Origin of the sequence: Actinomadura citrea (assembly GCF_013409045.1) — a bacterium.
Classification (GTDB): domain Bacteria; phylum Actinomycetota; class Actinomycetes; order Streptosporangiales; family Streptosporangiaceae; genus Spirillospora; species Spirillospora citrea.
In genome coordinates this window covers 4105832-4163502 of the sequence record NZ_JACCBT010000001.1, presented here as the reverse complement: position 1 = coordinate 4163502, position 57671 = coordinate 4105832, and the positions used below count along the sequence as shown (strand labels likewise).

The 57671-nt window shown below is 73.6% G+C and carries 37 protein-coding genes (1 of these 37 cut by a window edge); 17 read left to right on the top strand and 20 right to left on the bottom strand.

The window, feature by feature from the left end; genetic code table 11:
• The 3 genes in view from ligA to BJ999_RS19455 are tightly spaced (at most 39 nt apart) and all read right to left on the bottom strand, a layout consistent with a single transcriptional unit that may run on beyond the window.
• Positions 1 to 1883, bottom strand: the 5' portion of a protein-coding gene (ligA, locus tag BJ999_RS19465) for an NAD-dependent DNA ligase LigA (protein WP_179834608.1). 187 nt of this gene lie to the left of the window's left edge; 1883 of the gene's 2070 nt are visible here — the first part of the coding sequence; the start codon lies at positions 1881 to 1883; the stop codon falls past the left edge of the window.
• Positions 1884 to 1922: 39 nt separating this feature from the next.
• Positions 1923 to 2822 carry an alpha/beta hydrolase gene (locus tag BJ999_RS19460; protein WP_218935136.1) on the bottom strand — a complete coding sequence of 300 codons (900 nt, stop codon included), beginning with the start codon at positions 2820 to 2822 and terminating at the stop codon, positions 1923 to 1925.
• Complete coding sequence (locus BJ999_RS19455) at positions 2819 to 3718, bottom strand: DMT family transporter (RefSeq protein ID WP_179834607.1); 900 nt, start codon at positions 3716 to 3718, stop codon at positions 2819 to 2821. The genes BJ999_RS19460 and BJ999_RS19455 overlap by 4 nt, the downstream gene beginning before the upstream one ends.
• A 197-nt stretch (positions 3719 to 3915) precedes the next feature.
• Between BJ999_RS19455 and pfkB the strand changes: the two genes are divergently transcribed.
• The 7 genes from pfkB to BJ999_RS19420 all read left to right on the top strand — a co-directional run bounded on the left by pfkB (position 3916) and on the right by BJ999_RS19420 (position 9046).
• On the top strand, positions 3916 to 4854 hold the full coding sequence (pfkB, locus tag BJ999_RS19450) for a 1-phosphofructokinase (protein WP_179834606.1): 939 nt from the start codon (positions 3916 to 3918) through the stop codon (positions 4852 to 4854).
• A gap of 43 nt (positions 4855 to 4897) precedes the next feature.
• Entirely contained in the window at positions 4898 to 6076 is a 1179-nt protein-coding gene (gene mtlA, locus BJ999_RS19445) for a mannitol-specific PTS transporter subunit IIC (RefSeq protein WP_179834605.1), read from the top strand.
• Between the two features lie 17 nt (positions 6077 to 6093).
• The gene (locus BJ999_RS19440) at positions 6094 to 6393 is read left to right on the top strand and encodes a PTS lactose transporter subunit IIB (protein ID WP_229810552.1); all 300 of its coding nucleotides are present in this window, start codon (positions 6094 to 6096) and stop codon (positions 6391 to 6393) included.
• Complete coding sequence (locus tag BJ999_RS19435; RefSeq protein WP_229810551.1) at positions 6386 to 6865, top strand: PTS mannitol transporter subunit IIA; 480 nt, start codon at positions 6386 to 6388, stop codon at positions 6863 to 6865. Before BJ999_RS19440 ends, BJ999_RS19435 begins: the two co-directional genes overlap by 8 nt.
• The gene (locus BJ999_RS19430; RefSeq protein WP_179834603.1) at positions 6862 to 7902 is read left to right on the top strand and encodes an alcohol dehydrogenase catalytic domain-containing protein; all 1041 of its coding nucleotides are present in this window, start codon (positions 6862 to 6864) and stop codon (positions 7900 to 7902) included. Before BJ999_RS19435 ends, BJ999_RS19430 begins: the two co-directional genes overlap by 4 nt.
• 10 nt (positions 7903 to 7912) lie before the next feature.
• Complete coding sequence (locus tag BJ999_RS19425) at positions 7913 to 8191, top strand: HPr family phosphocarrier protein (RefSeq protein ID WP_179834602.1); 279 nt, start codon at positions 7913 to 7915, stop codon at positions 8189 to 8191.
• A 93-nt stretch (positions 8192 to 8284) separates the two neighbouring features.
• Positions 8285 to 9046, top strand: a complete 762-nt coding sequence (locus tag BJ999_RS19420) for a DeoR/GlpR family DNA-binding transcription regulator (protein ID WP_179838664.1) — start codon at positions 8285 to 8287, stop codon at positions 9044 to 9046.
• Between the two features lie 69 nt (positions 9047 to 9115).
• On the opposite strand, the gene BJ999_RS19415 is transcribed toward BJ999_RS19420, so the two are convergent.
• The 5 genes from BJ999_RS19415 to BJ999_RS19395 are packed head-to-tail and all read right to left on the bottom strand — an operon-like array spanning position 9116 to position 13899.
• Positions 9116 to 10429: an ABC transporter substrate-binding protein gene (locus tag BJ999_RS19415; protein WP_179834601.1), complete on the bottom strand. Its 1314-nt coding sequence runs from the start codon at positions 10427 to 10429 to the stop codon at positions 9116 to 9118.
• Positions 10347 to 11537: a branched-chain amino acid ABC transporter permease gene (locus BJ999_RS19410; protein ID WP_179834600.1), complete on the bottom strand. Its 1191-nt coding sequence runs from the start codon at positions 11535 to 11537 to the stop codon at positions 10347 to 10349. Before BJ999_RS19410 ends, BJ999_RS19415 begins: the two co-directional genes overlap by 83 nt.
• Before the next feature lie 4 nt (positions 11538 to 11541).
• Positions 11542 to 12420 (bottom strand): branched-chain amino acid ABC transporter permease, encoded by an 879-nt coding sequence (locus BJ999_RS19405; RefSeq protein ID WP_179834599.1) that lies wholly within the window; start codon positions 12418 to 12420, stop codon positions 11542 to 11544.
• A complete protein-coding gene (locus BJ999_RS19400) occupies positions 12420 to 13127 on the bottom strand; it encodes an ABC transporter ATP-binding protein (protein ID WP_179834598.1) in 708 nt (235 codons plus the stop codon). The genes BJ999_RS19405 and BJ999_RS19400 overlap by 1 nt, the downstream gene beginning before the upstream one ends.
• Positions 13120 to 13899, bottom strand: coding sequence for an ABC transporter ATP-binding protein (locus BJ999_RS19395; protein WP_179834597.1), 780 nt, complete (start codon positions 13897 to 13899; stop codon positions 13120 to 13122). Before BJ999_RS19395 ends, BJ999_RS19400 begins: the two co-directional genes overlap by 8 nt.
• A 237-nt stretch (positions 13900 to 14136) precedes the next feature.
• On the opposite strand from BJ999_RS19395, the gene BJ999_RS19390 reads away from it, so the two are divergent.
• Complete coding sequence (locus BJ999_RS19390; RefSeq protein WP_179834596.1) at positions 14137 to 14739, top strand: TetR/AcrR family transcriptional regulator; 603 nt, start codon at positions 14137 to 14139, stop codon at positions 14737 to 14739.
• Positions 14740 to 14757: 18 nt separating this feature from the next.
• Here BJ999_RS19390 and BJ999_RS19385 read toward each other — a convergent pair whose 3' ends face one another.
• A complete protein-coding gene (locus tag BJ999_RS19385) occupies positions 14758 to 16404 on the bottom strand; it encodes a long-chain fatty acid--CoA ligase (protein ID WP_218935135.1) in 1647 nt (548 codons plus the stop codon).
• Between the two features lie 770 nt (positions 16405 to 17174).
• On the opposite strand from BJ999_RS19385, the gene BJ999_RS19380 reads away from it, so the two are divergent.
• From BJ999_RS19380 to BJ999_RS19365, 5 genes are all read left to right on the top strand, one after another.
• The gene (locus BJ999_RS19380; RefSeq protein WP_179834595.1) at positions 17175 to 18857 is read left to right on the top strand and encodes an MFS transporter; all 1683 of its coding nucleotides are present in this window, start codon (positions 17175 to 17177) and stop codon (positions 18855 to 18857) included.
• Positions 18773 to 19147, top strand: a complete 375-nt coding sequence (locus tag BJ999_RS42160; protein WP_229810564.1) for a helix-turn-helix domain-containing protein — start codon at positions 18773 to 18775, stop codon at positions 19145 to 19147. The genes BJ999_RS19380 and BJ999_RS42160 overlap by 85 nt, the downstream gene beginning before the upstream one ends.
• Positions 19148 to 19155: 8 nt before the next feature.
• On the top strand, positions 19156 to 20019 hold the full coding sequence (locus BJ999_RS19375) for a CE1 family esterase (protein WP_179834594.1): 864 nt from the start codon (positions 19156 to 19158) through the stop codon (positions 20017 to 20019).
• A gap of 69 nt (positions 20020 to 20088) precedes the next feature.
• A complete protein-coding gene (locus tag BJ999_RS19370; RefSeq protein WP_179834593.1) occupies positions 20089 to 20388 on the top strand; it encodes a trypco2 family protein in 300 nt (99 codons plus the stop codon).
• Positions 20385 to 25394, top strand: coding sequence for a trypsin-like peptidase domain-containing protein (locus tag BJ999_RS19365; RefSeq protein WP_179834592.1), 5010 nt, complete (start codon positions 20385 to 20387; stop codon positions 25392 to 25394). Before BJ999_RS19370 ends, BJ999_RS19365 begins: the two co-directional genes overlap by 4 nt.
• A 12-nt stretch (positions 25395 to 25406) precedes the next feature.
• Here the strand turns inward: BJ999_RS19365 and BJ999_RS19360 are convergent, their stop codons facing one another.
• From BJ999_RS19360 to BJ999_RS19345, 4 genes are all read right to left on the bottom strand, one after another.
• Complete coding sequence (locus BJ999_RS19360) at positions 25407 to 25616, bottom strand: MbtH family protein (protein WP_179834591.1); 210 nt, start codon at positions 25614 to 25616, stop codon at positions 25407 to 25409.
• Positions 25617 to 25630: 14 nt separating this feature from the next.
• Entirely contained in the window at positions 25631 to 26899 is a 1269-nt protein-coding gene (locus tag BJ999_RS19355; protein ID WP_229810550.1) for a lysine N(6)-hydroxylase/L-ornithine N(5)-oxygenase family protein, read from the bottom strand.
• 14 nt (positions 26900 to 26913) lie between these two features.
• Positions 26914 to 27933: an iron-siderophore ABC transporter substrate-binding protein gene (locus BJ999_RS19350; protein WP_218935134.1), complete on the bottom strand. Its 1020-nt coding sequence runs from the start codon at positions 27931 to 27933 to the stop codon at positions 26914 to 26916.
• A gap of 103 nt (positions 27934 to 28036) precedes the next feature.
• Positions 28037 to 40078, bottom strand: a complete 12042-nt coding sequence (locus tag BJ999_RS19345; protein WP_179834589.1) for a non-ribosomal peptide synthetase — start codon at positions 40076 to 40078, stop codon at positions 28037 to 28039.
• Positions 40079 to 40164: 86 nt separating this feature from the next.
• Between BJ999_RS19345 and BJ999_RS19340 the strand changes: the two genes are divergently transcribed.
• From BJ999_RS19340 to BJ999_RS19330, 3 genes are all read left to right on the top strand, one after another.
• A complete protein-coding gene (locus tag BJ999_RS19340; RefSeq protein ID WP_229810548.1) occupies positions 40165 to 41472 on the top strand; it encodes a salicylate synthase in 1308 nt (435 codons plus the stop codon).
• Between the two features lie 25 nt (positions 41473 to 41497).
• Entirely contained in the window at positions 41498 to 42280 is a 783-nt protein-coding gene (locus tag BJ999_RS19335) for an Fpg/Nei family DNA glycosylase (RefSeq protein ID WP_179834588.1), read from the top strand.
• Between the two features lie 845 nt (positions 42281 to 43125).
• On the top strand, positions 43126 to 44049 hold the full coding sequence (locus tag BJ999_RS19330; protein ID WP_179834587.1) for a DMT family transporter: 924 nt from the start codon (positions 43126 to 43128) through the stop codon (positions 44047 to 44049).
• Positions 44050 to 44203: 154 nt separating this feature from the next.
• Here BJ999_RS19330 and BJ999_RS19325 read toward each other — a convergent pair whose 3' ends face one another.
• From BJ999_RS19325 to panD, 4 genes are all read right to left on the bottom strand, one after another.
• Entirely contained in the window at positions 44204 to 44836 is a 633-nt protein-coding gene (locus BJ999_RS19325) for a dihydrofolate reductase family protein (protein WP_179834586.1), read from the bottom strand.
• 286 nt (positions 44837 to 45122) lie between these two features.
• A complete protein-coding gene (locus BJ999_RS19320; RefSeq protein WP_179834585.1) occupies positions 45123 to 48677 on the bottom strand; it encodes a protein kinase domain-containing protein in 3555 nt (1184 codons plus the stop codon).
• Positions 48678 to 48782: 105 nt separating this feature from the next.
• On the bottom strand, positions 48783 to 50351 hold the full coding sequence (locus BJ999_RS19315) for a (2,3-dihydroxybenzoyl)adenylate synthase (RefSeq protein ID WP_179834584.1): 1569 nt from the start codon (positions 50349 to 50351) through the stop codon (positions 48783 to 48785).
• Between the two features lie 2 nt (positions 50352 to 50353).
• Positions 50354 to 50755: an aspartate 1-decarboxylase gene (gene panD, locus BJ999_RS19310; RefSeq protein WP_179834583.1), complete on the bottom strand. Its 402-nt coding sequence runs from the start codon at positions 50753 to 50755 to the stop codon at positions 50354 to 50356.
• A 73-nt stretch (positions 50756 to 50828) separates the two neighbouring features.
• Here panD and entS point away from each other — a divergent pair, with 73 nt between their 5' ends.
• Entirely contained in the window at positions 50829 to 52076 is a 1248-nt protein-coding gene (entS, locus tag BJ999_RS19305) for an enterobactin transporter EntS (protein ID WP_179834582.1), read from the top strand.
• A 7-nt stretch (positions 52077 to 52083) separates the two neighbouring features.
• Here the strand turns inward: entS and BJ999_RS19300 are convergent, their stop codons facing one another.
• From BJ999_RS19300 to BJ999_RS19290, 3 genes are read right to left on the bottom strand one after another with little or no spacing between them, the layout of a single operon-like run.
• Complete coding sequence (locus BJ999_RS19300; protein WP_179834581.1) at positions 52084 to 55446, bottom strand: non-ribosomal peptide synthetase; 3363 nt, start codon at positions 55444 to 55446, stop codon at positions 52084 to 52086.
• 52 nt (positions 55447 to 55498) lie between these two features.
• On the bottom strand, positions 55499 to 56491 hold the full coding sequence (locus BJ999_RS19295; RefSeq protein WP_308427278.1) for a FecCD family ABC transporter permease: 993 nt from the start codon (positions 56489 to 56491) through the stop codon (positions 55499 to 55501).
• A gap of 20 nt (positions 56492 to 56511) precedes the next feature.
• Positions 56512 to 57561 (bottom strand): FecCD family ABC transporter permease, encoded by a 1050-nt coding sequence (locus tag BJ999_RS19290; RefSeq protein WP_179834579.1) that lies wholly within the window; start codon positions 57559 to 57561, stop codon positions 56512 to 56514.
• Between the last annotated feature and the right edge of the window lie 110 nt (positions 57562 to 57671).

The following is a 57671-nucleotide window of genomic DNA, read 5'->3' as shown; positions in this document are numbered from 1 at the left end:
AGGCCGTCCAGCGGGCCGGACATCGCTCCGGTGACGACGACCGACATCCCGGCCAGGGGCAGTGCCGCGGCGTCGGGCCCGGCCTCCCGCGCGGCGGGGCCGGCGGCGCCCGGCTCGGTCATGGTGACCCCGGCGGCGACGAGCTTGTCGATCAGCGGGGCCAGCTCGGCGATCTCGGCGACCAGGACCGCCGCGCGCTCCGGCCCGACGCCCTCGACCTCCTGGAACGCCTCGGCGTCCGCGGCGCGGATCGCGTCCATCGTGGCGAAATGCCGGGCGATGCGGCGCGACATCGACCGGCCGGTGCCGCGCACGCCGAGCGCGCAGAACACCTTGCTCAGCGGCTTGGCCTTGGCCCCCTCGATCGCGGCGAGAAGGGCGGTGGTGCTGGTCTCGCCCATCCGCTCCAGGGCGATGACCTGGTCGTATGTGAGCGTGAACAGGTCGGCGAAGTCGCTGATCAGCCCCGTGGCGATGAGCTGGTCGATGCGTCCCTCGCCGAGGCCCTCGATGTCGAACTGGTCGCGGGCCACCGCGTAGCGCAGGGACACGACGGCGTGGCAGGCGCGCCCCCGCACGCACCGCCAGCGCTGCTGGGAGGCGTCGATGCCGTCGCCGCAGCGCGGGCAGGCCGCGGGGATCTCGATGGGCCGCTCCCGCCCGGAGCGCAGGTGGACGACCGGCGCCTCCACGCGCGGGATGACGTCACCCGCCTTGTAGACGGTGACGTGGTCGCCGATCATCAGGCCGCGCCGCTCGATGTCGGCGGCGTTGTGCAGGGTCGCGTAGGTGATGGTGGAGCCGTCCACCTCGACGGGCTCCAGGACGGCGCGGGGCGCGATGACCCCGGTCCGGCCGACGTTCCACTCCACGTCCAGCAGCCGGGTGATCTTCTCGACCGCGGGCAGCTTGTAGGCGATCGCCCAGCGCGGGGCGCGGGAGGACAGGCCGGCGTCGGCCTGGTCGGCCGCCGCGTCCGCCTTGATCACGATGCCGTCGATGCCGAAGTCCAGTTCGGCGCGCAGCGCGGCGATCTCCTCGACCCGTTCCAGCACCCGCTCGATCGACGTCGCGGTGATCCCCGGGGCGGACGTCGCGGCCGTGGTGTTCGCGCCGAGGCCCGCGACCAGCTCCATGATCTGGCTGTGCGGCAGGTCGCGCAGGCGCGCGGCCGTCTCGTCGTCGGTGCCGTCCATCGGGAGGGCGCCGTAGGCGAAGAAGGTCATTTCCACCTTGTAGGGGTGGTCCCGGGTGCGCAGGGACCCCGCGGCGGCGCTGCGCGGGTTGGCGAACGTCGTTCCCACGGCGGCGGCGCGGGCGGCGTTGGCGGCCTCGAACTGGGAGCGCGTCATCAGCACCTCGCCGCGCAGCTCGACGGTGAGCGGCCGGGCGAGGCGTCCCGGCAGGCCGAGGATCATGCCGGAGCAGTGCGAGACGTCGTCCCCGGCGGCGCCGTCGCCCCGCGTCACCAGCTGGACGAGCCGCCCGCCGCGGTATCGGGCCGAGATCGCCATGCCGTCCAGCTTCGGCTCCACGCTCCATGTCGCGACCTCGCGGCCGAGCCTGCGGACCAGGCGCGCCGCCCACGTCTCCAGGCCCTCGGCGGAGAACACGTTGTCCAGGCTCAGCATCGGGACCGTGTGCGGGACGTCGCCGACCACCGCTCCCCCGGCGACCTTGCCCGTCGGGGACTCGGGCAGCACCTCGTCCGGATGCTCGGCCTCGTAGGCGGCGACGCCGCGCACCAGCCGGTCGAAGGCGTCGTCGTCGAGCGGCGCGTCGCCCTCGCCGTAGTAGGCGGCGGAGGCGGCGACGGCGGTCTGGACGGCGGCGGCGTAGGCCGCCCGGTCGCCGATCTCGGTGTGGGCCGGGGTGTCGCTCATGACGACATCATGCCTGGTCCCACCGACATTTCCAGGTGATCAGCGGGCGCCCAGGCGGTGTCCGAGAAACGCCAGTTCGCGGCGGAGCTGCCGCCGCCAGAAGGCCGCGTCGTGGCATCCGTCCTCCAGCCCGCCCTCGGGGCGGACCCGGTCGCGGAACTCGCGCACCCGGTCGGCGAACGGGTCGCTCGTCCCGCAGTCGACGCGCAGCGGGATGCCCTTCAGCTCGTCCAGCGCGGCGAAGACGTCGTTGCGGTGGTAGTCCGCCGCGCCGTCGAACGCGCGGCGGTTGGTGGCGATCGCGTCCTCGTACGAGCCGAACAGGGCCGGGGACGACGCGACCACGGCGGCCGTGCGGGCGGGGCCGAGACGGCGGGCCAGGACGAGGGCGCCGTAGCCGCCCATCGACCAGCCGATGGCGCCGACGCGGTCGGTGCGGGCGCCGCGTTCCCGCAGCCGCGGCAGCAGCTCGTCCACGATCATGCCGACCGGGTCGTCGCCGGCGGCGCGGGGATGCCAGTAGGTGGAGGGTCCGCCGTCCACGCTCACCAGGGTGAACGGGGGGACGCCGCCGTTGGCGACGGCGTCGGGAAGGTAGTGGTCCAGGGCCAGGTTCCGCACGAGGGAGGAGCCGTTCTCCCCGGTGCCGTGCAGGGCGACGACCACCGGCAGGCCGCGCGGCGACCGGTTCGCGGCGGGCGGGACGACGGTCGCGGTGACGGTCGTGCGGCGATGCGCGGAACGCCAGGTCATCGTCTCGGTCCGGACGGACGCGGGCGGCGGCGCCGGCACGTCCCCGCACCTGCCGAGCGCGCGGTCCAGCCGGACCTTGCCGGGGAGGGTCTCGCTCTCGACCAGCGCGTAGCCGGTGCCGCCCGTGACCGCGACGGCACCGATGCCGCCGAGCCCACCGAGGACGAGGGCGCGTCGGGTGATCAAAGAGGGTCCTTTCGGGAGGCTTCGGGCACCGTATCGCTCTCGCGGGTCGCGTGCGCGGACCGCGACAGGAGCGCGACTCCCCCGGTGAGCAGCAGCACGCTGAACGACAGGGCCGTGAACGCGGCGGCCGTCCGGGGCGGCAGCGTCTGGAAGGCGAAGGCGGCCACGAGGTAGGACGCGATCGGGTTCGTCATCGTCATCGCGGTCATGGCCGCGGGCAGCGACCCGGCCGCGAACGCCCGCTGCTCGATGACCAGGCCGAGCAGCGTGCTGCCCGCCAGCGCGTAGCCGGGCCAGTCCCCCGCGGTGGCCGCGACGCCGCGGTCGACCAGGTCGGCGGTGGTGAGCTTGATGAGCACGGCGGTCGCGGCGAAGCACAGGCCGGCGCAGACGCCGAGCAGCGCGGCCCGTATCGGGCCCCTGCGCAGCCATGCCGCCCGGGACAGCGCGATGATGACCGGCGCGGCGATGAGCCCGGCGAGCAGGATCCGCGGCCGGGACGGCTCGCCCTGGGGCGGGATCGCGCCCGGGACCGTGAACAGGACGGCGAGGCCGGCGGACACGGCGATGCCGCCGAGCAGGTCCAGCCGCGCGGGCCGGCGTCCCGTGCCGATCGTGCCGAGCACGATCGTGAAGACCAGCTGGGTGACCAGCAGCGGCTGGACGACGGCCGTCGAGCCGAAGTGCAGGGCGACGGCCTGCGCGCAGAACCCGCCGAGGTTGACCCCCCATCCGGTCAGCCACACCGGGTCGCGGACCAGCCGGCGGATCAGCCCGTGGACGGCGGACGCGTCCGAGACGCCGTGCACGGCCCGCCTCGCGGCCCGGTACTGCAGGGCCGCGGCCCCGGCGAACAGGAACGCCGCGAGCAGGCTGAAGCAGATCGACCAGGCCATCAGACCGTCCCGCCCCGGCTCACGACGCCCCTCCCGCCTCGCGCATCGCACCGCCCACCACAGATCATCCTTCCCGCCATCGGACAGGACGACCACGGCGGCCCCGCCGCTCTTGACCGCGACAGAAAACGGATCTAAAACAAGAGAAACCAACTCAAACAGAAGGGAAGCCACATGAAGCCGGGAGCGGTCGGCGCATGATCGTCACGGTGACGCTCAACCCGAGCCTCGACCGCACGATCGAGGTGGACGTGCTGACCCGCGGCGCGGTCATCCGGGCCAGGTCCGCGCGGCTGGACCCGGGCGGCAAGGGCGTCAACGTGTCCCGGGCGCTGCTGGCCAACGGCGTCGAGGCCACCGCCGTGGTCGCGGTGGGCGGCGCGGACGGCGACCAGCTGCGCCGGCTGCTGGAGACCGAGGGCATGCGGGTGCACGCCGTCCGCGCCCGCGGGCGGACCCGCTCCAACGTCACGATCGTCGAGCCCGGCGGCGTCGTCACCAAGCTGAACGAGCCCGGCGGCCCGCTGTCGCCCGGGGAGCTGGACGAGGTCGGCGCCGCGGTGGCCGCCGCGGCCGGCGCCGCCAGCTGGGTCGTCGGCTGCGGGAGCCTTCCGCCCGGCGTCCCGGACGGCACCTACGCGCGGATGTGCCGCCGGTTCGCCGCGGGCGGCGTCCGCGTCGCGGTCGACACCAGCGGCCCGGCGCTGCGCGCCGCCGTCGCCGCCGCGCCCGACCTGGTCAAACCGAACCGGGAGGAGCTCGCGGAGGCCGCGGGCGGCCCGGTCGACACCGTGGCCGACGCGGTCGAGGCGGCCGGGCAGCTGCGGGCCTGGGGGGCCCGCGCCGTCCTGGTCAGCCTCGGCGCGCAGGGCGCGGTGCTCATCGACGACGACGGCGTCCTCACCGGCGAGGCGCCCGTCGCCCTCCCGCGCAGCACCGTCGGCGCCGGCGACGCCCTGCTCGCCGGGTTCCTCGCGGCGGGCGCCCGCGGGCCCCGCGCGCTCGCCGAGGGCCTCGCCTGGGGCGCGGCGGCCGTGCGGCTGCCCGCCAGCCGGATGCCGGGCGCCGCCGACGTGCGGCGCGACATCGTGCGCATCCACCCGCGGCCCGACCTCGCCCGCCCCCTCCTCACCTGACCCGCAGAGCACCACCCCCACCCCCGAACGACAGGAGGCCGAGATGGCCACCACCCACACCCCGGAGCCCGCCGGGAGCGGGATCCGCGCGAACGTCCAGCGGCTCGGCGGCCGGATGGCCGCGATGGTGATGCCGAACATCGGCGCGTTCATCGCCTGGGGCCTGATCACCGCCCTGTTCATCCCGACGGGCTGGCTGCCGAACAAGGAGCTCGGCGAGCTGGTCGACCCGATGATCAAGTTCCTGCTGCCGCTGCTGATCGGCTACACCGGCGGCCGCATGGTGCACGGCCAGCGCGGCGCCGTCGTCGGCGCGGTCGCCACCGTGGGCATCGTCGTCGGCGCCGAGGTGCCGATGTTCCTCGGCGCGATGATCACCGGCCCGCTCGCCGCGTACCTGCTGCGGCTGTTCGACGGGCTCGTGCGGGACCGCGTCCGGACCGGGTTCGAGATGCTGGTCGACAACTTCTCCGCCGGGATCGTCGGCGCCGCGATGGCCGTCGCGGGCAACCGGGTCATCGGCCCGGTCATGAACACCTTCACCGAATGGGCCGGGGACGGCGTGGGATGGCTGGTCGACCACGACCTGCTGCCGCTCACGTCCCTGCTCATCGAGCCGGCGAAGGTGCTGTTCCTCAACAACGCCGTCAACCACGGGGTGCTCGGGCCGCTCGGCGTCCAGCAGGCCGCCGAGCACGGCAGGTCCGTGCTGTTCATGCTGGAGTCCAATCCGGGGCCGGGCCTCGGCGTCCTGCTCGCCTACTGGTTCTTCGGGCCGCGGCGGCTGCGCCCGAGCGTCCCGGCGGCCGCCGTCATCCACTTCTTCGGCGGCATCCACGAGATCTACTTCCCCTACATCCTGATGAAGCCGCGGATGATCCTCGCCGCGATCGCGGGCGGCATGACCGGAGTGGCGATCTTCGTGGCCACGGGCGCCGGGCTCGTGGCGACCCCGTCGCCGGGCAGCATCTTCGCCTACCTCGCGCAGACGCCCCGCGGCGCCGGCAACTGGATCGGCGTCTACACGGGCCTGATCGCCTCCGCGGCCGTCTCCTTCGGCGTCGGCGCCGCCCTGCTCGGCTTCGGCCGGCTGGCCGAGTCCGACCCGGAGGACGGGGACGCGACCGGCGGGGAGGCCGGCGCCGCCGAGGAGAGCGCCGCCGAGGACACCGCCCCGCAGCAGCCCGCCGACGGCGCGGCACGAGAGACGACCGCACACTGATGGAAGGCGCACCCACGATGAACGGCAAGGACATCCGCAAACTCGTCATCGCCTGCGACGCCGGCATGGGCAGCAGCGTCATGCTCGCCGGCCAGCTCCGCAAGGCGCTGCGCAGGCAGGACGTCGCGGTCGAGCACACGCCCGTCGACGCGATCCCCGGCGACGCCGACGTGATCGTCTGCCACACCGGGCTCGCGGCCCGCGCCCGGCGCGGCGCCGGCGGCGCACCGGTGATCCCCTTCGAGGTCTACCTCGGCGACCCGGCCGTCGACCGGCTGGTCAAGGCGATCAAGGACGGCGGCGAGGTCGGTGCCTGAGGGCGCCGCCGGCCTGCTCGTCCCGGACGCGATCCGGCTGGACGCGCGGGCCCGCGGCCGCGACCACGCCGTCCGGATCTGCGGGCAGGTACTGGTGGACGCGGGCGCCGTCGAGCCCGGCTACATCGAGGCGATGCTGGAGCGGGAACGCTCCATCTCCACCTATCTCGGTGAGGGCGTGGCGATCCCGCACGGCACGTCGGGGGGCCGCGACCTGATCCGCCGCGACGCCCTCGCCGTCGTCCGGTTCCCGGACGGGACGGACTGGAACGGCGAGACCGTCACCGTCTGCATCGCGATCGCGGCGCGCGGCGACGGCCACATGGAGATCCTCGCCGAGCTGGCCCAGGTCCTCATGGACCCGGACCGGGCCCGCGCGCTGCGCGAGGCCACCGGCGCCGAGCAGATCCTCGCGCTGCTCGCCCCGCGGGCCGAGGACGAGCAACCGACAGGACAGGGACACACCGCATGAAGGTCGCCCGCTTCTACGCCCCCGCCGACATCCGCCTGGAGGACGCCCCCGAACCCGAGCCCGGCCCGGGCGAGCTGAAGATCCGCGTCCGCAACTGCTCGACCTGCGGGACCGACGTCAAGATCTCCCGGTTCGGGCACCACCACATCGTCCCGCCGCGGGTGATGGGCCACGAGATCGCCGGGGAGGTCGTCGAGGCCGGGGCCGGCGCCGGGGACTGGGCCGCGGGCGACCGCGTCCAGGTGATCGCGGCGATCCCGTGCGGGCGGTGCGCCGAGTGCCGCCGCGGCCGGATGACGGTCTGCGCCGCGCAGGAGTCGATGGGATACCACTACGACGGCGGGTTCGCCGAGTACCTGGTGGTCCCGGCGAAGGTGCTCGCGGTGGGCGGGGTGAACCGGGTCCCGGACGGCGTCTCGTTCGCCGAGGCGTCGGTCGCCGAGCCGCTCGCGTGCGTGCTGAACGGCCAGGAACTGGCCCGCGTCGGTGAGGGCGACGACGTCGTGGTGTTCGGCTCGGGCCCGGTCGGCTGCCTGCACGTACGGGTCGCGCGGGCCCGCGGCGCCGCCCGCGTGTTCCTCGTGGAGGTCAACGCCGAGCGGCTGCACCGGGCCGCCGCGCTCGTCAAGCCGGACGCGGCGCTCGACGCGGGCTCCGGCGACGTCGTCGAGGAGATCCTCGAACGCACCGGCGGCCGCGGCGCCGACGTCGCGATCACCGCCGCCGCGTCGGCGGCCGCGCAGGGCCAGGCGCAGCGGCTGGTCGCGCCGGGCGGCCGGGTCAGCCTGTTCGGCGGGCTGCCCAAGGACGACCCGGTCGTCCCCGTGGACGCCAACCGCGTCCACTACCGGGAGCTGTCCCTGGTCGGCGCGAACGGGTCGAGCCCCGCGCACAACGCCCGTGCGCTGGAGCTGATCGGGTCCGGGCGGGTCCCCGTCGAGGACCTCCTCACCCACCGGCTTCCGCTGGACGCCCTGCACGACGCCCTCGACCTGGTCACCCGGGGCGCCGCCATCAAGGTCACGATCGAACCCTGAAGGAGACGTCATGCCCGAACGGAGCGTCGTCGTCGCCGCGGCGCAGGGGCTGCACGCCCGCCCCGCGCAGTTGTTCGTCCAGGCGGCGGCGCGGCAGCCGGTGCCGGTGTCCATCCGGGTCGGCGACGGCGCGCCCGTCCCCGCCGGCAGCATCCTCGGCGTGCTGTCGCTCGGCGCGCGGCGGGGAACGGAGGTGATCCTCTCCGCCGAGGGGGACGGGGCCGGCGGCGCGCTGGAGGAGCTCGCCGGCCTGCTCGCCCGCGACCTGGACGCCGAGCGGCCCGCCTGACCGGTTGCGCGGACCGGGCCCGGCGGACTCGGCACAATGGACGCACCGCGACGCGGGACGCACCGCGACGCAGACGGAACGGGTGGGACGGTCATGTACGCCGAGGAACGGCAGCAGGCGATCCTTGCGCTGGCGCGCTCGAAGGGCCGGGTGGACGTGGTCGCGCTCGCCGAGGAGTTCTCGGTCACCACCGAGACGATCCGCCGCGACCTGACCGTGCTGGAGCGGGCCGGGACGGTCCGGCGCGTGCACGGCGGCGCGATGCCCGTCGAACGGCTCGGCTTCGAACCGGAGCTGGCGGCGCGGGACGCGGTGATGACGGAGGAGAAGCAGCGCATCGCCAAGGCGGCGCTGGAGGAGCTGCCCGCCGACGGGTCGGTCATCGTGGACGCCGGGACGACCACGTCCCGGTTCGTCCAGCTGCTGCCGACCGACCGCGAGCTGACCGTGATCGTCAACTCGCCGCCGCACGCGGCGGTGCTGGCGACCCGCCCCAACCTCACCGTGATCATCCTCGGCGGGCGGGTGCGCGGCCGCACGCTCGCCACGGTGGACGACTGGGTGCTGCGCCCGCTCGCCGACCTGTGGGTGGACGTGGCGTTCATGGCGACCAACGGCTGCTCGGTCGAGCGCGGGCTGACCACCTCCGACCAGGCCGAGGCCGCGGTGAAGCGGGCGATGATCGCCTCGTCGCGGCGGCGGGTGCTGCTCGCCGACCGCACCAAGATCGGGCACGACCACCTCGTGCGGTTCGGCGGCCTCGCCGACATCGACGTGCTGATCACCGACACCGGGCTGGACACCGACCTGGCCGCCGACCTCGCGGCCGCGGGCCCGGAGGTCGTCCGCGCCTGAACCGCCCGCCGCGCGGCGGGCGGCCGGGCCGCCGTCCCGCGCCGGGGACGCGCGGGACGGCGGGACCCGTCAGCCCGCGGCGGGGACGCCGTTGGCGGGCGCCTGCGGCTGCGGGGCCGTGTAGGGCTGGATCGGCCCGTCACCGTCGTCGGTGGTCAGCGGCTGCCCCTGGGGCACGACGTTCTGCCCCTTGATCGTGCCGATGACCGCCCCGGTGTACCCGGCGTGCGAATCCGCGCCGTAGGCGAACGGGACGACGCCCGGCCCGGTGAAGCGCGACTTCTCCAGCGCCTCCACGATGCCCTTGCGGGTCGGGTCCTTCCCGGCCGCCTGGAGCGCCTGCACGAAGGTGTAGGCGACCGACATCCCGTAGACGATGTTGCCGTTGAACGGCAGCTTCGGGATGTACTGGTCGTGGATCTTCTTGAACAGCGCCGTCCAGCTGTTGGAGGCGTCGCCCGGCGCGGCGAGGTAGCCGTCGGTCACCATGCCCTGGATGAGCGGGCTGCCCTCGACCTCGCTGCCGCCCTTCTTGGCGAAACTCTCCAGCAGCCCCGTGAGCGTGATCGGGTCGGACCCGACGTTGCTGACGACGAACGTCGGCTTGTAGTTCAGCTTCAGCGAGGCGAGCCGGAACAGCGCCGTGTAGGTGGGGATGCTGAACAGCACGACGACGTCGGCCTTGGACTGGGCGATCGCCTGCGCCTGGGCGCCGATGTCGGTGCTGCCCGGCTGGTAGGACTGCCGGGACACGACCTGGTCCTTCGGGATGTACTTGTCGAGGCCCTTCACCCCGTCCTGGCCGAAGTCGTCGTTCTGGAAGAAGTAGGCGACCTTCTTCCCCGCGTAGGTCTTCTTGACGTGGTCGCCGAGGATCTTGCCCTCGCGGATGTAGTCGACCTGCCACCCGAACGTCTGCGGGTGCTTGTCCGGCTGGTCCCAGCAGCCGCAGCCGGACGCGACGAACAGGTCGGGGACGCGCTGGGCGTTCAGGTAGTCGACCACCTTGGAGTGCGTGGGCGTGCCCAGCCCGTTGAAGATCGCGAAGACCTTGTCCTGGAGGACGAGCTTCTGCGTCACGCTCACGGTCTGCGTCGGGTTGTAGGCGTCGTCGACGTACTTGTAGACGATCTTGCGTCCGTGCACGCCGCCGCTGGCGTTCACGTAGTCGAAGAACGCCTTGGACGCCGCGGAGTTGGCGCTGTAGCCGGGCGCGGCCGGGCCGGTCAGCGGCTGGTGGCTGCCGATCGTGACGGTGGTGGCGGTCACGCCGGGCGCCGCCGACCCGCCGTCCCCTCCGTCACCGCCGCAGCCGCTCGCCGCGACCGCCAGCGTCGCCGCGGTCGTCAGGGCGAGCGCCCGTATCGTCCGGCGTCGCTTCATCTGCTCCTCCTGGGTGCGTTGTGGTGGGCCCCGATGTTTCGCTCGGCGCGGGACCGCGCGACCCGGGAGCCCGGTCGCGCCTCCCGCGTGCGCGGCGCCGGACTGCGCCGCCGATGCCGCGCAGCCCTCCCTGGACGCCGCGCGGGAAGGCCAGCGTCACCGCGATGAGGACGACGCCGTAGACGGCGAGGGGCAGGTTCGACGCGATGTTGTGCGAGAGGCCGGACGAGGACGACAGGTCCGCCGCCCACGTCGGCACGTACACCAGGATCAACGCGCCCCACACGGCGCCCGGCAGGCTGCCGAGCCCGCCGATGACGATCGCGGCGATGAGCTGGAGGGACAGCGTGAGCGGGAACGCGCCCGGCGCGGCCAGCGTGGCGACCACGGCGAGCAGCCCGCCGGCGAGCCCGGCGCAGGCCGCCGAGACGACGGTCGCGGCGATCCGCAGCCGGGCGACCCGGACCCCGCTCAGCGCGGCGGCGATCTCGTCGTCACGGCTGGCGCGCAGCGTCCGCCCGAACCGGCCGCGGGTCAGGTTGGCGAGCAGGAACAGGGTGACGACGGCGCCGAGGCAGCAGATCCACGCCTGCCAGCGCTCCAGCGGGAACGTCTCGCCGAGCGCGGCGGGCGGGACCGGCGGGACGATGGTCAGCCCGTTCTGGCCGCCGAGCACGCCGGCGAGCGGCTCGTAGTTGGCGAGGCCGGGCAGTCCCACGGCGAAGGCCAGGGTGGCGCCGGCCAGGTAGGGGCCGTGCAGCCGGGCGGCGACGGCGCCGACCACCGCGCCCGCCACGGCGGTGGTCCCGGCCGCCGCCGGCAGGACCGCCGCGAGCGGCCAGCCCCAGTGCCCGATGACCAGCGCCGCGGTGTAGGCGCCGACCGCCATGAACGCCCCGTGCCCGAGGGAGATCTGCCCGCCGAGCCCGGTCAGCACCGTCAGGCCGGCGACCGCGCAGGTGAGGTAGGCGGCCTGCGCGATCTGCAGGTCCCGGTAGGGGCCGGCGGCGGTGGTCAGCACGTACAGCGCGGCGAGGGCGAGGGCGGCGCCGGCCCCGTGCCGGGTCAGGGTGGAGCGGCGCAGGGCGCTTCGCACGGGGGCGGTCACGGGGTCACACCCTCCGTCCGGCGCTCGCGGCGAACAGGCCGTTCGGTCTGATCATCAGGACGGTGATGAGGGCGGCGAGCGCCCCGAGGGCGACGAGCTCCGAGCCGAGGTAGCCGGACACGTAGCTGAGGGCGCAGCCGAGCAGCAGCCCGCCGGTGACGGCGCCCGTGGCGCTGTCCAGCCCGCCGATCACGGCGGCGGTGAACCCGAAGACGAGCATCGCGTCGAACTGGGCGGGCCCGACGAACACCGACGGGGCGATCAGCACCCCGGCGAGCGATCCCACGAGCGCGGCGAGCGCCCAGCCGAGGGTCAGCATCCGGCCGACGCGGACGCCCTGCAGCCGGGCGATCTCGGGCGCGAACGCCGACGCCCGCAGCCGCAGCCCGAGGTCGGTGCGGACGAACAGCAGCGTCAGCAGCACCATGACCGCGGCGACGGCGCCGATGACGAACAGGTCGAACGGCGACAGCAGCAGCCGCGTCCCGCCCGCGGACAGGCCCTTGATGGTGAAGGCGGGCGGGTAGGAGTGCGGCGTGTCGCCCCAGATCATGCCCGCGGACGCCTGCAGAAGCACCAGCAGGCCGAGGGTGACGATCACCGCGTTCAGCGGCGGCTTGTTCTCGACGGGGCGGACCACGACCCGTTCGACGACCGCGCCCAGCACCAGCCCGGACGCCAGGGCGGCGCCGAGCGCGAGCCAGTAGGAGCCGCCGGCGTCGATGACGCTCCAGGCGAGGAACGTCGTGAACATCAGCATCCCGCCCTGCGCGAAGTTCACGACGCGGGTGGAGCGCCAGATCAGCACCAGGGCGAGCGCGACCGCCGCGAACACCGCCCCGGAGGTGATGCCGGCGAGCGTGAGATTGAGGAAGCGCACCATCAGAACCCCAGGTAGGCGTGGCGGAGGCGGTCGTCGGCGGCGATGGCCGCGGCGGTCTCGTCCGCCACGACGGAGCCGAGGTCCAGGACGACGGCGCGGTCGGCGACCGACAGGGCGCTGCGCGCGTTCTGCTCCACGAGCAGCACGGTCCGGCCGTCCTCGTCGCACAGCCGCCGCAGCACGGCCATCAGCTGGGCGACCACCCGCGGCGCGAGGCCGAGGGACGGCTCGTCCACCAGCAGCAGCCGCGGCGCGCCGGTGAGCGCCCGGGCCAGCGCGAGCATCTGCCGCTCGCCGCCGGACAGGGTGGCGGCGGTGCGGGACCGGCGCTGCGCGAGCGGCGGGAACAGCTCGTACATGTCGGCGACCCGGCGCGCGAGGGCCGCCCGGTCGCGCCGCCACAGCCCGCCGAGCCGCAGGTTGTCCTGCACGGTCAGCTCGGTGATGACGCCGCCGCTCTGCGGGACGTGCGCGACGCCGAGCCGGACGATCTCCTCGACCGCCGTCCCGGTGATGTCCGCGCCGTCCAGCTCGACGCGTCCCGAACGGGGCCGCAGGAGGCCGGAGACCGCGCGCAGCAGCGTGGTCTTCCCCGCGCCGTTCGCGCCGAGCACCGCGGTCACCGAGCCCTCGCCGACCGACAGGTCCACGCCGCCGAGCGCGCGGACCGCGCCGTAGGAGACGGTCAGGTCCTTCACCTCAAGCACCGGTGACCTCCTCGCCGAGGTAGGCGTCGAGGACGGCCGGGTCGTCGCGCACGCTCTCGGGCGGGCCGCTCGCGATGACCCTGCCGAAGTCCAGCACGACGACCTGGTCGCAGACGCTCATCACGAGGTCCATGTGGTGCTCGACGAGGACCACGGCGGGCCCGCCGCGCAGCCCTCGGATCAGCCCGGCCAGCTCGTCGATCTCGGTCGCGGACAGCCCGGCGGCGGGCTCGTCCAGCAGCAGCAGGTCGGGCTCGGCCACGAGCGCGCGGGCCAGCGCGACCCGCTTCTGCACGCCGTAGGGCAGTTGCCCCGGCAGCCGGGCGGCCTCGTCCGCGACGCCCAGCTCCGCGAGCCGGGTCATGGCCCGCCCGCGCAGGGCCGCCTCGTCGCGGTCGGCGCGCGGAAGCGCGAAGAGGCCGGACCAGAACCCGGCCCTGGCGTGCGGGTCGGCGCCGACCATCACGTTCTCCAGCACGGTCAGCCCCGGGAACAGTCCGAGGCCCTGGAGGGTGCGGGCGATGCCGAGCCGCGTCAGGTCGTGCGGCCGATGGCGGCCAAGGAGCCGGCCCCGCCAGCGCACCTCGCCCGCCCCCGGCCGGACGAAGCCGCACACGACGTTGAAGAGCGTCGTCTTGCCCGCGCCGTTCGGGCCGATCACCCCCGTGACCCGGCCCTGGGGCGCCGTGAGCGACACCCCGTCCAATGCGACCAGCCCGGCGAAGCGGACGGTCACCTCTCGAAGTTCCAGGATTGCAGAGGAGCCGGACATGTCGCCTCACCTCGCCGATGAATCAGCGCGAATCCCCCGAGGCCAATTGCACATACCGACTGGTCGGATTCACCGAAGATAGAATCACTGGGCGCTCCGGTCAACAGCCGATTTTCCGCGGTCCCGGCGCACGCCGCGGCGGTTCGTCGCCGGGCGGTAGGCTGATCGGCGATCTGCGGGCGGCCGCGCCGGGGCGGCACGAGACCCCGGGGGGCGTTCCCGGACGGAGGTGGAGTGATGGCGCAGGCGCCCGCGGGCCGGATCCCCGGCACCCTGCCGCTGCCGGACCGGCTGCTGGCCGTGGCGACCCGGATGTTCGCCGAGAAGGGCTTCGAGAACACCTCGGTGCAGGAGATCGTGAACGCCGCCGGGGTGACCAAGGGGGCCATGTACCACTACTTCGGCTCCAAGGACGACCTGCTCTACGAGATCTACCACCGGCTCCTCGGCCTGCAGACGTCCCGGCTGGAGCAGATCGCGGGCGGCCCCGGCACGGCCGCCGAGCGGCTCCGCGCCGCCGCCGTCGACGTCCTCAACACCTCGTTCCTCTACCTGGACGACTTCACCGTCTTCTTCCGCTCGACGCACCTGCTCTCCCGCGACCGCCGCGAGGCCGTCCGCGCCGAGCGGCGGCGCTACCACGAGCGCTTCCGCGCCCTGGTCGAGGAGGGCCAGCGCGAGGGAACGTTCCGCACAGAGACGCCCGCCGACATCGCCGTCCACTTCTTCTTCGGCACCGTCCACCAGATCGGCGCCTGGTACCGCCCGGGCGGCCGCCTCAAGACGGCCGCCATCAGCGAGCACTACGTGGACCTGTTCCTCCACGGCCTGGAGAAGTAGCGGGCGCCGCGCCGCCCGTCAGCGCTCCACATGCTCGATCTTGAGCGCCGCGTCCCTGTGCCGGGCGCGCAGGGGCTTCTTGTCGAACTTGCCGACCGTGGTCTTCGGGATCTCCTCCAGGAACGTCCAGTACTCGGGGACCTGCCAGCGGGCGACCTTGCCCGCGAGGAAGGCCGCCAGCTCCCCGGGAGCGGCGGACGCGTCCGGGCGCAGGACGACGCAGGCGAGGGGGCGCTCGTCCCACCGGGCGTCGGGGATGCCGATGACGGCGGCCTCCGCCACGGCCGGGTGGGCCATGAGGTGGTTCTCCAGCTCCACCGAGGAGATCCACTCGCCGCCCGACTTGATGACGTCCTTCGCGCGGTCGGTGATCTGGTAGAAGCCGCGGTCGTCGATGGTGCCGATGTCGCCGGTGCGCAGCCAGCCGTCGTCGAACTTCCCGGGCGCCGGGTCGCGGTGGTACGCGCCGGTGATCCACGGACCGCGCACCTCGATCTCACCCACGGACTCGCCGTCCCACGGCAGCTCGGCGCCGGAGTCGTCCACGATGCGCATCTCGACGCCGGCGGCGACGCGGCCGGACTTCAGCCGCCAGTCCATGTCCTCGTCGGTGCCCGGCTCGACGCCCGGTGGCGGGAACGCCATACCCCCGAGCGGGCTCGTCTCCGTCATGCCCCAGCCCTGGATGATGCGCAGCCCGTACCGCCGCTCGAAGCGCTCCAGGAGGACGCGGGGCGCGGCGGCGCCGCCGGAGGTGCCCGCCCGCAGCGACGACAGGTCGATCTCCTCCTGCTCCCCCAGCGCCAGGATCCCGTTCCAGATCGTCGGGACGGCGGAGGCCAGCGTACTGCGCTCGGCGGCGATGAACTTCGCCAGGTGCTCCGGCTGCATGAACGGCCCCGGCATGTGCAGCGTCGCCCCGGACAGGAACGCCCCGTACGGCAGGCCCCAGGCGTTGACGTGGAACATCGGCACGATGGTCAGGACGCGGTCGGCCTCGGTGATGCCCACCAGCGACGCCGACTGCACGGCCATCGCGTGCAGGAACGTGGAGCGGTGCGAGTACACCACGCCTTTGGGGTCGCCCGTGGTGCCGCTGGTGTAGCACATGGACGCGGCGGATCGCTCGTCCACCTCCGGCCAGGCGTAACCGGGCTCCTCCGCGGCGAGCAGCTCGCCGTAGCGCAGGACGGGCGCCCCGTTGCCGTTGGCCTCCAGGGCCGAGGCGTCGCCGTCCCCGACGACGACGAACGCCTCGACGGCGGGAAGCTCGTGCACGACGCGCGCCAGGAGCGGGACGAGGCTGTCGTCGACGACGATGACCTGGTCGTCGGCGTGGTTGATGATGTGCGAGAGCTGCTCGGGGAACAGCCGGATGTTCAGCGTGTGCAGGACCGCCCCCATGGCGGGCACCGCGAAGTACGCCTCCAGATGCTCCTGGTTGTTCCAGCAGAACGTCGCCACCCGGTCGCCGGGACGGACGCCCAGCCGGGCCAGGGCGGACGCGAGCCGCTCGGCGTTGGCGGCGATCTGCGCGAAGGTCGCGCGGCGGGGCGCGCCGCCGCCCGTCCACGTCACGCACTCGCTGCGGCCGTAGACGCGCGCCCCGTGCCGCAGGATCGCGGCGACGGACAGCGGAAAGTCCTGCATCGTGCTGAGGATCATGGCATTTCTCCGGGAAGGCCCGCGATGGCGACAGGAACGGGCCGGGTGCGCGGAATTCCGCACATACCGACCGGTCGGTTCACCATATTTTCGACACCGCCCCGCCGTCAATGATCCATCGCGGGCGGCGACGCATCCCGCACGCGGACGGGCATCCACGGCCGCCGGGGCCCGAGAAGGCCGGGGGCTGGACGGTTCCGCGGCTCCGCCCCGGCACCGTCCAGCCCCCGGCTTGCCACCGGTATATGCGGCTGACGCGCGGACTCCCCTCCTCGCAGCCCGCCGGCACCGCCATGGTCCGGTTCCCACCTTCCCAGCGCTCGTGCTCCACGACATGTCACACACTTCAGCGCCGCGATGGTCCACCTGGGGCGACGCGGCGCAGACACCCCTGCTGGACCAGTCCAGTCCCCGCCACGGCCCGCGAATCGCACCACGGCAGCAGCACGCGACCAAGCAGCGGCCTCCCGCGCCACCTCTAACGACGAGGATGCCGCCCGTGTCGTCTTGTACCGTCCGGTCGGTATGGCGCAAGGTGTTATGCCATGCATGCGGCGTCGGCGCATGCGACATGGGCAGGCTCGCATCTCTGTCAGGCGGGTATCCGCACGTGGACGAGGGCATACCGACTGGTCGGTTTCGCCAGGTCCAAGTTATTGCCATTTCGACTTACCGGGTTTACGTTGACCGGACGGTGACGGCGAGCGTGCACGCCGACGCCGTTCATGGACCGGTTCTCGGGGGAGATCAGCGCCCGGAGGAGTTCCTTTATGTCCGTTTCCTCGTCCACCGAGCCCGGCACCGGGCGGAGCGGCGCCGCACCGGGTCTCGCCGCCCGGTTGTGGCGCCGCGACCTGCCGCACTACCCGGAGACGGGGCGCCGCTACGCCTGCCTCGCCATCGTCGTCGTCACCACGGTCGTGCTGTACTACCTGCTCTACATCCAGTACGCCGTCGCGACGTCGATCATGTCCCACTACGGGATGTCGTTCGGCTTCTTCATCCTGCTGTCGGTGGTCGGCAACGCGATCGGCGCGTTCGCGTCGCTGCTCGCGGGGCTCGCCGACCGGTGGGGCCGCGCGAACCTCGTGGTGTACGGCCTGCTGGTCGCCGGCCTCCTGGTCCTCGTGCTGCCGCAGGCGCCGGACAAGACCACCTTCCTGGTGCTGTTCGCGGTGCTCAGCTTCATCGAGGGCATCGTGCTCGTCGCCACGCCGGCGCTCATCCGCGACTTCTCGCCCCAGCTCGGCCGCGCCACCGCGATGGGCTTCTGGACGATGGGCCCCGTCCTCGGCAGCCTCGTCGTCACCACCGTGACGAGCGCGACCCTGGACACCTCCGGCTGGCAGGACGAGCTGCGCTTCGCGGGGTTCGCGGCGCTGGCGGTGTTCGTCGTCGCCCTGTTCGGCCTGCGGGAGCTGTCCCCGGCACTGCGCGACCAGATCATGGTCAGCATGCGGGACCGCGCGCTGGTCGAGGCGCGCGCCAAGGGCATCGACCCCGACCGGCAGACGTCGGGCCACTGGCGGCAGATGATGCGGCCGGACGTCGTCGGCTCCGCCTTCGCGATCAGCGTCTACCTCCTGCTCTACTACGCGGCCGTCGGAAACTTCGTCATCTACTTCTCCGCGACGTTCGGCTACAGCGAGCAGCGCACCAACGGGCTCGCCAACTGGTACTGGGCGGCCAACGCGGTCGCGCTGGTCGTCGCCGGGCTGCTGTCGGACCGGCTCGGCGTCCGCAAGCCCCTCATGCTCGCCGGCGGCATCGGCTCGGTCGCGGCCACGGCCTACTTCGCGCGACTGGCCGTCCACCCGGACACCGGCTACTACACCTTCGCCTGGCTGTTCGTCGCGATCGGCGTGTTCGGCGGCCTGGCGTACGCGCCGTGGATGGCGAGCTTCACCGAGACCGTCGAGAGGCACAATCCGGCGGCCACCGCGACCGGCCTCGCCGTGTGGGGCTGGATCCTGCGGATCGTTGTGGCGTGCTCGGCGGCGTTCGTCCCGGTGGTGGTGACGTCGGTGACGCCGCTCGTGGAGCACGGCCACGAGGTGAAGGCGGCGTCCGAGCAGGCGGCGCCGGCGCTCGCCGTCGTGAACGCGCATCCGCAGCTGTTCGCCGAGCTCGGCAGGTACCCGGAGGGGTCCGCGCCGCCGGAGCTGCAGGCTCGCGCCGCCAAGGAGGTGGGCCTGCCGGGCCTCGCCGCCGTGCAGAAGGCGCAGCCGCAGCTGAAGGTGCTGAAGGAGCACGGCGCCGAGGTGACCAAGGCCTCGCAGCAGGGCCCCGGCCAGTGGCGGAGCTGGTGGTACGTCTGCCTGGGCGGCCAGATCGTGTTCCTGCCGTTCATCTTCGTGATGACGGGCCGCTGGAGCCCCAGACGCGCCCGGGAGGACGCCGAGGCGCACCGGCGCGCGATCGACAAGGAGCTGGCCGCGCTCGCCCGGGACTGAGCCCGTCCGCTGCGGCTTCGTCAGCGGTACCGCCTCCATGCACCTCCTCCAAGTACCGCCTCTACCCGACCGCGGGCCGGCGCCAGGCGCCGGCCCGCGCGTTCGGGTGGGCGCGGACGGTGTTCAACGACGGGCTGCGCGCCCGGCAGAACGCCCACGCGGCCGGCCGGCGTACATCCGCGGCGGCGTGTCGTCCTCCGGCGCCGCGCCGCCCTGCGCGCCGGCCGCCAAAAAGCGCCGGACTTTTCTGCGCGCCGGTGCGTAGCCCGGCGGGGCGCGGCGGGCGTTAGATCGCGCTATGAAGATCGCCGTGCGGGCGGCGATGATCGTGGCACTCCTCGCGACGCTCATCGCCCACCCCCTGCCCGCCGGAGCGTCCAAGGACGCCCCGGGAACGTCGAAGCACACCATTCCCATGGGCGACTGGAACCGCCCCTACCTGCTGCACCTCCCGCCCCAGCGCGAGGCCGGCGCGCCGCTGCCGCTCATCGTCGCGCTGCATGGCGGGCTGAACGACTCCGAGTACGTCCGCGAGCAGAGCGGGCTCGACGCGACCGCCGACCGCCACGGCTACGCCGTCGCCTACCCCGACGGGCTCCTCGGCACCTGGAACGCCGGTGCCTGCTGCTGGTTCGCCCGCTGGACCGGCGTCAACGACGTCGCGTTCCTCGACAAGCTGATCGACACGCTGGTGCGGCAGGGCGTCGCCGACCCCCGGCGCGTCTTCGTGACCGGTTTCTCCAACGGCGGCGGCATGGCGTACCGGTACGCGTGCGAACGGTCGGACAGGATCGCCGGGATCGCCGTGGTGTCGGGCGCCCTCGCGATCGGCTGCACACCCAGAAGACCGGTGTCGGTGCTGGCCTTCCATGGGACGTGGGACCCGTCCGTCCCCTATACGGGCGGCGGGAACATGGACGCAGACGTCCATTTCCCGTTCATCCCCGTCCAGGTCGTCATGGAGTTCTGGAGATGGGTGGACAAGCTGCCCGCGCTCTCGTGGCCGGTGCCGGACGGGCCGGACGACTGCGTCGGCACGGGCCCGGGCCCCGTCGTCGTCGGGCTGTGCACCCGGCAGCGCGGCGGCCACGAATGGCCGGATTATGCCAGCGAGCTCATGGCCAGGTTCTTCGCGGACAGGCCGTCCCTGCCGAAGACATGACCTCCCTTCAATTCAAGCCGTCCCGCTACAAAGCGCTAAACTCTCCCCACTCACGAGTAATGGGGAGCAATGCAGGAAATCGGCTTGGCAGAGGCAGTCAAAGCGATCCGCGACGAGCTGGCGCGCGCTCAGCGTGAGGGCGCCGAGGAGGAGATCCGCTTCAGCGTTGGGCCGGTCGAGGTCGAGTTCGAGGTCGCCATGGTCCGGGAGGGCGGCGCCAACGGCAAGGTGAAGGTCTGGGTGGTCGAGGTGGGCGCCTCGGGCAAGCTCGCACAGACCACCAGGCACCGGGTGGCGGTCACGCTCGATCCCCGGGTCGACGGCAAGCCGATCGAGGTGGGTGACCGGCTCCGCAAGCCCGGCCGGTGATCCCTGACGAACCACGCTGGCGCACCGTCGAGGTGCTCGTCGGGGAGGGCGAGGAGGGCTACGGCACCGGCTACCGGCTCTCCGCCGGACTGGTGCTCACCTGCCGGCACGTCCTGGCCTCCTCCGGTGCGGTGACGGTCCGGCTCGTCACGCCGGACGAGTCGGTCTCCGTCGCCGCCGAGCGGGTCTGGACCGCCGAGGGCGCCGAGGTCGACCTGGCGCTGCTGCGGGTCATGGACGGCTCGCTGCCCGCGGTGGCCCCGGCGGTGCTGGCGGACGTCGACCCCTGGAGCACCGGGCGCGCACGGTTCGTCTCCTGGGGTTTCCCCGCCTCCCACGACCGCGAGAGCGAGCTCGGCGGCGTCCGCGACGTCGACCAGGTGGACGGCGACGTCCTCCTCGGCGCCAACGTCAAGACGGGCCTGCTCGACCTGCACCGCGACGACGCCCCGCAGCGCGCGGGCCGCCGGTACAAGGGCCTGTCCGGCGGCCCCGTCCTGGTCGGCGGCAAGCTGGTCGGCGTCGTGCGCTGGGCCGAACCGGACGGGCCGCTGACCGCCTCCCGCGTCTTCAGCGCCGCCGGGCCGCACCGGCCGCGGATCGCCGGCGAGTTCGTCGAGCCCCAGCCGAGCCGGGAGCGACTGAACGCGCTCCTCGACGGCGCGGGCGTGCGGCTGGACCCGGGGGGCGCGGGGCCGTCCGCGCCGCTGCGCCGGTCGCGGTACTGGTCGACCATCACCAAGCTGCGGGCCCGCTGCCCCGACCCCGCCGACCGGGACGCCGAGCTCGCCCGGCTCCAGGAGTTCGCCACGAGCGGCACGCCCTACCTGTGGCTGGTGGGCGAGCCCTGGGCCGGCAAGACGACGCTCGCCGCCGCGTTCGCCGGGGACCCCGCCCCCGACGTCATCACGGTCGCGTTCTTCGTGTCCCGGTCGGCCGGCTCGCGGCTGGCCGACTACCGGGCCGCACTGGCCGACCAGCTGGCCCCGCTGGTCGGCGAGACGCCGACGCCCGGAGTCGTCCCGGCCGCGTTCGACCTGGACGACCTGTGGCAGCGCGCGGTCGAGCGGGTCACCGCCGACGGCCGCCATCTCATGCTCATCGTGGACGGGCTCGACGAGGACGACCACCTGCGGCACCGCGAGAGCAGCATCGCGGCGCAGCTCCCCGAGTACGTTCCGCCCGGCAGCCACGTGCTGGTGACCAGCAGGCACTTCCCCGAGGTGCCCGCCGACGTCCCGGACGGGCATCCGCTGCGCGAGTGCGAGCGCCGCACGCTCGCCGCCAACGAGGCCTCGCGCGCCTCGCGCAACGCCGCCGAGCGCGACCTGCAGCAGCACCTGCGCGACCGGACGAGCCGCGAGGTGCTCGGGCTGCTGGCGGCCTCCGGCGGCGGGCTGGCCGACGAGGACATCGCCCGGCTCACCGGCCTGGACCTCTACGACGTCCGGGAACTGGTCGAGCAGACCGTCGCCCGGCTGGTCGAGCGGCGGGAGGACGGCGGCCGCGACCGCTACTCCTTCGCCCACGACCTGATCCGGGAGACCACGACCGAGCGCCTCGGCGCCGAGGCGATGGCCGCCTTCTGGGCGCGGGTGCTCGACTGGGCCGAGACCTACCGGACCGGGGGCTGGCCCGCCGACACCCCCCTGTACCTTCTGGACCGGTTCCCGCAGGTGCTGGCCGACAACGGGGACCTGGACCGCCTCCTGCGGCTCAACGAGCCGGGCCGCTGGAGGCGCCTGCTGGAGCGGACCGGCACGGTGGAGCCGGCCGTGCTGACGCTGACCGACTCGATCCGGCTGCTCCTCGCGGCGGACTCCCCCGACCGCGCGGTGATCTACCTGATGGCCCTGTGGCGCGACCAGCTACGCCTGCCCGTCCACGTCCATCCCGAGGTCATCGCGGTGGCCTGGACCGAGCTCGGCGAGCTGGAGCGCGCCGAGCGGATGGCCCGCGACATCCCCGTCGCCTCGATCAAGGCCAACATCCTGATCTCCATGGCGGAGGCGGCGAACCGGTCCGGCACCGAGACCGAGGCGGCGCTGTGGCTCCAGGAGGCGGAACTGCTGGCGGGGGGCATCCTGAGCGGGGTGCGCAGGGCCCGCACCCTGGCCCGGATCGCGCTGGCCCTCGGCCCCGGCTTCACCCGCGCCGAGACCCTGCTGGACGAGGCCACCCGGCTCTTCACCTCCGTCGTTCCGTCCCGGATCCGGCGCAGGGAGCTGATGACGGGCATGGCCTGCGACGCGGCCCGCGCCGGGCTGTGCGACTCGGTGGAGCGCATCGCGCGGTCGTTCGCCGACCGCAAGCACCAGTGGCCGATCATCGTGGCCGCCGCCCGCGCCGCCGCCGAGCAGGGCCTGCAGGAGGACGCCGAGCGCCTGGCCGGCCTCCTGACCCCGGACGACCTGCGGTGGGAGACGTTCGCCGAACTCGTGCGGCTCCTGGCCGACCGGGGCGAGTTCGCGGCGGCCGAGGAGCTGGCGCGGACGTCGGTCAACGGGGCCCGGGCGATCTCCCGGGCGCTCGGCGGCATCCTGCGGGCGCGCGCGCTGCGGGGCGACCGGGCCGCCGCGCAGGCGGTGCTCGCGACCGCGATCGACACCGTCACGGCCAAGGGCGGGCCGTCCCGCCAGGCCGCGCTCGCCGAGCTGCTCACCTCCGTCGTGGACGCGGGGCTGCTCGACGAGGCCGAGAGGCTCATGTCGCTGCTGGAAGGCCATCGCAGGGCGCTCGCCGCGGCCCGCGCCGCCGTCGGCGCGCTCGACGCCGGCCTGCCGGACACCGCGATCCGGCTGATGGGGACGGCCGCCGACCTCGTCTCGCTCCAGCCGCGGCGGCAGTGGGCGCCACTGGTCGAGGCGGCCCCGGCGGTCGCGGCGGAGGGCGACCTCGACGCGGCACGCGGCCTGCTGGCCCTCGCGCTCACCGTGGCGGAGGGGACGTCCCCCAAGGCGGCGCGAGCGGTCAACCTCTTGATCAAGACCCATGTCGCCGAGCTCCAGGGCGCCTCCGGCGTGCTGGAGGCGGGCATCGAGGCGGCGCTGCGCCTCCCGTCCCAGCAGGACCTGCCGTCGGAGACGGCGCGGACCGCCACCGAGCTCGGCCTCACCGGGCCGGCCCTGCGGGCGGCGGTGCTCGTCGTCGACGTGCACGAGCGCAACACCCTGCTCGGGACGATCGCGGAGCGGGCCGCGCGGGACGGCCGCCTGGAGGTCGTCCACCGCGCGCTGGCCGGCATGAGCCGCACCCGCAAACAGCTGTTCGCGAGCGTCAACGCCGCCGAGGAACTGGCCAAGGCGGGCCGGATCGACGACGCCGAACAGCTGGTCGACCGCGTGCAGAACGGTTTCCGCCGCGCCACGGGACTGGCCCGGCTCGCCCGGATCGTCGGGGCCCGGGGCGAACGCGACCAGGCCGTCTCCTACCTCCTCGCGGCCGAGCAGCTGGCTCCCGCGGGCTCGGTGCGGCACCTGACCCAGTTCGAGATCACGGCCGCCGCCGTGGCCGCGGCCCGGCAGGGCCGCCACGGGGAGGCGGAGCGGATCGCCGCCCTCGTCGACAGTCCCCGGCGGCGGATCTCCGCGCTGGCCGAACTCGCCGAGACCGCCTACGGCGCCGGGGCCTACGCCCGCGTGGCGCGGTTCCTGACCGCGGCCGAGGAACTGCTCGGCGACCTGGACGCCGACTCCCGCGACGCCGTCGCGACGGAGCTGGCGGCGACCGCGGCCCGGGTGACCGACCTCGACACGGCGCGGCGGCTGGTCGCGCTCGTCTCGGATCCGGCCATGGGACTGTCCGCGCTGACCGAGGTCGCACGCGCCGCCCACGGCTTCGGGAACGCCGGCGCGGCGGGGCGGCTGCTGGCCGAAGGGGAGAAGCGGCTGGCCGGATTCGACGCCGACTCCAGCGAGGGGGTGGCGACCGAGCTCGCGGCGGCCGCCGTGGAGATCGGCGACCTGGACCTGGCGGAGCGGCTCGCGGCCGGGCTGGCCGACCCGCGGCTGCGGGTGGAGGTCCTGCTGGCGGTCTGCCGGGCGAGCACCGAGCGGCTGCGGGCCCTGCGCCGCCGGGTCGTCCGCGAGGCGCGCGGGGTGCGCAACATGCGGATCCGCGGCGAGCTGATCGGCTCCCTGGCCGCCGCCGTGGCGGCCACGGGCAACGCGAACCTGGCGGGCAGGACGATGGACGACGCAGAGACGGCCGTCCGCACCATCGCGATCACCAACCCCGAGCCCCGGTGCCGCGGGCTCGTGGAGCTGGCCCTGCTCGCCGACACGCTCGGCGACGCCGAACGCGCGCGGCGGCTGCTGCGCGAGGCCGAGCAGCTCGCCGCGACCTATGTGGACGAGCAGCGCCACCAGCGGGCGCTGTCGCACATCGCCCACGCCGCCGCGCAGCTCGGGCTGCTGGACGAGGCGGAGCGGGTGACGGAGATCATGCGGGCCTCGCGGCTGCCGTTCCCCGCCTGGAACACCCTGGCGGCCGTCGCGGAGCGGGCCGCGGCCCTGGGCGACACCGGCCGCGCCGTCCGTCTCATCGAGGAGGCGCTGCGGATCGCCCGGAGCGTGCGCGACCCCAAGGTGCGCGGCGCGACGTTCGCCGGCATCGCCGCCGCCGCGCTGCGGGCGGGGCTGCCCGAGCAGGCGCAGAGCATCCTCGGCGAGGAGCCGCAGCACCACCACCGGCAGGGCCCCATCCTGCGGGACATCGCCCTGGCCACCGCCGCGGCGGGACGGCTGCCGGAGGCCGAGGGGATGGCCGCCGGGATCCGGTCGCCCGCCCGCCGCCGGGAGGCGTTCGAGGGCGTCATCGCCCGCCTGGTGGAGGACGGCGACCGCGCCGAGGCCGAGCGCCTCATCGTCCAGGGCATCGGGGAGGACGGCTGGCTGCCGCCCCCCGCCGTCATGATGGCGGCACTGCCGGAGGTGATCCCGCCGCTCGGCAACGTCCTGCCCCGCATGGCCGCCTTCGAGGAGGCGGCCAGGGCCGAGCGGTCGTGACCGGCGGCGGGCTCACGGCGCCTCGGCGGCCAGGCTCCGCGGGCGGATGTCCTTCCAGTTGTCCATGACGTACCCGATGCAGTCGGACCGGGAGTCGGGGCCGTGGACGGTCGTCCAGCCGGCGGGGACGTCGGCGAACGCCGGCCACAGGGAGTGCTGGCCCTCGGCGTTGGCGAGGACGAGGAACGTGCCGTCGGGGTCGTCGAACGGGTTGGTCGTCATGCGCTTCCCTTCCTCTAGACGCCGGGGGTGACTCTCGCGGACCGCCGCGCCATGGACCGCACGATCTCCCCGGTGCGCACGGCGGTCATGGACAGCAGCGAGGAGGCGATCCCGTGGCTGTGCTCGGTCGCCCCCTGCAGGTAGACGCCCCACTCGGGGCCGGGCTCGGCGGCGATGCGGTAGTCGCGTTCGACGACCGGGCGCCCGTCCGGGCCGGAGCGGCAGTGCGCGCCCGCCTCGCCGAGCAGGTCGAACGGGTCGCGTTCGCGGTAGCCGGTCGCGTAGACGACGGCGTCGGCGTCCAGGTCCGCGACCTCGCCGGTCGGCAGGAACGCGACCCGGACCCGCGCCCCGCCGGCGCCGCGGTCCGCGACGTCCAGGACGCGCGAGACGTTGAGGATGCGCAGCCGCTCGGCGCCCGCGACCTTCTCGGCGTAGGCGCGCCGGTACAGCTCGTCGATGAGGTCGAGGTCCACCACGGAGTAGTTGGTGTTGCGCGAGTACTCGAACAGCATGCGCTTCACGTCGCCGGGCGCGGCGTAGTAGTGGTCGACGGCCTCGGGGTCGAAGATGCGGTTGGCGAAAGAGCTGTCGTCGGCGGGCGAGTACCCGTACCGCGCGAAGACCGCGCACACCTCGGCGCGGGTGAAGGTGCGGTGCAGGTACTCGACGGCCTCGGCGGCGCTCTGCCCGGCGCCGACCACGACGATGCGGCGCGGGTCCCAGTCCCCGCGCTCGGCGAGCCGGGTGAGCAGGTCCTCGGTGTGCCAGATCCGCTCCCCCGCCTGGACGCCCTCCGGCAGGACGGGTTCGAGCCCCGCGCCGATGACGACGTTGCGGGTGAGGTGCGTCTCCAGTTCGTCGCCGCGCCGTACGACGACCTCCAGGGTCTCGTCGTCGTGCGGGCGGAGCGCGACGACCTCCGTCCCGTAGCGGACGCGGTCCTCGAACGCGGCGGCGGCCCATTCGAGGTAGTCGTGGAACTCCAGCCGCGTCGGGTACATCGTCTTGTGGTTGACGAAGTCGACCAGCCGGCCCCGGGCGTGGAGGTAGGCCAGGAACGAGTACGTGCTGGCGGGGTTCCGCAGCGACACCAGGTCCTTGAGGAAGTGGACCTGCATGGTGGCGCCGTCGATCAGCATGCCGCGGTGCCAGCCGAACGCGGGCTGCTTCTCGAAGAACACCGCGTCCGCGCCGCCGTGCTCCTCCTCGAGCGCGACGGCGAGCGCCAGGTTGGACGGGCCGAACCCGATGCCTACCACATCGCGGACGGGGGTGTGCATGTGCTCCTCCGGCATCAGGCGGGCTTGGCCGCGCTCGCGGCCTTGGCGATCTGCGGGACGACCTGGTCGATCACGTAGGGGACGGCGAGCGGGGTGGGGGTGCGCAGCGGCCAGAACGACTTCAGGTCCAGCGCCACGTACGAGCCGCGCTTGACGGCGCCGAGCCCGGCGAACAGCTTGTTGCCCTCGATCTTCTTCTGGGTGGCGGGATCGTCGTTGTAGTGGCTGAGCAGGACGTCCACGTCCAGGACGGAGACCTTCTCCATGCTCAGCTCGGCGGCGAACCCGTCGCCGGGCAGCTTCTTCAGCGACTCGGGCAGCGTCATGCCGAACTGCTGGAGCAGTTTCACGCTCGTGTCGTCGCCGGACTTCATCACGCCGATGTTGCCGTTGGGGAAGACGCTGGTAAACGCGAACTCCTTGCCGGTCAGCTCGGGGTGCGCGGTCTTCACCCCGGCGATCTTCGCCTCGACGTCGGCGACGAGTCTCCTGCCGTCCTCGGGACGGCCGATCGCGGCGGCGACCTGCTGGGTGATCTGCTGCCAGGAGTCCTCGGCGGGGCCGTTCTGGTAGGCGAGCGTCGGCGCGAGCTTGGAGAGCTTGCCGTACTCCTTGTCGATGGCGAAGTCGCCGGCGGCGAGGATCAGGTCGGGCCGCAGCGCGGCGATCTCCTCCAGGTTGAAGCCCGCCTCGCCCGCCTTGAGCAGCTTGGGCTTGTCGCGGGTCAGTTCGGGCGCGCTCCAGGGGGCGAGTCCGTCGGGCTGGACGCCGGTGAGCTCGGCCATGCCGACGGGCGTGACGCCGAGGGCGAGCAGCGCGTCCTGGTCGACCTCGCCGAGCGCGACGATCCGCTTCGGCGCGGCCTTCACCTCCGCGGAGCCGAGCTTGTGGGCGACGGTGACCGGGAAGGCCCCGGCCGCACCGCCGGAGCCGCCGGAGCCGCCGGTGGGCTCGTCGTCGCCGCAGGCGGCGACCGATCCGAGTCCGAGGACGAGCGCGGCGGCGACGGTCAGGCGCCGCATCGTGGTGCGCATAGCGGACCTTCCATGTTGGGGGGAGGGGAAGCCGGAGGTGTTGATCAGGGATATTAGGTTAGCCTTGCCTAACTAGGCAATGGCCGGGCGGGTATGAGCCGCCTCACTCCCGCCGAGCCGCCTCTTTCCCGCCGGCGGGCGCGAGCCGGGCGAGCAGGCCGGACACGGTGGGCGCCGCCATCAGGGTCGCGATCTTCAGATCCGCGCAGCCGGGCTCCCGCCGGACGCGCCGCACCAGCTTCATCGCGAGCAGCGAGTGCCCGCCGAGGTCGAAGAAGTCGTCGTCCGGGCCGACCTCGGGGACCCCGAGCTCCGCGGCGAAGATCCGGCACAGGGCCGCCTCCCGTTCGTCGCCCCGGCGCGCCGCCTCCGGGGCCGCCTCGGCGGTCACGGCGCGGGCGGTCAGGACGGCAGGCAGCGCGGCGACCCGGACGCCGGGGTCGTCGGCGACGGCCGCGAGCAGCGCGATCAGGCCCTCCGCCAGCGCGGCGACCGTGCCGCGGTCGAACAGGTCGGCGGAGTAGTCGACGATGAGCCGGAGCCCGTCCGGGCCCTCCCGGAAGATGAAGTCCAGGTCGAACTTCGCCGAGCTGGGCCCGAACAGCGCCTCCCGCTGCTCCAGGCCGGGGAACAGCACGTCGCCGACGCCCTGGTTCTCGTACCCGACCATGACCTGGAACAGCGGGTTGCGCCCGGGCACGCGGCGCGGGCGCAGCGCCTCCACGACCGCCTCGAACGGCAGGTCCTGGTGGGCGAGCCCGGCGAGGTCGGCCTCCCTGACGCGGGCGAGCAGCTCGGCGAACGCCGGGTCGCCGGACACGTCGGCGCGCAGGACGAGCGTGTTCACGAAGAAGCCGACGAGGTCCCGGGCAGCCTCCTCGGTGCGTCCCGCGACGGGGCTTCCGAGGGGGATGTCGTCGCCCGCGCCCATGCGGTGCAGCAGCGCGGCGACGGCGGCCTGGCAGACCATGAACATGCTGGCGTTCGCGTCCCGCGCGACGCGCCCGAGCCGGCCGGTGAGGCCGGGCGGCAGGTCGGCGGTGAGGGTGCCGCCGCGCTGCCCGACCGTGCCGGGGCGCGGCCGGTCCACCGGCAGCGGGATCTCCTCGGGCAGGTCCGCGAGCGCCCGCGCCCAGTGGTCGAGCTGGCGGGCGTGGACGCTGCCGGGGTCGGCCGGGTCGCCGAGCAGCTCCCGCTGCCACAGGGCGTGGTCGGCGTACTGGACGGGCGGCGGCTCCCAGGCGGGCTCCTTGCCGTCCAGCCGGGCCGCGTACGCCTCGGCCACGTCGCCGGCGAACGGCCCGAACGACCACTCGTCGAACGCGATGTGGTGGAAGACGGCGAGCAGCAGGTGCTCCCGCTCGCCTTCCGGGAAGACCGCGACCCGCAGGGGGATCTGCTCGGCGAGGTCGAACGGCCTGGCGATGACGTCCTCGGGCGCGCAGGTCGCCACCTCCAGGACGGGCCGCACCTCGTCCGGGTCGAGGATCCGCTGGTAGGGGACGCCATCGTGCTCGGCGAAGACCGTCCGGAGGCTCTCGTGCCGGGCGGTGACGTCGCCGATCGCCGCCTCCAGGGCCGCGAGGTCGAGGTCGCCCAGCAGGCGGACCGCGAGCGGCAGGTGGTAGGCGTCGCGGGGCCCGTCGTCCTCGCGGAGCAGCTGGTCGAGCATCCACAGCCGCCGCTGGGCGGACGACAGCGGCACGCGCTCGGGCCGTTCCCCCGGTTCCAGGACGGGCCGGGCCCGCACCTCGGCGCCGCGGTGCAGGCGCCCGGCCAGCTCCGCGACGGTCGGCGCCTCGAACAGGTCGCGGATGGCGAGCTCGGCGCCGAGCACCGCCCGGGCCCTGCCGACGAGCCTCGTCGCGAGCAGCGAGTGGCCGCCGAGGTCGAAGAAGTCGTCGTCGATCCCGGCGCCGGGCGCGTCCAGGACCTCGGCGAACAGCGTGCACAGCAGCCGCTCGACGGGGGTGCGCGGGGCCCGTCCCGTGCGGCGCGGGCCGTCCTGCCCTGGATCGGGCAGGGCGCGCCGGTCGAGCTTGCCGTTCACCGTGAGCGGCAGCGCGTCCAGCGTCATGATCGCGCTCGGCACCATGTATCCGGGCAGGCGCGCCTTGAGGCTCTCGCGGACCCGCGCGGCCAGCACGCCGTGGTCGCGCGCGGCGACCGGGTCGTTCGCATACGAGGCGGGCGCGCGTCCGGGCTCGGCCGGCAGGCACGCCGCTCCCCCGCCGAACACGGCGTCATAGCGGCCGGCCTGGTCGGACGGTGTGAGCACGACGTCCGGGAACAGTTCGTGCAGCGTCTCGGGCTCGATCCCCTCCGGGGCCGAGGCCAGCGCGGCCCGTGCCTCGTCCGGCGAGGCCCCCTCGCGCAGCGCCCGGAGCGCCGCGACCTCGCCGGAGGACCTCGGGTCGGGGATGCCCCGGACCCGCAGCGGTCCCGTCGGCCTGTTCCCGAGATCGTCGAGGGCGGTCCAGTCGATGGCCGGGGCCGGCGGGGCGGGGGCCGCGTCCTTGCGCAGGACGACGTCGTACCGGTGGCGGGTCAGCTCGTTGTGGTGGATGCCGCGTTTGACGAGGACGTCCACGCGGGCGGGGCCGTCCAGCGCGGTGAAGAAGGCCGGGTCGAGGAGGAGCTCCTTCTCCAGGCGGACGGCGCGCTCGATCGCGTCCAGATCGCCCCCGCCGCGTCCGAGCTGGACCGCGGCGTGCAGGCAGCGCACCGTGCGCAGATCGCGGACGTCCCCGATGAACAGGGCGCCGCCCGGGGCGAGCAGGCGCATCGCCTTGGCGACGACGTCCTCCAGGTAGGCGGCGCCGGGGAAGTACTGCACCACCGAGTTGACGACGATGGTGTCGAAGTGGCCTGCGGGCAGGCCGCCGGTGTCGTGGGCGGGCCGGCAGCTGAGGCGGACGGGCGAGCCGGAGCCGACGGCCTGCCAGTCCCGGGACGCGGGCTCTGCGGCGCCCCCGCCGAGGTCCGCGCGGAGCTTGGCGATGACCGGCTCGGAGAAGTCGCTCCCCCAGTACTCCTCGCTGCCGGGCGCGAGGCGGGTGAGGAGGAGGCCCGCGCCGACACCGATCTCCAGGACGCGGCGGGGGCCGAGCGCGCGGATGCGCTCGACGGTGGTCTCGCGCCACTCGCGCATGTGGTCCAGCGGGATGGGGGCGCCGTCGTAGCTGCTGTCCCAGCCCGCGAACTCCTCGGCATGGACGACCGTGCCGACCTCGGTGTACTCGGTGTCGTAGATCTGCCGCCACTCGGCGAGCTGCTCTTCGGCGGCGCCGTCGCGGGAGCCGTCCGGGACGACGTAGCCGATGAGGCGCTTGACGCCGGGGACGCCGGTCTCGGCCGCGACGACGGCGGCCTGGCCGACGCCGGGCTCGGCGGCGAGCGCGGTCTCGATCTCCTCCAGCTCGACCCGGTAGCCGCGGATCTTCACCTGGTCGTCGGTGCGGCCGAGGAAGTCGATGTTGCCGTCGTCGCGGACGCGCACGAGGTCGCCCGTCCGGTACATGCGCGCTCCGGGCGGGCCGGAGGGGTCGGCGACGAAGCGCTCGGCGGTCAGGTCGGCGCGTCCGAGGTAGCCGCGCGCCAGCCCGGCGCCCGCGATGTACAGCTCGCCGGGCGCGCCGGGCGGGACGGGACGCAGCCAGGAGTCCAGGACGTACCCGCGGGTGTTCCAGATCGGCTTGCCGACGGTGGGGGTGGCGCTGTCCTCGGTGCCGCCGCCGAGCGTGTTGATCGTGTACTCGGTCGGGCCGTAGAGGTTGTAGCCGAGGACGCCGTCGGCGCGTGCGAGCCGCTCCCACACCGCCGTCGGGACGGCCTCGCCGCCGAGGAGGACCAGGGGCGGCCGGTGCCCGCCGTCGAGGAGGCCCTCTTCCAGGAGCTGCTGGGCGTAGGTCGGCGTCACGTTGATGACGTCGATCTCGTGCTGGCGCAGGTAGGCGGTGAGGGCCTGGGCGTCGCGGCGGAGGTCCTCGTCGCAGACGTGCACCTCGTGGCCTTCGATGAGCCAGAGCAGCTCCTCCCACGACATGTCGAAGGAGAAGGAGACGGTGTGGGCGATGCGGAGGCGCCGCCCCGCCGACGCGACCACCGGGTCGAAGATGTTGGCGCGGTGGTTGAACTGCATGTTGGTCAGGCCCCGGTAGGGCGTCACCACGCCCTTGGGCCGACCGGTGGAGCCGGACGTGTAGATGACGTAGGCGGGGTGGTCGAGCCTGCCGGGCGTGCCGGGCGCGAACCCGGGGACGTCGTCCGGCGCCAGGTCGTGGGCGGGCAGCGCGGCGAGGGCCCGCGCGGTCGCCGGGTCGTCCAGGGCGAGGGTGGCCCCGGAGTGGGTGAGGCCTGCGGCGATGTCGCGGTGCGAGACCAGGCAGACCGGGGCCGAGTCCTGGAGCATGTAGTCGAGCCGGTCGGCCGGGTAGTCGAGCTCCAGCGGCAGGTAGGCGGCACCCGTGCGCAGGACGGCGAACAGGGCCACGACCATCTGCGCCGAGCGCGGCAGGGCGAGCGCGACGACCTTCTCGGGGCCCGCTCCGTGGGCGAGCAGGAGCCGGGCGAGCCGGTTGACCTCGGCGTTCAACTCGCCGTAGGTCAGGCGGACGTCCGGCAGCGAGACGAGCGCCGGGTCGCCGGGCCGTTCGGCCGCGCGCTCGGCGAGCAGTTCCGCGACCGTCAGCTCGGGCACGGGACGGCGCGTCTCGTCCCAGTCGCGCCGAAGCCGGTCGTGCTCCTGCGGGACGAGAAGGTCGAGGCCGTGGCACGGGGTTCCGGGCGCCTCGGCGAGCCGCCGCAGGACCTGGACGTAGCGGTCGGTGACGCGCTCGGCCTCGGCCTCGGTGAACGCGTCGCCCCGGTACATGACGCGCAGACCGGCGTCCGGCTCGACGACCATGGTGATCGGGTAGTGGGTGGCGTCGCGCACCTCGCGCCCGAGAACCCGCAGGTCGCCGTCCGGGCCGAAGGCGCGGTCGGTCGGCATGCCCGGGAAGTTCTGGAAGACGAACAGCGTGTCGAAGAGGGTGCCCAGCCCGGTCGCGCGCTGGACGTCGGCGAGCGCGACGAAGGAGTGGTCGAACAGCTCGGACTGCGCGGCCTGGACCCGGTCGAGCACCTCGGCGAGGGCGTCCGCCGGGCCCGCCTGCACGCGGACGGGGACGGTGTTGAACAGCAGTCCGACCATCGACTCGACGCCGTCGACGTCGGGGTGGCGGCCGGAGACCGAGGCACCGAAGACGACGTCGTCGCGTCCGGTCAGGCCCATCAGGACCAGGCCCCACGCGGTCTGGAAGAGGGTCCCGGGCGTGACGCCCCGGTCCCGTGCGACCTCGTCCAGGCGCTCGGCGAGCCCGGCGGGCAGCGCGCGGTGCACCTCGCCGGCGCCCGCCAGGTCGGCGGGCGCGTCGACCAGGCCCGGCCGGACGAGGGCGGGCTCGTCGAAGCCGTCGAGCGCGCGGCGCCAGGCGTCCGACGCGGCGCCCCTGTCGCGGCCGTTCACCCAGTCGAGGAACGCCCGGAAGGGCGGGACGGGGCGGCGGGCCTCGGCGGCGGCGTCGGTGTAGGCACCGAGCAGCGAGGTGACCAGCAGGCCGCCGGACCAGCCGTCCAGCAGGATCAGCTCGGAGGTGAGGACCAGCCGGTGGTCGTCCTCGGCCAGGCGGGCGACGGCGAACCGGATCAGGGGCGGTGCGGCGGGGTCGAACGGCTCGGCGCGCTGGGCGTCGACGAACGCCTCCAGCTCGTGCGGGGCCACGTCGGCGTGCGTCCACGGGGTCTCGAAGTCGTCCGGGACGAACTGGACCGCGCGGTCGCCGTCCGTCCGGAACCCGGCGCGGAGGTTGGGGTACTTCTCCAGCGTGGCGCGCACCGCCCGCGCCATCCGCTCGGGATCGACCGGCCCGGACAGCGTCACCACGGCCTGCTGGACGTAGATGTCGCGGTCCTCGCCGGCCAGCATCAGGTGGTAGAGCAGCCCTTCCTGGAGCGGCGACAGCGGTAGCCCGCCGGCAGGGTCCGCCGTTCGGGCGGGCTCGTTCGTCTCGGAGGGCGCGGCGGTGAGGGCGAGGGCTTCGACGGTCCGCAGCCGGAAGACGTCCCGCACGGTGAACGAGAGGCCGGCGCGGCGGGCGCGGGCGACGAGGAGCGCCGCGCTGATGCTGTCGCCTCCGGTGCGGAAGAAGTCGTCGTCGGCTCCCACGGCGTCGCGGCCGAGGACGCTCGCGGCGAGGCGGGCGAGGACGCGTTCCGGTTCGGTGGCCGGGGCCCGCCCGCCGGCCGGGCGTCCGGGCTCGGGGAGGGCGCGCCGGTCGACCTTCCCGTTGGGATTGAGGGGAAGCTCGTCCAGAACGACCAGTTCGGCGGGAACGAGGTAGTCGGGCAGCAGGGCGCGCAGCGCGGCGTCGAGCGTCTCCGGTTCGGCGTCGCCGGTGACGTAGCCGACGAGGCGGGATCCGTGCGCGGCGACGGCGGAGCGCCGCACCCCGGGCTGCGCGGCGAGCGCGGACTCCACCTCCCCCGGCTCGATCCGGAAGCCGCGGATCTTGATCTGCTCGTCGGCGCGGCCGAGGAAGTCCAGCCCGCCGTCCGGGCGGCGCCGGACGCGGTCCCCGGTGCGGTAGAGGCGGGAGCCGGGCGGGCCGAACGGGTTCGCGACGAACCGCTCGGCGGTGCGGGCGGGGTCGCCGAGGTATCCGCGCGCCAGTCCGTCGCCCGCCAGGTACAGCTCCCCGACGGGGACTTCGCGGAGCGCGGCGTCCAGGACGTGGGCGCGGGTGTTGGCGATGGGCCGCAGCCCGCCCGCCTCGGCGATGAGGCTGTCCCCGGCGGCCTCCGAGCACCCGTACAGGTTGACCAGCCGCGCCGGCACCCTGTCGGCGAGGGCGCCGGGCAGCGCTTCGCCGCTGCTGATCCAGGTGGTCACCGAGGGCGGCAGGCCGCCGTCCGCGAGCGCCGCCAGCAGGCTCGGGACGAGCGTGACGAGGCCGATGCCGTGGCGTTCGATGAAGTCGGCGAGCGCGACGGCGTCGGCGGCGGTCTCGTCGTCGGCGATGACGACCGTGTCGCCCGCGACGAGGCCGCCGAGCAGTTCGGTCGTCCCGTCGATGAACGCGGGCGAGCTCTTGGCGGCGCGGATGCCGGGGGCGGCGAGGCCCGCGCCCCAGGCGAGCCGGTTGACCAGGGCCCGCTGCGTGCCGGCGACGGCCTTGGGCTTCCCGGTCGAGCCGGAGGTGAAGACGACGTAGGACGTGTGGTCGGGGTGGACGTCCGGGCGTTCGCGGCGGGGCGGGTCCGACGGCGGCTCGTCGCGCCCGAGGACCAGCAACGGCCGGACGGTGTCGAGCATCGCGGCGGTACGGGCGGGCGGGTACGACAGGTCGATCGGCAGGTAGGCGGCACCTGTCTTGAGCACGGCGAACAGGGCGACGGCGAACTCGTCCGAGCGGGGCAGCGCGAGCGCGACGACCTCGTCGGGGCGCGCCCCGGCGGCGGCGAGCCGGTCGGCGAGGGCCTCGGCGCGGCGGTCCAGGTCGGCGTAGGTGAGGACGGTGTCGCCGAAGACCAGGGCGGTCTTGTGCGGAGTCCGCGCGGCCTGCGCCTCGATGAGCTCGGCGACGGTCTGGGCGGGTAGCTCGCACGCGGTGTCGGGGTGCTCGACGGGCGCGCCGAGGGAGGACAGCCGGCGGCCGGGATCGGCGGTGACCTGGGCGAGCAGCGCACTCAGGTCGTCCATCAGCCGCTCGACGGTCGAGGCGTCGAAGAGGTCGGCGGCGAACGCGGCGAACCCCTCGACCTCGTCGTCGGCTTCCGCGAAGTACAGGTCGAGGTCGAACTTCACGCCGCCGGTCTCCGGCAGGAACGGCTCCGCGCGCACCCCGGGCAGCGCGAGCCGCACGTCGTCCAGCCGCTGGTGGACGATCATCACCTGGAACAGCGGGCTGCGGGCGAGGGAGCGTTCGGGGGCGAGCCGGTCCACGACCCGCTCGAACGGGACGTCGGCGTGGGAGAACGCGGCGAGGTCGGCGGCCCGCACGCGCTGGAGCAGTTCGGCGAACGTCGGGTCGCCGGACAGGTCGGTGCGCAGCACCAGCGGGTTGACGAAGACGCCGACGAGGTCGGTGAGGTCCTCGTCGGCGCGTCCCGCGATCGGGGAGCCGAGGGCGATGTCGTCGCCCGCGCCGGACCGCTGGAGCAGCGCGGCGACGGCGGCGTGCAGCACCATGAACACGCTGGCGCCGGTGTCGCGGGCCAGGCGCCGCGCCCCCTCCGCCGGGATCCGGAACGGCACCAGCCCGCCGTGACGGCTCGCCTCGGCCGGGCGGGGCCGGTCGAAGGGCAGGACGGTCTCCTCGGGCAGCCCGGCGAGCGTCTCCTCCCAGAAGTCGAGCTGCGGCGCGGTGCCCGGGGCCGCCTCGCGCTGCCAGGCCGCGTAGTCGGAGTACTGGACGGGCAGCGGCCCCCAGCCGGGACCCCGTCCGTCCCGGCGGGCCTCGTAGGCGCGGGCGAGGTCGGCCAGCAGCGGCGTGAACGACCACTCGTCGGCGGCGGCGTGGTGCAGGAGCAGGATCAGCGACCAGTCGGCGTCGCCCGTCCGGACGAGGGTGCCGCGGACGGGGAGGTCGCGTCCGATGTCGAAGACGTGCGCGGTGGCGGCCTTCTCGATGGCCGCCCGCCCTTCGGGCGCCTCGTCCCGCGCGTCGACGACGGCAAGGCGCACGGGGACGTCCGGGGCGAGGACGCGCTGGACGGGCAGGCCGTCCGGTCCCTCGACGAGGAGCGTGCGCAGTGCTTCGTGGCGGGCGACGACATCGGCGAACGCCTGGTCGAGGGCGGCCTCGTCGACCGGGCCGTGCAGGCGGATCCCGAGCGGCAGCGAGTAGGAGGCGGAGGGGCCGCGCAGCCGCTCCTCCAGCCAGAGGCCGCGCTGCGCCGCCGACGCCGGGACGATCTCCGGGCGCGCGACGTCGCGGACGCGGACGGCGTCGGTCGCGACCAGGCGGGGCGCGAGCGCGGCGACCGTCGGCGCCTCGAACACGTCGGCGATGGACGGCTCCGCTCCGAGGACGGTCCGGGCCTTGGCCGCGAGGCGCGCCGCCAGCAGCGAGTGCCCGCCGAGCGCGAAGAAGTCGTCGTCGATGCCGACGCCCTCGACGCCGAGCAGCTCGGCGAAGATCGCGCAGAGGGCGGCCTCGCGGGCGTCGCGCGGCGCCCGTCCCGACACCTCGGCCTCGGGGGCGGGCAGCGCGGCGCGGTCGAGCTTGCCGTTGACCGTCCGGGGCAGGCCGTCCAGGGCGATGAGGGCGGACGGCACCATGTACTCGGGCAGCGCTCCGGCGAGCGCGCCGCGCAGGGCGGCTTCGTCGAGCCCCTCGGCGGGCACGTAGTAGCCGACCAGACGGGGATCGCCGGGGCGATCCTCACGGACGACGACCGCGGCCTGCGCGACGCCGGGCTGCGCGGCGAGCACGGCCTGCGCCTCGGCGGGCTCGATCCGGAACCCGCGGATCTTGACCTGGTCGTCGGTGCGGCCGAGGTACTCCACGGACCCGTCGCGGGCGCGCCGCGCGAGATCGCCCGTCCGGTACATGCGGGATCCCGGCGGGCCGGACGGGTCGGCGACGAAGCGCTCCGCGGTGAGGTCGGGGCGGCCCACGTAGCCGCGGGCGAGCTGCGCGCCCGCCAGGTAGAGCTCACCCGGGACACCCGGCGGGACCGGGCGCAGGGCGGCGTCCAGGATGTGGGCGCGGGTGTTCCAGAAGGGGGTGCCGATGCCCTCCGCGGGGAGGTCCGCGGACGTCGCCCAGATCGTCGCCTCGGTCGGCCCGTACATGTTGGTCGCGAGCGTGGCGGACTCCGCGAGCGACGCGGCGAGCGCGGGCGGCAGCGCCTCACCGCCGACCAGGACGCGCAGGCCCTTCAACGCTTCCGGGTCGAGCGTGCCGAGCAGCGACGGGGTGCCCTGGACGATGGTCGCGTCCGCCAGGAGCTTCGCGAGGGCTGCCGGGTCGCGGACGGTGCCGCGGTCGGCGAGGACGACCGTCGCGCCGCTGATCAGCGGGACGAACATCTCCAGGGCGGCGATGTCGAACGCGATGGTCGTGACGGCGACGAGCCGGTCGCCGGTGCCGAGGTTCAGCCGGGCGCGGGTCGTGAGCAGGAAGTTCGTGAGCGCGCCGTGCGGGACCGCCACGCCCTTGGGGCGTCCGGTGGAGCCGGAAGTGTAGATGACGTAGGCGAGGTCGTCCGGACGCGGGCTCGCGGGCCGGGTGTTTCCGGCGTTGCGAAGTGGGTGGTCGAGGACGAGGAGGTCCGTCCCGTGCGGAAGGAGTGGCGCGGTGTCGCCGGTGACGATCGCGCAGAGCGGCCCGGCGTCGTCCAGCATGTAGGCGAGCCGGTCGGCGGGATGGTCGAGGTCCAGCGGCAGATAGGCGGCCCCCGCCTTCAGGACGCCGAGGAGGGCGACGAGGAGGTCGGGCGTGCGCGGCAGCGCGAGCGCGACGACGCTCTCCGGCCCGGCGCCTCGGGCGCGCAGCTCGGCGGCCAGGGCGGAGGCCCGCTCGTCCAGCTCGGCGTAGGTGAGAGCGGTGTCACCCGCCTCGACCGCGGTGGCGTCCGGAGCCTGGGCCGCCTGTTCCTCGAACAGCGCGACGACGTCGGTCGCGGGCAGGGCGCGGTCGGTGGCGTTCGCCTCGCCGATCAGGGCGCGCTCGTCCGCGCCCATGACCTCCAGCGCGCCGATGGGCCGGTCGGGGTCGGCCAGCGCGGCGCGCAGAAGCGTCTCCAGGTGGGCGAGCAGCGCGTCGATGCGCTCGTCCTCGAACAGCTCGCGCCGGAACGTCGCCTCGACCGTCATGCCCTGCGGCCGGACGAACGCCTCCAGCGACAGGTCGAAGTGCGTGGTGCCGTTGTGGACGTGCGTCCAGCTCGACGCGATGCCGGGCAGGTCCAGCTCACCGATCTCCTGGGCGAGGAACAGCAGCATCGTGTCGAAGAACGCCGAGCGCCCGCGCCCGCGCGCGGGCCGCAGTTCCTGGACGAGCCGGTCGTACGGCAGCGCCTGGTGCGCGAAGGCCTCGGTGACCGTGCGCCCGGCCCGCCGCAGCGCCTCTCGGAACGTCGGCGTCCCGGACAGGTCGGTGCGCAGCACGAGCGTGTTGCCGAAGTTTCCGACGAGCCGCTCCACCTCGGCGTGCTCACGGTTCATCACCGACGACCCGATCGCCACGTCGTCGGAGCCGGTGTAGCGGTGCAGCAGGACCGCGTACGCGGCCGTCATCACCATGTACGGGGTGAGGTTCTCCTCGGCGGCGAGCCTCCGCATGCCCTCGGTCACGGAGTCGTCGAAGCGGCGCGCCCGCCGTCCCCCGCGCTCGGACACGACCGCGCCGCGCGGACGGTCCGCGGGCAGGTCGAGCGGAGCGGGGGGCGGATCGAGGCGTCGGCGCCAGTAGGCGAGGTCGTCCTCGGCGACGGACCGCTGCTGCTCCCACTCGGCGTAGTCGGCGTACTGGACGTCCAGCGAGGGCAGTTCGTCCGGGGCGCCGGCGACGGCGGCGCGGTAGAGCGCGGAGAGATCGCGCGAGAGCGAGCCCCAGGTCATGCCGTCCCAGGCGATGTGGTGCACGACGAGCACCAGCGCGTGCTCGTCCTCGCCGAGTCTGAGCAGCTCCAGCCGGATCGGCCGGTCGGCTCGCAGGTCGAACGGGAGCGCCGCCAGCTCCGCCGCCCGCGCACCGGCGTCCGCGCACCGGACCGGCGGCAGGTCGAGCGAGTCGTCGTCCGCGACGATCTGCACGGCCCGCTGCTCCGGGCCGTCCGCGTAAACGGTGCGGAGGACGGCGTGCCGCCGGATCAGCGCCCGCAGCGCCTCGCGGAGGGCCCCGGCGTCGAGCGGGCCGGACATGCGGACGAGCAGGCAGACGTTGTAGGCGGGGCTGTCCGGGAAGGCGCGGTGGTGCAGCCACATGCTCTGCTGCGCGTAGGACAGGGGGGCCGGTCCGTCCGACCCCCGGGGCGCGAGTCGGGCGGTGTCCGCGCCCAGCCCGGCCTCGGCCATCATCCGCCGCATCAGTTCGCGCCGCCGCGCCGCCGTCGTCGTCTGCTCCACGCTCAACTCTTTCGTCGTCGGCTTCGCCACCGCCGGTTAGGTTAGCCTTGCCTATAAAAAACGTGCAAGGTTAGCCTTACCTAAGTTTGACCTTCCGGCCACGAGAGGGAGCTACCTTGTCCACTGGTCTGCACACCCATGCGAACCCCGTCGAGCTGGTCGTCGAGCATGCCTCGGCGCCGCTCGCCCTCATGGCCCGCCTGGCCGGATCGGGCCTGTTCGGCGATTACGTCGTCTACGAGCGGCCCGGCTCATGGACGTTCGCGGGAGGGATGCTCGCCGAGGTCGTCCTCGACGCCGACGCCGTCCACGCCCATTGGCCGGGCCAGGTCCCGATCACCCGTCCCTGGACGGGCCGCCCCGCCGACGCGCTCCGCGACACGTTCGCCGCCGCGCCCCTGCCCGCCTGGAACGCCTACGGCTGGATCGCGTTCGAGTTCGCCGCTCCTCGCCCCGCCGGAAGGCTCGCGCACCTGATCGTCCCCCGCACCGAAGTACGGGCCGAGCACGGCCGCGTCACCGTCACCGGCGTGGACGAGACGGACATCGAGCAGGTCACCAAGCTCCTGGCCAGGCCGGACGGCCATTCCGTCGGCGAGCCTTCCCCCGTCGACGTCAGAGTCGGCGGCGCCTACCGTGAGCGCGTTGCCGAGGCCGTGACCGAGATCCACGCGGGCCGCTACCAGAAGGTGATCGTGTCGCGCCGGCTGGACATCCCTCACCCGGTCGACGTCGTCTCGACCTACGTCCGGGGACGCGAGGCCAACACCCCGGCCCGCTCGTTCCTGCTCGAACTGGGCGGTTTCCAGGCCACCGGGTTCAGCCCGGAGGTGCTCGCGAGCGTCGACGCCGCGGGGCACGTCATGACCCAGCCCCTGGCCGGCACCCGCGCCTTCGGCCTCGGCGCCGACACCGACGCGCGCACCCGCCATGACCTGGAGACCGACCCCAAGGAGATCTACGAGCACGCCGTCTCCGTCCGCACGTCGCAGGAGGAGCTGTACCGGGTCTGCGACCAGGACACCGTCCACGTCACCGGTTTCATGACGGTGAAGGAGCGCGGGAGCGTCCAGCATCTGGGCTCCAGCGTCAGCGGCACCCTCTCCCCCGACCGTTCCGCGTGGGACGCGCTGGACGCCCTCTTCCCCGGCGTCACCGCGTCCGGCATCCCGAAGCCCGAGGCGATCGAGGCCATCACCCGCCTGGAGGAACGCCGCGGCCTGTACTCGGGGGCCGTCGTCACCGTCTCCCATGACGGCGCGCTGGACTCCGCCCTCGTCCTCCGCGCCCTCTACGCCGAGGACGGCCAGGCGTGGCTGCGCGCCGGCGCGGGAATCGTCAGCGCCTCGACCCCCGACCGCGAATACGAGGAGACCTGCGAGAAGCTCTCCAGCATCGCGCCGCACGTCGTCCCGCGGTCCTGAACTCGTGGCGGGGTAGGAACCCGCCATGCCGGAACTTCCTGACGTCGAAGGCTTCCGCCGGGTGCTCGCCGAGCACACCGGCGAGCCGATCGCCTCGGTGTCGGTGCTCGACCCCGGCGTCCTGCGCGGCGTCACCGCCCGGCGCCTGCGCACGGCGCTGCGCGGCCGCCGCTTCGAGGAGCCGCACCGCCACGGCAAGTGGCTGCTCGCCCCGGCGCAGGGCCCGGTCGTCCTGCTCCACTTCGGCATGACGGGTTCACTCACCTGGCACCGCCCGGACGAGCCGCGCCACCGTCACGACCGCGTCGTCTGGAAACTCCCCGACGGCGAACTCCGGTACCGCGACATGCGCAAACTCCAAGGCGTCCGCTTGGCCGCCACCGCTCAGGAGGCCGACGAGACTCTCGAAACCCTCGGCCCGGACGCCCTGAACCTCTCCCGCGACGACTTGGCCGCCACCCTCAGCGCCCACCGAGGCCGCCTCAAAACGACCCTCACGGACCAGGCGGTCATCGCCGGCCTGGGCAACCTCCTGGCCGACGAAATCTGCTGGCGAGCCCGCATCAACCCCCTACGCCCCGCCCGCGACCTGACCGCTCCGGACCTCACCACCCTCCACCGGGCAATGCGCCGCGTCCTCCACGACTCCATCAAGGCCGCACGCGTCCCGCCTCGCAGAACCTGGCTGACCGGAGCCCGAGACACCCCGGCCCCTACCTGCCCCCGCTGCGGCACCCCTCTGGAAAGCCGCCGCCTCTCCGGCCGCCGAACGGTCTGGTGCCCCCATTGCCAACCGGATGGGGCATAGCAAGGCGGCCTCGGCGTTCGCCTCGATCCTCGCCCCAGGTATTCACGCTCGATGGCCTTCAACCTGCACGCTGATTCCGCGCGCGGAGACCTCGCTCAGGACCCGGTCACGTCCACGTGCCCCGCAGGTGCATCGGCGACTACGACGCGACTGAGGTCGAGTGGAGGCGCAGAGGGCCTCTCGGGGCCGACTCCAGCCTTTCGGACTGCCGGAAGCGGTCTGCCGACGATGTTGAGGTCTCCAGCGACGAACCGGACGCCCAGCCCGCCGGCTTCGCAGTGGCCTAACGCAGGTGACGGTCATCCACCGTCACTTGCCACACCAAGGGTCCTGGCACAGCCAGGCCCTCCTCTTCCAGTCTCACGAACGCCGCCACGTGGACACCTTTCCCGTGCCGAGTCAAAAGGCCCGCGGTTGTAGTCGTGCACTTGGACGACTCCGAGCACCGGCCCCCGGTTCCTGACCTGACATCACAGCCGCCGTCACCTAAGGACTGCCCGCGTAAGCGAGCTTCTGAGCGTCGAACTGCGCGACGAGCTCCGCCTTCTCGGCATCGCTTTGTACGCCAATGTCGCGTTTATAAGCGACTCGCCGCCCCTGCTGATAGACTAAGGGGGAGAACCACAAACTGAAGAGCCATCCCGGCTCTCGAGTTGCTTCGCAGTAGCGGGCGCAACAGAGGACCGGGAGTGATGATCTCGAGATTCCTTTGTGCGCCCCCGCAAACCAAAGGGGATCTCGTGAATAGGAAGAAAGGGCGCCTGCGAGATTTTGCCGCAGGACCTCTTGCGCGCTTGTGGTCGCCGGCAGGCGGCCTTCGCGCCGCGGATGGGAAAGTGCTCGCGATGGCGGTCTTCGCCAACCTGACGGGCGCTGTCAACGGCTACCTGCTGGTGGCCGTCGGCGTAACCGAACATGTCGGACCGGTGACGACGGCGCTGGTCATCGTTGCTTCCGGAACGCCGGTCTTCTGGTACGTCTACAGGCCGCCGTTGCGGAGCCGCTGGTCCGTCTGGAAGCAGGCCATCCTGCTGGGCTCCGCTCTGGGAACGAACAGTCTGACTTTCCAGTTCGTTCTGAGGTGGGTCCGGCTGGAGGTCATACAACCGCTGTCGTTCTTGTTCAGCGCGGCTTTCATTTTCGGCGCAGATGTCTTTCGAGACGTCCGGAAGAAGACCTACTCGACCGCCTTGTGGCCGATTTTGGCCGTGCTGGGGACCTGGGCCCTTGCGAGGGACACGGTTCCCGGCGCGACCGGAGGGGTCTTCTCGGATGCCGTCCCGCGCATCCGTATCCTGGATCAGCCGATTCCCGGCTGGATCCCGGGTGTGGGAATCCTGACCATCGGGGCGGCCACGTATGCCTTCATGCAGAAGCGAATGGAGATGCTCGATCTGAGCATCAAGGGAAAGGCCAACACCCTTTCCGGCATCCCCGCTTTCGCCATCCTCGCAGTGGGCGCGTGGACCATGGAAGGTGGTGGGGATGGCATGACCGCCGACCGTTGGCCCTACCTGCTGATCTGTGCGGCCAGCGGAATACTCGGTGCGCTCCTCGGCGGCGTCGTCATGACGAAGGCCTACGAGCGAGGACTACTGGCGTCGACGAGCGCGATGCTCCTCCCGCTGCGGACCCTCACCGGGACCTTGATGGGAATGCTCGTGGCACAGACGGCTCCCGGCCCTCTCGGGCTGGTGGCGATCGGCCTGATCCTCGTCGCCTCCTGTGGGACGACGAAGTTCCAGGGCCGGAAGTCCGGCTCTGACTGACCTGGCGGCGGGGAGGCCCACCTCCCCGCCGTTCGATCAAGCGCCCGGTAGGCATCCAGAAACCTGGCAACCCGCGAGCGGAGGCGCCAGGTGCGATGCTGGTCGGGCCCTGACGGCTGGGGGCCGGTGGTTCGGTCCTAGACGCGGGATGGCTTCAGGTGTCGCGGTCGGGTGCGGTCATGTCGCCCGTCGCGGGGATGCCGTCGGCCAGCCCGTACCGTAGGTACACGGTGCCGTTCGAGGCCGCTGACGGTGGTTCGAGGAGGGTGAGGTTCGTGGGGACCTCGCCGCCGTCGAAGACCTTCTTTCCGACGCCGAGCACTATCGGGTGCACCCAGAGGTCGAGACGGTCGAAGAGCTTGTCGCGCAGGAGGGTCTGCACCAGGTTCAGGCTTCCGACGACCTTGATGTGCTCGTGCCGGTCGCGGATCTCACGCACCGCGCCTGCCAAGTCTGGGCCGAGCTGCGTGGAACCGGCCCACGAGAGGTCGGGCCTGCCGCGGGAGGCCACGTACTTCGGGACGCTGTTGAAGAGCGTGGCGATCTGGTTGTCCTCGCCGCCCTCCTGGTGCGGCCAGTAGGCGGCGAAGATGTCGTACGTCCGCCGGCCGAGCAGGAGGGCGTCCGTGCCCTCGTACGCGGCACCGATCTGCGCCCCGGTGGCCTCGTCCAGGAGGGGCGCCTGCCAGCCGCCGAACGGGAACCCCACCGGGTCTTCGTCGGGGCCGCCGGGCGACTGCCCGACGAGGTCAAGGGTCGCGAACAGCTCTATGTGGATGAGGCCCATGTCTTGCTCCCGATGAGTTGGTTGCGTGGGTTCGGGAGGTAGACCTGTGGGCGCCGTCAGACTCATCGTTGCGTTGGCACCCTCAGCGCTCTGTACCCGCACTTCCAGTTCCTCGAACAGCACACGCCGACCCGACTTGGCGCATGCAGCAGGGTGTCCCGGGAGCGTCCAGGCCGCCACGGGATCGTCATCGGCGCCCTCGTCTGTGGCTCGGACGAGGGCGCCTGGACGCTTCCGGCTTACGCCCGCTGCGCCGGTCTCGCCATTGAGATCGGCGCATTGGCGCTCATTCGGGGCAGGTGGGGCGGTAGTCGAGGGTGGGGAGGGCTTGGTTCCATTCCTTCTTTGTCAGGCCGCCCGTGGTGCTCTGGCAGAGGGCCGCCCTGGTTTGGGCGGGGGCCAGGTCGTGAGTGAGGACGGTGCCGCTTTCGGCGGCGCTGGTGAGGGACTTGCCGTCCCGGGAGAACGCCAGGGCGCTGATCTCGGTCTGGTGGCCGGTCAGGGGCAGTGCGTAGGGGCGGCCGGATTCGACCTCCCACAGGCGGATCTGACCGAGTGCGTCGCCGGTGGCGAGGAGGGTGCCGTCCGGGGAGATCGCGGCGGCCCTGACGTAGCCCTTGTGGCCGCGCAGGATCAGGCCGCGCGAGCGGAGCGTCCTGCCGTCGGTGAGGAGGACTTTCTGGTCCGTCTCGGTTCCCTCGGCGCTCACGATCGTTCGGCCGTCACGGCTCATGGTGAGAAGGGTGCTGAGGAAGGTGTCGTCGCTTCTGGCCAGGACGCGGCCGGACGGATGCTCGATCAGGCCGGACTTGCCGTCCGTCATCAGGGCCTTGCCGTCCGGGCGGAAGACGATGCGTTTCACGAATGTGTCGGCTGAGGAGGGCACCGCGCGGATCTGCCGGAACGTCTTCGCGTCCCAGAGCTGGAGTTCTCCCGCGGTGCCGCGGCGAACCAGGAGGGCCAGACCGCGGCCGTCCGGGGACAGGGCCATCGCCTGGATCCTGTCGGCGGGCTGGGGCAGCGTCACGTCGCCGAGCTTTGCGAACTTCTTGGCGTCGGTGATGGTGACCGTGCGGGCGTTCTTGTAGATGGCGAGCCGCCCGCCGTCGGCGCTGACAGCGAGATCGTTGCCGTTGCCGGAGTACTCGTAGTCGGACGAGAGGCTGAACCCCCGGTTGACGGCGCTCTTTCGCCGGACGTCCCAGAAGTGCACCGAGCCTCCGCTGCGGTACGCCATGGTCGAGGCGTCCGCGGAGATGGTCGTCTTCTGGAACAGACCGCTTCCCTGGATGACCTTGGTGCTCAGGAAGGTGCTGATGTCCAGGGACGAGATCTGTCCGGTCGCCGGCTCGATGCAGCGCAGGGCCCGTTGCTCGACGAAGCGGACCAGGGCGCAGTCCGCGTTCGGCGCGTAGCGGATCACGGGTTCGTCGGGGGTGGACTGGGTGGCGCCGCCGTCCTTGAGCCGCCACATGGTTCTGCCCTGCGCCAGATAGCGGCCGTCCTGGCTGAAGGCGAGGGCGCCGTACGTGTTCGCGGGCGCGAGCCTGAGGTACTGCTCGTCCGCACCCAGCTTCCAGATCAGGATCTCCGCCTTCTTGCCCGTGGCGGGAGCGTTCGCCATGGCCAGCAGCGAACCGTCGGGGCTCACCTTCGCCGCGCTGACGTACCTTCCCTTGAGCGCCTTGTTGAGGCGGGGCAGCGCGATCGTCGTTCTGGCCGCCAGTTGGTCGACGTGCACCGCGCCCTGGGGTGTGACGCCCGCGACGAGCTGGTCGCCCGCGTCGGCGGTGAGGATCTCGACGCCGTCCTTCGGGCGTGTCCAGCTCAGCGGGACCTGCCGGAGGGTCCGCAGGTCCCAGACGGTGCGGGCGTCGCGGTTGCCGGCGAGCAGGAGGTGTCCGGACGGGCTCAGGTCGATCCCGTCGAAGACCGTCGCGTTGGCGCCGGCCTTGCCGATGGGCAGCCTGCCGCGTTCCTTGCCGGACGAGGTGTCCCAGACGCGGGCCGTCCCGTCGTCGGCCCAGGTGACCATGGTGCGCGCGTCGTCGGTGACGACGAGGTCGAGAGTGCCGGCGCCGGTGATGCTGAACTCGTGCAGTCTGGTGTGAGTGTCGATGTTCCAGACGCTGGCCTTTCCGGCGTCCACGACGGCGAGGACGCGGCCGCCCGGCGACGGCTGGCGCCGGGTCGTCGCGCTCACGCCGGGCGGCGTGAAGACGTCGCTCTCCCACTGGTACCGCAGCGCGACCAGCGCCTCCCTGGTCTCCTTCGTGTCGGAGAGGGCACCGGCGGCGATGGCCAGACGGCGCGCCGTCCGCGGGTCGCTCTTGCGGGTGGACATCGCCACGGCCGCCAGGCGACGCGCCTCCGCGTCGTCGCGCTGCCGCGCCACGGTGCGGCCCTGCTGGAAGACGAGAACGCCCGCGACCACCGTCACCAGCAGCAGGACGGCGAGGACCCCGGACACCGCCGTCCGCACGGTTGACCGGCGGCGGACGGACGCGCGCCCGGCGTCCAGGAACGCCTGCTCCAGCGTGTTCGGCCGCAGCGCGCGGCCGCCGCCGACGGCCCAGGTCATGGCGCGTTCGAGGCGGGTCCCCTGGAGGAGGTCGCCGGCCTTGCGGCCGTGCGCGTCCCACAGCCGCGCACCCTCGGCGAGTTCCTGGTGAACGTCCAGGCCCGGCCGTTCGGCGGCGGCCCAGTCGCGGAGCCGCGGCCAGGCGCGGAGCAGCGCCGGGGAGGCGAGGGTGAGGCGCTGCCCGTCCCAGCGGGTGAGGCCGGCCTGGGTGAACGCCGAGAGGACGGCGTCGATCACGGGCTCCGGCGTGCGGCCGTCGCTGAACTCGGCGCGCGTCGCCGGGCGGACGAGGTCGTCTCCGGCCGACACCATCCGCAGCAGGATCTGCGGGACGGCCTGCTGAGCCTCCGGGGCGAGGCTCCACATCACCGCTTCGGCGCGCTCGCCCAGTGGCGGGGGCGCGGCCCGGGGTACGCGGACGGCGCGGGCCTCCCGCTCCCCCTGCTCCAGAAGGTCCGCGTCAGGTCGTCCGCCGAGCAGGTCGAGGAGCAGGCCCGGCGCGTCGGGGCGCCGCCCCGGGTCCTTGACCAGCGCGGCCTCGACCATGGGCCGCAGCCGCTCGGGGACCATCGAGGTGTCCGGTTCGGTGTTCAGCACGGCGTGCATCAGTTTGGGCAGGGAGTCGCCTTCGAACGGAGTGCGGCCCGACGCGGCGAACAGGATCGTGGCGCCCCAGGCCCAGACGTCCACGGCGGGCCCGGGGGTCTTCCCCTGGAACACCTCGGGCGCCATGTACCGGGGCGTCCCCTTCATGCCGGTCGCGCTCTGCGACATGTCCTCAGTGCGGGCGATGCCGAAGTCGATGACGCGGGGGCCGTCCGGTCCCAGCAGCACGTTGGCGGGCTTCAGGTCGCGGTGGACGACGCCCGCCCGGTGGACGGTGGTCAGCGCGGTCGCGATCCCGACCGCCAGCCGGTACAGGTCGTCCGGCTTGTACGGGCCGTCCTCCTCGACGGCCTGCTGGAGGTTCGGACCCGCGACGTACTCGCTGACGACGTACGGGAGCGCGTTGTCCAGGTCGACGGCGAGGACGCGCGCCGTGCAGAACTGCGAGACGCGCCGCACCGCCTCGACCTCGCGGACGAACAGGTCGCGGTGCAGGGCGGAGTAGTCGCCGTGGAGCGCCTTGACCGCGACCCGCACGCCGTCCGGGCCGTACCCCTCGTACACGACACCCTGCCCGCCGGCGCCGAGCCGGCCTGCGAGAAGGTAGTCGCCGAGCCTCGTCGGATCACCGGGTCCCAGCGGATCGGGTGCCACAAAAGGTCTCCTCGCCTAATAGACATGATTGTCCATTAGGATGCCGACCCCGGCGGCGGCGTTCGCGTGAAACGGGTAACACCGGTCGACGAACCGGTGACGATCTCATCGGAAGCGGGCGGCGAGCTCCTTCTTGCTGATCTTGCCGACCGGCGTCCGGGGGAACGCGGCCGCCGTCTCCAGGCGGTCGGGGTGCTTGTAGGCGGCGACGCCGCGGGTGCGGAGGAAGTCCTTGATCTCGCGCAGGCCGGGCGCCTTCCCCCCCTCCCTGATGACCAGGAAGGCGCAGGTGCGCTCGCCCATGACCGCGTCGGGGATGCCGACCACGGCCGCGTCGTGGATCGCCGGGTGGGCCAGGAGGTGGTTCTCCAGCTCCTCGGCGGAGATCTTGTCGCCGCCCCGGTTGATCTGGTCCTTCTCGCGGCCCTCGACGATGAGGTGACCGGACGGCAGCTCCCTGACCAGGTCGCCGGTGCGGTAGAAGCCGTCCGGGGTGAAGGAGCGGGCGTTGTGCTCGGGGGCGCGGTAGTAGCCGCGGAGGGTGTAGGGGCCTCGGGTGAGGAGTTCGCCCACTTCGCCCCGGGCCACCTGCTTGCCGTCCTCGTCGACGACGCGGATCTCGTCGGCCGGGGAGAGGGGGCGGCCCTGGGTCCGTTCGATCAGGTCGCGCGGGTCGTCCAGGCGGGTGTAGTTGAGGAGGCCCTCGGCCATGCCGAAGACCTGCTGGAGCTGGCAGTCCAGGGCGTCCGGGATCTCGGCGGCGCGTTCGGCGGCGAGCTTGGCGCCGCCCACCTGGAGCAGCTTCAGGGAGGAGATGTCCTCGTCCGACCAGGTCACCGCGTCCTGCCAGAGGAGGGCGATCGGGGGGACGACCGCGCAGGCGGTGGCACGCTCGCGTTCGATGAGGGGGAACGCCTCGTCCGGGGAGCCGGAGGGCGAGAGGACGACCGTGCCGCCCGTGGCGAAGACGCCGAGGATGCCGGGGCAGGCCAGGGCGAAGTTGTGCGCGGCCGGGAGGACGACCAGGTAGACGGTGTCGCGGTCGAAGCCGCAGAGCTCGGCGCTGGCCTCCAGGTTGTAGACGTAGTCGCGGTGCGTCCGTGGGATCAGCTTCGGAAGGCCGGTGGTGCCACCGGAGAGCAGGAAGACGCCCACGTCGGAGGGGGCGGGGGCGGGGGCCGCCGCCGGCTCGGCGTCGATGGAGGCCAGAGACGTGAACTCCTCGGCCTCACCTTCGACGATCACGTGTTCCACGGGGAGCGTGCGGGCCAGCTCGCGGTAGTCGAAGTCGCCGTCGCGGTCGGCGCAGATGTAGGCGCGGGCCTCGGAGAGCTCGCAGAGGTAGCGGATCTCGCTCTCGCGGTGCGCGGGGAGCGCCAGGACGGGCGCGGCGCCGATGCGGACGAGGGCGAGGAACGCGACGATGAAGCCCGCGGTGTTCGGAAGCTGCACGACGACGCGGTCGCCGCGTCGCAGGCCCAGGGCGAGGAGGCCGGCGGCGGTGCGGGCGGCACGGGCGTCCAGTTCGGCGTAGGTGAGGCGGTCGTGGCCGGCGACGAGGGCCGGGGCGGCCGGGTCGCCGCGCAGGACGTCCCCGAGGAGGCGGTCGGTCCAGTGGCCCTCGGCCTTGTAGCGGGCTTCGAGGTCGGCGGGCCAGGGGGTGAGGCCGTCCACGGTCACCGCCCCGCGAGCTGGGCGGGGGCGCCGGGGACCGGCTCGGCCGGGTCGGAGCCGAGGGCGACGATGCGGTTCGCGGCGTCGACGTGGACGACGCGGGGCTCGTGCCGGGACGGGTCCTCCACGCCGGCGTAGGTGATGATGATCACCAGGTCGCCGGGCTGGACGAGGCGGGCGGCCGCGCCGTTGACGCCGATGACGCCGCTGCCCGCCTCGCCGGTGATGGCGTAGGTGACGAGCCGGGCGCCGTTGTCGATGTCGACGAGGTGGACCTGCTCGCCCTCCACGATGTCGGCCGCGGCCATCAGGTCGGCGTCGATCGTCAGCGAGCCCACGTAGTGCAGGTCCGCCTGGGTGACGGTCGCTCGGTGGATCTTCCCGTTCATCAGCGTCCGCTGCACGGCTCCTCTTTCTCACGATCAACTAAGGCTAGGCTAACCTTAGCTACTCGATCGGCAGAGGAGAACCCCGAGGATGCTCCGGCGACTGGTCATCGACGTCGGGCCGCTGCGCGACAGCAGGCCGTTCCGCAACGTGTTCATCGCCCGCACCGTCTCGGTCTTCGGGATCGGCATGCTGGCGGTGGCCCTTCCGGTGCAGGTGTACGACCTCACCGGGTCCACCGTGCACGTGGGCGGGGTGTCCGCCGCCGAGGGCTTCGCGCTCCTCGCCGGGTTCCTTTGGGGCGGGGTGCTGGCCGACCGGCACGACCGGCGGCGCCTGATGCTGCGGGCGAGGGCGGCGGCCGGGATCGGGTTCGTCCTGCTGGCGCTCAACGCGTTCCTGCCCGCCCCCTCGCTGGCCGCCCTGTACGCGCTGGCGGCGTGGGACGGGCTGATGACCGGCGTCAGCATCACCGCGCTGCTGGCCGCGACACCGGCGCTGGTCGCACCCGACAAGCTCGTCGCGGCGGGGGCGCTGAACGCGCTGACCGTCCGGCTCGGGTCGATGGCCTCCCCCGCGCTCGGCGGGCTCGTGGTGTCGGCGTTCGGCGTGGGCTGGAACTACGCGGCCGCGGCGGCCGGGACGCTCGGCACCCTCGCGCTGCTGACCGGGCTGCCGCAGCTCAGGCCCGCCGCCGTGGAGGAGGCGGACGCCAATCCGCTGAGGTCCGTCTGGGACGGGTTCCGCTTCGTCGCCTCGCATCGGGTCGTCGGGTCGCTGATGCTCCTCGGCCTGCTGTTCATGGTCGCGGGCGGCATCCCCGTCCTGATGCCGGCGTTCGCGAGCCGGAGCCTGGACGGCGGCGCCACCACGGTCGGGCTGCTGTTCGCCGCGCCGGCCTGCGGCGCGGTGCTGGCCTCCCTGACGAGCGGCTGGGCCGGCCAGGCCCGGGCGCCGGGCCTGGCGCTGCTCGTCGCGTCCGTCTCCGGATTCGTCGCGCTCGCGTGCCTCGGCCTCGCCCGTCACCCGGCGCTCGCCGTCGCGATCCTGTTCGTCTACGGGTTCGTCCAGTCGATCGAGGAGATCCTGCGGTACGGGCTGATCCAGTCCCACACGCCCGACTCGCATCTCGGACGGGTGAACGCGCTGTGGTCGGCGCAGGAGACGGGCGGCGGCGCCATCGGGTCGCTCGGCGCCGGAGCGCTCGGCCGGTACCTCGCCCCGGGCGCCGCCATCGTCCTGTACGGGACGGTCAGCGCCGTCCTCGCGCTGGCACTGGCGCTGACCCTCACCGGGCTCCGGACCGCGACGCTGCGGCCGGAGCCCGAGCCCGGCTGACCCTGGCTCACCCGAGGCGCGCGGTCAGTTCCTCCTCGGTCATGGCCTCGACCTCCAGCCAGATGGCGGCGACGGATTCCAGGCGCCCCGGCGTCTCCTCCAGTTCGGTGAAGCGGCGGCAGATCCGCGCGATCGTCCGCTCTGCGAACAGGACGCGGACGGGCAGCGCCGTCGTGTCGAGCGCCTCGCGCAGCCGCGCGAGCACGGTGGTGGCGAGAACGGAGTCGCCGCCGAGGGCGAAGAAGTCGGCGTCCGCGCCGACGCGTTCCCTCCCCAGCACCTCGGCGACGATCCGGGCCAGCACCTTCTCCAGGGACGTCTTCGGCTCGGCGTGGGTCGCGGACGCCCCGCCGGCCTCGGCGGCGGCGAGGGCCGTGAGCGCCCTGCGGTCGACCTTGCCGTTCGCGGTGAGCGGCAGTTCGTCCACGCGCACGAGCAGTTCCGGGACCATGTGCGGGGGCAGCAGGTCGCGGACGCGGGCGAGCACGGCGTCCCGGTCGGTCTCGGCGGGCGCCACCACGGCGGCGGCGAGGCGGCCGCCGGCGAGGAGCGCGACGGCGCGCGCCACGGCGGGATGGTCGCGCAGCGCGGCCTCGACCTCGCCGAGCTCGATCCGGAACCCGCGCACCTTCACCTGGTGGTCGCGGCGGCCGAGGAACTCGATGGTCCCGCCCGGGCGGTAGCGGGCGAGGTCGCCGGTCCGGTACCAGCGCGTGCCCTCCCAGAGGACGAACCGGTCGGCGGTCCGGGCCGGGTCGCCGACGTAACCGTCCGCGACGCCGGCGCCGCCGATCCACAGCTCCCCGGTGACCCAGTCGGGGCGGTCGCGGCCCAGCTCGTCCACCACCCGGCACGCGACCCCGCGCAACGGCACCCCGTACGGGACGGCGTGCCAGTCGGCGGGGACGTCACCGGCGACCTCCTGCACCGTCGAGTGGATCGCCGTCTCCGTCGTGCCTCCGAGGGCCACGAATCGGCAGCCCGGCGCGTTCTCGCGCAGCAGGCCGGGCAGGTGCGTTCCCACCCAGTCGCCGCCGAGCAGGACGAGCCGCAGGCTCTCCGCCCGGCCGGCGCGCAGGAGCATCTCCAGGACGGACGGGACGCAGTTCAGCACGGTCACCGACCAGCGCCGCGCCAGTTCGCCCCACCGGGCGGCGTCGCGCCGCTCGTCCTCGTCCGGGACGACAACGGCGCCGCCCGCGTGCCAGGCGGCGAACAAATCGAACACCGACAAATCGAAGTCGAGCGCCGAGATCGCGAACGTGACGTCGTCCGCCCCCATCGCGAACCGCTCGACCAGGTCGCCGATGGTGTTCATCGCCGCTCCGTGCGAGACCTCCACGCCCTTGGGCTCGCCGGTCGACCCGGAGGTGAACAGCACGTAGGCGACCTGGTCGGGACGCACCGCGACCGGCCCGGGCGGCGGGTCGGCCTCGGCGACGCCGCCTGGGGTGAGCGAGGCGGCGACCCCGGCGCTCGCGCGGATCCTCGCGCGCCGCGCCTCCGGCTGCTCGGGGCCGATCGGGACGTAGGCGGCGCCGGCCGCCAGCACTCCGAGCGCGGCGGCGGCCTGGTCGGGCCCCTTGGGGAGTTCGATCGAGACCCGGTCGCCGGGGCGGACGCCCTCGGCCGCCAGCCCCGACGCGATCCGCAGGGCGCGGTCGGCGAGCTCGCCGTAGGTCATCGTCCCGTCGTCGCCCCAGTGCAGGGCCGCGGCGTCCGGGCGGCGCGCGGCGTGCTCGAAGAAGCCCTCGGTCAGCGTGCGCGGCGGCGGCGCGGGCGTGGCGTTCGACCCGTGCCTGACGCGGAGCTGGGACGGTGTGGCGGCGATGCCGAGGGGCGTTTCCCAGTCGGCGCCGGGCGCGCCGAGACGGGTGATCGCGGCGGTGTAGGCGTCGAACATCGCCTCCGCGACGCCGTCCGGGAACGCGGGCAGGCGCACGTCCCAGTTCAGCAGCAGGCCGCCGGACACCTCGGTCACCTGCGCGTCCAGCAGCACCTGCGGGCCCTGCGAGATGATCCATCCCGGTTCGCCGAACAGCTCGCGGACGCGGTCGCCGAACAGCTCGCCCAGGTTGAGGGCGCTCGTGTAGACGATCGGGGCGAGCACCTGCTCACCGCGCAGCCGCGACAGGTCCCGCAGCACCTCCAGCCCCGAGTAGTCGCTGTGCGCGCCGGCCGTGTGCAGGTTCGACTGGAGAGCGCGGGCGCGCTCGACGAACGGGAGGTTCTCGGTGAGGTCGGCCTCCAGCATGATGGACCCGGTGAAGTCGCCGACGACCTTGTCGACGTCGGGGTGGACGGGCTCGCGGTGGAACAGCGGCAGGTTGAGCAGGAACCGGGGCGTCGCCGACCAGGCGCCGATCACCTCGGCGAACACCGCCGCGAGCGCCATGGCGGGGGTGACGCCCTCGGCGTGCGCGCGGGCGATGAAGCGGTCCTTGCCGTCCGGCGGCAGCCAGTGGTGCTTGCGCTCGACGCGGTTCCCCGGCGCCGCGACCACCGGCAGCTCGGGCGGGCCGGGGAGGTCGGCGAGGCGGTCGGCCCACCAGCGGCGGTCGGCGGCGCGGGCCTCCGCGCGGGGGTCGTCGGCGAGGTAGCGGGCGTAGCCGTAGCGGATCGGCGCGAGGGTCTCGCCCTCGTACAGCGCGGCGAGGTCGGCCAGCATGACGCGGTAGCTCATCGCGTCGGCGGCGACCATGTCGACGTCCAGGTGGAGGCGCGCGGCGCCGTCCGGGAGGAGGCTGAGCCGGGCGTCGAAGACGCGGCCGTCCTTGATGGGGAGCCGCTGCCGCGACATCTCGTCCCGGACGCGCTCCAGTTCGGCGTCCGGGTCGGACGAGGAGCGCAGGTCGTGGACGGTGACGAGCGGACCGGGACGTTCGGGCAGGATCTGCTGCGTCCCGTCGTCGCGGACGGCGGCGCGCAGCATCGGGTGCCGCCGCACCAGAGCGCCCACGGCCGACTCGAAACGGGCCGGGTCGATCGCGCGCCCGTCCAGCTCGACGTACAGGTGGGCGGCGACCGAGCCGAGCTCCTGGCCCGGGTCGCGGCCGATCCAGTACGCGTGCTGCATCAGCGCCAGTGCGAAGGGGTCGTCCGATTCGACCGCGGCCGCGTCGGCGTCCGGGGCGGGCCCGGCCGAGGCCTCCACCTGGCCCTTCTCGGCGAGAAGGTCCCACCACCCGGCGAGCGTCGGACGTTCGGCCAGCTCGGCGAAGCGGATCTCGATGCCCCTGCGCCGGAGCCGGCCGGTGAGCTGCATGAGCCGGATCGAGTCCATGCCCAGCTCGATGAGGTTGTCGTCCGCCTCCGCGCGCTCGCCCAGCACCTCGGCCAGCGCGGCGTGGAGCTCATCCCAGGTCAGCACGGAACTCCTCTCAAATTAGGTAAGGCTAACCTAATTGCGACGTCCGGCTCCGTCAACGCCGACCGGAGGCGGACAGCAGCCACGCGAGGTAGACGCCGCCGAGGACGCCGGTGACGACGCCGACCGGCACCGCGACCGGCAGGTGCAGCGAGATGAGGTCCGCGCTCGCCAGCAGCGCCGCGCCGGTCAGCGCGGCGGGCAGCAGCTGCGCGCCGGGGCGGCGGGTCAGCCGCCGGGCGAGCTGCGGCGCGGCGAGCGCCACGAACGGGACGGGACCGGCCGCCGCGGTCGCCGCCGCGACGAGACCCACCCCGGCGACCGTCAGCAGCGCCCGCGTCCGCTGGACGGGCACGCCGAGCGCCCGCGCGGCGTCGTCGCCGAGCTCCCCCATGCCGAGCGGCCGGGCCAGCAGCAGCGCCGCGGGGACGAGGACGGCCAGCGCGAGCGCGAGCGGGACGGCCTGGTCCCAGTCCCTCCCGTTGAGGCTGCCGGTCAGCCAGAACGCGGCCTCGTACGCCTCGCGCAGTTCGGCGCGGGTGATGAGGTAGGAGTTGAGCGCCTCCAGCATCGCCGCCGCCGCGACGCCGATCAGCACCAACCGGACGCCGTGCACGCCGCCGCCCCGGCGGTAGGCGACCAGGTACACCGCGAGCGCGGTCAGCACCGCGCCCGCGACCGAGCTGACGGTGATCGCGACGGCCCCGCCGCCGAACACCAGGATCTGCAGCAGCGCACCGGACGCCGAGCCGGTGGTGAAGCCGATGAGGTCGGGGCTGCCGAGCGGGTTGCGGGAGATGCTCTGGAAGACGGCCCCGGACAGGCCGAGCGCCAGTCCGGCGAGCAGGCCGGTGACGGCGCGCGGCAGGCGCAGGGTCGTGACGATGAACTCGGTGGCCTGGTCGCCCCTGCCGAGGAGGACGCGCACCACGTCCGGCGGCGCGATGGGGAACTCCCCCGAGCCGACGACGAGGACGGCCGCGCAGACCGCGACCGCGGCCAGCATGCCGCACACCGCCGCCGAGCGCGGCTCCCAACGCAGTGACACCCCGGCCGAACGGATGACTCTCATAGGTCGCGCGTCCTCCCCCTCCGGACCATCACCGCGAACAACGGCGCCCCGAGGAAGGCGGTGACGATGCCGGTCTCCAGTTCTCCGGGCGTGACGACGCGGCCGATGATGTCCGCGCCGAGCAGCAGGACGGGCGCGAGCAGCAGCGAGTAGGGCAGGACGAGCCGCTGGTCCGGGCCGACCGCCGTCCGGACGATGAAGGGGACGGCCAGCCCGAGGAACGTGATGGGCCCGGCCGCCGCCGTCGCGGACCCGCACAGCAGCACCACCGCGAGCGCCCCGAGCGCCCTCGTCCACCCGGGGCGGGAGCCGAGGGCGCGGCTCGCGTCGTCGCCCAGGCCGAGGGCGTTCAGCGGGCGGGCGAGCGCCAGCGCGAGCAGCGTCCCGGCGAGGACGAACGGCAGGACGCGCAGGAAGACCGGCACGTCGCGGCCGCCGAGCGAGCCGACCTGCCAGAACCGGAAGCCGCCGAAGGTGCGCGGGGTGAACAGCATCACGCCGGCCGTCATCGCGCTGAAGACGGCGTTGACGGCGGCGCCCGCGAGCACCAGCCGCGCCGGTGACGCGCCGCCGCGCCCCCGGGCGCCGATCAGGTAGACCAGGGCCGCCGCGCCCGCCGCTCCGGCGAAGGCCGCCCACACGTAGACGAGCAGGTCGTCCACGCGGAACGCGCCGATGACGAGGACGACCGCGAGGGCCGCGCCGCCGTTCACGCCGAGCAGGCCCGGCTCGGCGAGCGGGTTGCGGGTGAGCGCCTGCATCACCGCGCCCGCCAGACCGAGCGCCACGCCGACGGTAACGCCGAGGAGGGTGCGGGGCAGCCGCAGCTCATGGACGATCAGCTGCGCCCGGGAGCCGTCGTCCGGGGAGAACACGCCCGGCAGCACGTCCGCGAGCGGGACATCCCCGGCGCCGATCGCGAGGCTCGCCCCGACGGTGAGCAGCAGCACCGCCGCGAGCAGGACGAACCACCACGGATGCGCGCCGCGCGACGGCCCGTGCCGTTCCGGGGATTTCGGCGGGCGTTCTCGCGCAGGGGAAAACACGAGGTAAGGCTAGCCTAAGCTAACCCCCCTCTCAACGCCCCGCCGCCTCCGTTCGCGCTCGCGACCATACAGACGTATGGTATACATGCATATTGGAAGCTGAACACTTG

Excerpts from the sequence above, each read along its gene's own strand:
- BJ999_RS19425 (WP_179834602.1), top strand. The coding sequence starts at position 7,913 with ATGCCCGAACGGAGCGTCGTCGTCGCCGCGGCGCAGGGGCTGCACGCC.
- BJ999_RS19375 (WP_179834594.1), top strand. The coding sequence starts at position 19,156 with ATGAAGATCGCCGTGCGGGCGGCGATGATCGTGGCACTCCTCGCGACG.
- BJ999_RS19380 (WP_179834595.1), top strand. The coding sequence starts at position 17,175 with ATGTCCGTTTCCTCGTCCACCGAGCCCGGCACCGGGCGGAGCGGCGCC.
- BJ999_RS19355 (WP_229810550.1), bottom strand. The coding sequence starts at position 26,899 with ATGCACACCCCCGTCCGCGATGTGGTAGGCATCGGGTTCGGCCCGTCC.
- BJ999_RS19370 (WP_179834593.1), top strand. The coding sequence starts at position 20,089 with ATGCAGGAAATCGGCTTGGCAGAGGCAGTCAAAGCGATCCGCGACGAG.
- BJ999_RS19325 (WP_179834586.1), bottom strand. The coding sequence starts at position 44,836 with ATGGGCCTCATCCACATAGAGCTGTTCGCGACCCTTGACCTCGTCGGG.
- BJ999_RS19395 (WP_179834597.1), bottom strand. The coding sequence starts at position 13,899 with ATGTCCGGCTCCTCTGCAATCCTGGAACTTCGAGAGGTGACCGTCCGC.
- pfkB (WP_179834606.1), top strand. The coding sequence starts at position 3,916 with ATGATCGTCACGGTGACGCTCAACCCGAGCCTCGACCGCACGATCGAG.
- BJ999_RS19330 (WP_179834587.1), top strand. The coding sequence starts at position 43,126 with ATGGCGGTCTTCGCCAACCTGACGGGCGCTGTCAACGGCTACCTGCTG.
- BJ999_RS19440 (WP_229810552.1), top strand. The coding sequence starts at position 6,094 with ATGAACGGCAAGGACATCCGCAAACTCGTCATCGCCTGCGACGCCGGC.
- BJ999_RS19455 (WP_179834607.1), bottom strand. The coding sequence starts at position 3,718 with ATGGCCTGGTCGATCTGCTTCAGCCTGCTCGCGGCGTTCCTGTTCGCC.
- BJ999_RS19415 (WP_179834601.1), bottom strand. The coding sequence starts at position 10,429 with ATGAAGCGACGCCGGACGATACGGGCGCTCGCCCTGACGACCGCGGCG.
- BJ999_RS19430 (WP_179834603.1), top strand. The coding sequence starts at position 6,862 with ATGAAGGTCGCCCGCTTCTACGCCCCCGCCGACATCCGCCTGGAGGAC.
- BJ999_RS19420 (WP_179838664.1), top strand. The coding sequence starts at position 8,285 with ATGTACGCCGAGGAACGGCAGCAGGCGATCCTTGCGCTGGCGCGCTCG.
- BJ999_RS19385 (WP_218935135.1), bottom strand. The coding sequence starts at position 16,404 with ATGATCCTCAGCACGATGCAGGACTTTCCGCTGTCCGTCGCCGCGATC.
- BJ999_RS19390 (WP_179834596.1), top strand. The coding sequence starts at position 14,137 with ATGGCGCAGGCGCCCGCGGGCCGGATCCCCGGCACCCTGCCGCTGCCG.
- BJ999_RS19335 (WP_179834588.1), top strand. The coding sequence starts at position 41,498 with ATGCCGGAACTTCCTGACGTCGAAGGCTTCCGCCGGGTGCTCGCCGAG.
- mtlA (WP_179834605.1), top strand. The coding sequence starts at position 4,898 with ATGGCCACCACCCACACCCCGGAGCCCGCCGGGAGCGGGATCCGCGCG.
- entS (WP_179834582.1), top strand. The coding sequence starts at position 50,829 with ATGCTCCGGCGACTGGTCATCGACGTCGGGCCGCTGCGCGACAGCAGG.
- BJ999_RS19405 (WP_179834599.1), bottom strand. The coding sequence starts at position 12,420 with ATGGTGCGCTTCCTCAATCTCACGCTCGCCGGCATCACCTCCGGGGCG.
- BJ999_RS19350 (WP_218935134.1), bottom strand. The coding sequence starts at position 27,933 with ATGCGCACCACGATGCGGCGCCTGACCGTCGCCGCCGCGCTCGTCCTC.
- BJ999_RS19360 (WP_179834591.1), bottom strand. The coding sequence starts at position 25,616 with ATGACGACCAACCCGTTCGACGACCCCGACGGCACGTTCCTCGTCCTC.